Below are 57,671 nucleotides of genomic sequence, written 5' to 3' on the forward strand. Positions count from 1 at the left end.
CGGGCTGGCCGTCGGCGGCGGCCGCCCGAACGGGATCGGCATCGGCGACCCGCAGCCCGACGCCGCGCTCGGCCTGCGCCGGGCCCGGGCGGCCAGCCTGCTGATGCTCGCCCTGCCCGGCTCCGCCTACCTCTACCAGGGCGAGGAGCTGGGCCTGCCGGAGCACACCACGCTGCCGGACGAGGCCCGGCAGGACCCGACCTGGGAGCGCAGCCTGCACACCCAGCGCGGCCGGGACGGCTGCCGGGTGCCGATCCCGTGGGAGGCCGACGCCCCGTCGTACGGCTTCGGGCCGACCGACGCGAGCTGGCTCCCCCAGCCGTCGAGCTGGGCCGAGTACGCGCTCGACCGGCAGCGCGGGGTCGACGGCTCGACCTACGAGCTGTACCGGACGGCCCTGCGGCTGCGCCGCGAGCACGGTCTGGCCCGGGGGCCGCTGCGCTGGCTCTCCTCCGGCGACGAGGTGCTGACGTTCACCAACGGCGGGCTCACCGTGCTGACCAACTTCGGCGCGGAGCCGGCGCCGCTGCCGGCCGGCGCCGAGGTGCTGGCGTCCAGCGCCCCGCTGGACAACGGGACCGTCCCCACCGACGTCACGGTCTGGTTCCGCGCCTGACGGTGCAGGAAGGGCCCCTCTACAACGCGAGGCGTCGAGAGGGGCCCTTCCTCACAGGCGGTCGGCGCGGGCGTGCAGGAGGTCGTGGACCGACTCGATGTCCCCCGGCGAGGTGCGGGCCGCAAGCCAGTACATGAGGCCGGTCGGGATGAAGAAGAGCTGGAACGCGGCCAGCCCGACGGCGTAGTTCAGCGGCGGCGGGAAGGCCGCCCGCAGCGCACCGAACGCGACCCCGACCAGGCCGTTGCCGGCCGCCCGGCCGACCCCGTTGACCAGGTTGCCGAGGCTGTAGACCGTGCCCCGGTGCTCGGGCGGGTTGACGTCGGCGATCAGCGCGAACCAGTTGGGTGAGTTGGCCGAGGTGAGCGCGAGGGCGACCACCGCGGTGAGCAGGCTCAGCCCCACGGTGGGTTCGGTGAGCACGCTGGCCAGCACCGCCGCGATCACGGCGCCGGCGCTGCCGCCGTCCGGCACGTCGATCCGGATCGGCACGAGGAACAGGACCAGGTAGAACGGCACGGCCGCGAGGATGCCCACCGCCGCGACCAGCGCCCGGCCGCTCGGCGTACGCCGTTGCAGCGCGTCGCCGGCCAGGCCGCCCACGATGGAGAGCACCCCGCCGAGCTGGAACAGGGTGGCGAAGACGCTGCCCACCACCACGGCGGTGGCCGCCGAGTAGCCCTGCGCCTCGGCCCGCTGGCTGAACAGCACCGGGAGCCAGACCAGCGAGCCGAAGGCGGCCTGCGCGGTCAGGCCCTGGAGGACCAGCCAGCGGTTGGTCCGCCGGGCCAGGATCCGGGGCAGGTCCGCGCGGCTGATCCGGTAGTCGTAGTCGCCGCCGGCGTCGAGGGCCGCCGCCAGCTCCGGCTCGCTCTGGCCGCGCCGGATGTCGTAGGTGAACAGGTACGCCACGGTGGCGGCCAGGCCGACCACGGTGAGCACGAGGAACGGCCGCCGCCAGTCGGTGGCGCCGAGCAGGCCCCCGGTCAGGGTGCCGGCGAGCGTGCCGACGCCCTGCGACAGGCCCCAGAAGCTCATGACGAGACCCCGGCGGCGGGGCGAGATCAGATCGGTGACGACCGAGAAGCCGACCGAGCCGACCGCGCCCAGCCCGATCGCGGCGACGAGCTGGGCGGCCAGGAACGTCGGGTAGTGCTGGGCGAGCGCGCTGCCCCCGGTGCCCGCCGCCCAGATCAGCGTGCCGACCATGAGCAGGGGCTTGCGGTCGGTCCGGTCGCCGACGTACGCCCAGGCCACCGCGGCGACCGCGCTGACCAGGAAGCTGACGGCGGTGACCAGGCCGAGCAGGCGCTGCGAGACCCCGAGCGCCCCGGAGATCGACCCGTACAGCGGCGGCACGAGGCCGATGGCCACGTTGTCCAGCGAGGCGAGCACCACGAACACCACGACGCTGTAGAACCGGTGCGCCGCGTTCCCCCGCCGGGACACCCTCGTGCCGCTGCTCATGCCGGGCAGCAAACCAGGCGGAGATCACGACGGGAACACGACCCGCCGGTCAACCGCCCGGGCCCCGGTTCACTCGGGGAGCCGGTCGACGACACGCTCCCGGGCCTCCGCGTAGCGCGCGCGGATGGCGGGGACCGGCTCAGTCGCGTACTCCTCGGTGTCGCCGACCGACCAGGCGGGCGGCGCCGCGCCGCCCAGGGCGACCCAGGCGGCCTGGCGGGCGGCCCCGTCGGCGACGTACTCGCCGGGTGGGGGCACGACGACGGGGCGGCCGAAGACCTGCGGGGCGATGCGCCGCACGGCGGCGGAGCGGGCCCCGCCGCCGACCAGGATGATCCGGTCAGCGCGGGCGCCCTGCGCGGTCAGCGCGTCGAGGCCGTCGGCGAGCGCGCAGAGCATGCCCTCGACGGCGGCCCGGGCCAGGTGGGCCGGGGTCGAGGTGCCCAGGGTGAGGCCGTGCAGCGCGCCGGTGGCGGTGGGCCGGTCCGGCGTGCGTTCCCCCTCCAGGTAGGGCACCAGGACCAGCCCGCCGGCGCCGGGCGGGGCGGCCAGGGCCAGCTCGCTCAGGGTGGCCAGGTCGACGCCGAGCAGCGTCGCGGCGGCGTCGAGCACGCGGGCGGCGTTGAGCGTGCACACCAGCGGCAGGAACCGGCCGGTGGCGTCGGCGAAGCCCGCCACCGCCCCGCTCGGGTCGGCAGCCGGCGTGTCGGCGACCGCGAAGACGGTGCCCGAGGTGCCGATCGACACGACCACGTCGCCCGGGCCGGCCCCGGCGCCCAGCGCGGCGGCGGCGTTGTCCCCGGTGCCCGGCCCGAGCAGGACCGGGCCGGCGGCGCCCGTGCCGAGCGCCGCCGGGTCGAGGTGGCCGGCCGTCTCGGCCGGGCCGAGCACGACCGGCACCCGCAGCCGCCGGCCGAAGGCGCGTTCCAGCAGGTCGAGGCGGTATTCACCGGTGCGCGGCGACCAGTAGCCGGTGCCGCTGGCGTCGCCGCGGTCGGTGCGCAGCGCGGCCAGCCCCGGGGCGCCGGCCAGCCGCCAGGTGAGCCAGTCGTGCGGCAGGCAGACGGCGGCCACCCGGTCGGCGTTCGCCGGCTCGTGCCGGGCCAGCCACCGCAGCTTGGTGGCGGTGAAGCTGGCCACCGGCACGGCGCCGGTCGCGTCGGCCCAGAACCGGCGGCCGGCCTCCCCGCCGCCGGCCTCCTCGATCAGCTCCCGGGCGGCGTCGGCGGAGCGGGTGTCGTTCCAGAGCAGCGCCGGGCGGACCACCTGCCCCGCCTCGTCCAGGCACACCATGCCGTGCTGCTGGCCGCCGACCGCGACGGCCGCCACGTCGGCCAGCCCACCGGCTTCGGCGACGGCCGCCCGCAGGGCGTCCCACCAGGCCCGCGGGTCGACCTCGGTGCCCTCCGGGTGCGGCGCGCGGCTCTGCCGGACCAGCGCGCCGGTCTCCGCGTCCCGGACCACCACCTTGCAGGACTGGGTCGACGAGTCGATCCCGGCGACGAGCGGCATGGCGGCCCGCCTCAGCGCGCGCCGAGCAGGTGCTCGACGGCGAGCTGGTTGAGCCGGACGAAGCCGTAGCCCTGCGCCCCGGCCGCCTCCGGGTCGAACTCCTCGAACGCGCCACGGTCGGCGAGCAGGTCGGCGTAGCTCTCACCCGCGCCCAGCGTGGGGGCGGCCAGCTCGGTCACCTTGCTGGCGGCCAGCGCCTCGGCCACCTCCGGGTCGGCCCGGAACGCCGCGACCCGCTCCTTGAGCAGCAGGTAGGTGCGCATGTTCGCCTCGGCCGAGGCCCACACGCCGGTGATGTCCTCGGTGCGGGAGGGCTTGTAGTCGAAGTGCCGGGGCCCGTCGTACGCGGGGCCGCCGTTCGGGCCGCCGTGCTCCAGCAGGTCGACCAGGGCGAACGCGTTGAGCAGGTCGCCGTGGCCGAAGACCAGGTCCTGGTCGTACTTGATGCCGCGCTGGCCGTTGAGGTCGATGTGGAACAGCTTGCCCTGCCAGAGCGCCTGGGCGATGCCGTGCGCGAAGTTCAGCCCGGCCATCTGCTCGTGGCCGACCTCCGGGTTGAGCCCGACCATCTCGGGGCGGGCCAGGGTGGAGATGAACGCCAGCGCGTGGCCGACGGTGGGCAGCAGGATGTCGCCGCGCGGCTCGTTCGGCTTTGGCTCCAGCGCGAAGCGCAGGTCGTAGCCCTGGTCGACGACGTACTGGCAGAGCAGGTCGACCGCCTCGCGGTAGCGGTCCAGCGCCGCGCGGACGTCCTTGGCCACGTCGTACTCGGCGCCCTCCCGGCCGCCCCACATGACGAAGGTGCGGGCGCCCAGCTCGGCGGCCAGGTCGACGTTGCGCAGCACCTTGCGCAGCGCGTAGCGGCGGACCGAGCGGTCGTTGCTGGTGAAGCCGCCGTCCTTGAACACCGGGTGGGTGAAGAGGTTCGTGGTGACCATGGGCACCACGAGGCCGGTCTCGTCCAGGGCCTTGCGGAAGCGGGCCAGGTGAGCGTCGCGGGTGGCGGCGTCCGCGCCGAAGGGGACGAGGTCGTCGTCGTGGAAGGTGATCCCGTACGCGCCCAGCTCGGCCAGCCGGTGGACGGCCTCGACGGCGTCCAGCTCCGGGCGGGTGGCGTCACCGAACGGGTCGCGGGCCGGCCAGCCCACGGTCCAGAGACCGAAGGAGAACTTGTCCGCGGGGGTGGGACGGGGCGCCATGGGGACCTCCGGGTGGTGGTGGTGTCGACCGCAATTTGTTCAGTGGTTGAATTAAATGACCGCGCTGTGGCAGTGTCAAGGGGTGACCAGCACGAGCACCGCCGGTGCGGTCCGCCAGGGCAGCCTCCGCGAGCTCAACCTCGCGGTCGTGCTCCGGCGGATCGCCGCCGCCGATCGACCGCCGTCCCGGGCCGGGATCGCCGCCGGGACCGGGCTGACCCGGGCCACCGTCTCGGCCGTGGTGGACGACCTGATCGCCGGCCGCCTGGTCGCCGAGGCGGAACCCGCGCCCCGCACCGGGGCCGGGCGGCCCGCCCGTGGGCTCGTGCTGGCGTCCGACGGCCCCGCCGGGCTCGGGCTGGAGGTGAACGTCGACTACCTGGCCGCGTGCGTGGTCGACCTGACCGGGACGGTCCGGCACCACCTGGTGCGCCGCGCCGACCTGCGCCCGGTCTCCCCCGCCGACGCCCTGGAGCGGCTCGCCGCGCTGGCCGCCGAGGCCCGCGCCGCCGCCGTACGCGACGGGCTCACCCTGGCCGGCGCGGCGCTCGCCGTGCCCGGCCTGGTCGACAGCGGCGGCCTGGTCCGGCTCGCGCCCAACCTCGGCTGGCGTGACGTCGACGTGCCCGCGCTGCTGGCCGGGCACCCACTCGCCGAGCCGGTCGAGGGCATCCCCCCGCTGGTGGTCGACAACGAGGCCAACCTGGCCGCCCTCGGCGAACTGCACGCCGGCCCACCGGGCTCGACCAGCTTCCTGCACATCACCGGCGAGATCGGCATCGGCGCCGGGATCGTGCTCGACGGGGTGCTCTACCGGGGTGCCCGCGGCTGGAGCGGCGAGATCGGTCACATCCCGGTGCAGCCGCAGGGGCGGCCGTGCCGCTGCGGCGGCCAGGGCTGCCTGGAGCGGTACGCGGGCCAGGAGGCCGTCCTGGCTGCCGCCGGCCTGGCCGGTGCGGACCTGCCCGCCGACACCGCGGCCACCCGGCTCGCCGACCTGGCCAGGGCGGGCGACCCCGCCACCCTGACCGCCCTCGCGGACGCCGGGACCGCCCTCGGGGTGGCCGTGGCGGGCGTGGTGAACCTGCTGGACCTCGACACCGTGGTGCTCGGCGGCGGATACGCCCCGCTCGCCCCCTGGCTGCGCCCGCCGGTGGTCGCGGAGATCTCCCGGCGGGTGCTCACCGCCGCCTGGTCGCCGGTGACGGTACGCCCGGCCGCGCTCGGAGCACGGTCCGCGGCGGTCGGCGGGGCCGCCTCGGTGGTCCGCCGGGTGGTCGACCGGCCGGTCGGCTGGCTGGCCCGTTCCGGCTGACCGGCGCTCCGCGATGGGCTCGCGACGCCCGCGCTCGGTACGCTTGCCGGCAGGCAAACGCATCCGCGACCGAGGAGTGCACCGACAGCATGCGCACGGTTCGACCGACCGACGCGCCCGGCCACCGGCGGTGACGACCGCCCGACGCTCGGCCGGGGCCGCTCTCCCGGCCGACCCGCGGCTCGCCCGCGAGGTGCTGGACGGGCTCGCCGAGGCGGTCGTGACCACCGATCCGGCCGGCGTCGTGACCCTGGTCAACGCGATGGCCGCGGAACTCCTCCCCGAGCTCACCCCCGGCGCCGACCTGGCCGACTGCCCGGTGCCCGCGCTGGCCGACGCGGTGCGCGGCGGCGCCGGGACCTTCGACACCGAGCACCACGGCCGGTGGCTGCGGGGCGTGCGGCGCGGCCTGGCCGGCGGCACCTGCGCCTGGTACGTGCGGGACGTCACCGAGGAGCAGGCACGGGCCGACGCGCTGCGGGCCGAGCGGTCCCGCACCGCGTTCCTGGCCCGGGCGGGCAGCCGGCTCGGGCTCTCCCTGCACCGGGACCAGACGCTGCGCGCCGCCGTCACCCTGCCGGTGCCCTACCTGGCCGACGCCGCCGTGGTCGTGCACCGCCCGGCCCCGCCGGCCGAGGACCAGCCGCACTGGGTCCGGTACGCCGCCGACGATCCGGGCCCGGTCACCGGCGCCGCCGGCTGGCGGACGGTGGAGTCGGTCCCCGGGCTCGTCGAGGCGCTCGACGGGGACACCACCGAGCCCAACCCCTGGCTCGACGCCGAAGTGGCCGACCTCGCCGAGGTGCTGCCCGCGGGCTTCGGCCGGCCCGGCACCCTGCTGATCAGCCCGATGCGCAGCGCCGGCGGCCCGGCCGGAGCGCTCATCCTGGCCCGCGGCGCCGAGCGGAGCGGCTTCGACCCGCGGGAGGTCGAGCTGGCCCGGGAGTTCGCCGCCCGAGCGGGCGCCGCGCTGGCCGCCGCCGAACTGTACGGCGAACAGGCCCACCTGGCCCGCGTGCTCCAGAACAGCCTCCTCCCCCCGGACCTGCCGTCGCTGCCCGGGATGACGATGGCGGGCGGCTACCGGGCCGCCGGGGACAGCCTGCGCATCGGTGGCGACTTCTACGACCTCTTCCCCACTCCCGGCGGCGGCCTCTTCGCCCTCGGCGACGTGTGCGGCAAGGGCGTCGGCGCGGCGGTGCTGACCGGGCGGGTACGCCAGTCGCTGCAGACCCTGCGGCTGGTCGAGCAGCGCCCGCGGGAGCTCATGGACCTGCTCAACCACGCGCTGCTGGACGCGCCCGACGCGGCCCGCCGGGCCCAGTTCACCACCCTCCTGCTGGGTGCCCTGACCCGCGAGCCCGACGGCGGGCTGCTGGTCCGGGTCGCCGGCGGCGGGCACCCGGCCCCGATGGTGGTCCGCACCGACGGCCGGATCGAGCCGGTCCGGGTTGGCGGCATGCCGGTCGGCGCGCTGAGCGCGGCACGCTTCGTCGAGGCGGAGGTCCGCCTCGCGCCCGGCGACCTGCTGGTGGCGTACACCGACGGGGTGACCGAGGCTCCGGGCGGCCCCACGCGGCTGGAGATGTTCGGCGACGCCCGGCTGCGGCGGGCGCTCGCCTCCGGGGCCGGCCTGCCACCCTCCGCGCTGGTCGACCGGCTGCTCCAGCTCGTCGACGAGTGGCTCGGCGGCCAGGTGCACGACGACATCGCCATGCTGGTCGTGGCGGCTGGCGGGGCCGGCCCGGCCGGGTCAGGCGGTGCGGGCCACCGGCGGCTCGCCGGGTGACCCCGGCTCGGCCTCCGACTCGGCGATCCGCTCACCCGAGGACTGGAGCACCGGCCAGCCCTCCGCGGTGGCGGCCTCCCCACGCCGGGCGACCTCGTCGAACTCGCGCATCCCGCGCACCAGCGCCACCCGCCCCTCCGCGCTCATGCCGGCCAGGATGTCGTCCAGCCGGTGGCGCCGGTCGGCACGCAGCTCGGCCAGGAGCCGGGTGGCCGCCGGGGTGAGGTGCAGGGCGATCTCGCGGCGGTCGTACCGGCCCGGCTCCCGCTCCAGCATCCCGGCCGCCACCAGGCGGTCGCAGAGCCGGCTGGCGGAGGAGAGCAGCATGTCGGTCAGCGTGGCGAGCCGGCGGAGGTTGATCCCGTCGTGCTGCTCGACGACCATGACCGCGCGTAGCTGGGCGCCGGAGAGCCGGCTCGTGGTGCGCTCCCGGGCCGCCTCCCAGACAGCCAGCAGGGTGCCCGCCGCCTCGTCCAGTGCGGCGGCCATACTCGCATCAGGTCCCTGGGGACCGTGTTCTTCGGCCATGGTGCGCCCGAGACTACCCGGCTCACCAGGCCGACGACCTGTGCAAAGGAGCAAAGATGAGCGGACCGGAGGATCGGGCACGGCGGAGTCTCACCGAGGCGCCGACGGATCAGCTCGTCGACCGGCTCGCCGCCGAGCTGGAACGGTCGTACGGGATCTCCCGCACCGAGCTGTACCAGGTCGACTACCGGTTGGCCGCGCTGCTGCCGCTGGGCGGGGGTGAGGCGATCGTCACCCCCGGCCATCCGGCCTGGCGCTGCTTCGACCACCAGGAGCCGATCGTGTCGGAGGGCACCGGCTGGTTCCCGGTGGGGATGCGCGGCGAGCGGCGCGGCGTGCTCCAGCTCTCGCCGCTGCCCGGCGACCCGGCCGCCCTGGCCGAGCTGGACGCCGTCGCCACCGCGCTCGGGCACGAGCTGGCCGCCGTGGCGGCCACCACGGACATCTACCTGACGGCCCGGCGCAGCCGCCGGCTCACCCTGGCCGCCGAGATGCAGTGGGAGCTGCTGCCGGGCCGCAGCCGGATCCGCCCCTCGTTCAGCCTGGCCGGCCAGCTGGAACCCGCGTACGCGGTGCGCGGCGACGGCTTCGACTGGTCCGACGACGGCCAGCGGCTCTGGCTGTCGGTGATCAACGGCTCCGGCGAGGGGGTGGCCGCCTCGATGCTCACCTCGCTGGCCACCCACGCGCTGCGTAACGCCCGCCGGGCCAGGCTGGGGCTGGCCGACCAGGCCGCCCTCGCCGACCAGGCGATCTATGCGCTGCACCGCGGGGAGCAGCACCTCTCCGCGCTCCTGCTGGAACTGGACCTGGCCGGCGGGACGCTGACCGTTGTCGACGCCGGCTCGCCCCGCCTGGTGCTGCTGCGCGACGGCGAGGTGACCGAGCAGGTCCTCGACAAGCAGTTCCCGCTCGGCATGTTCGAGGACACCGACTACCGGGAGCAGCGGTTCGAGCTGCGCCGGGGGGACCGGCTCTTCGTGGTCAGCGACGGGGTGATCGACGCGACCGCCCAGCAGATCCGGTACGGCGAGACCGCGCTGGACCGCTTCCTGCGGCGTACCGGACCGATGGAGCCGCTGGACGCGGTCCGGTCGCTGCTCGGCGACCTGCGCGCCTTCGTGGCCGGTGACCTGGTCGACGACGCGGTGGTGGTCTGCCTGGACTGGCTCGGCCCGCAGCCCTGACCCGGCCCGGCCGCCCGCCGGGTCAGTAGGCCCCGCGGCTGTTGACCACCGCGCCGAAGGTCTTCCAGAGGATGGTCAGGTCGGCGGCGAGCGACCAGTTCTCCACGTAGTAGAGGTCGAGCCGGATGCCGTCCTCCCAGCTCAGGTCGGACCGGCCGCTGACCTGCCAGAGGCCGGTCATGCCGGGCTTGACCAGCAGGCGCCGGGCCACGTCGCCGTCGTACCGGGCCACCTCGGAGGGCAGCGGGGGGCGGGGGCCGACCAGGCTCATCTGGCCGAGCAGCACGTTGGCCAGCTGGGGCAGCTCGTCCAGGGACCACTTGCGCAGCAGCTTGCCGACCCGGGTCACCCGGGGGTCGTCGCGCATCTTGAACATGAGGCCGTCGGTCTCGTTGCGCGCCGCCAGCTCGGCGAGCAGGGCGTCGGCGTTGACCACCATGGTGCGGAACTTGAAGACGCCGAACTCCTCGCCGCCCTGGCCGACGCGGGTCTGGCGGAACAGCACCGGGCCGCGGCTGTCCAGCTTGATGGCCAGCGTGATCACCACCAGCAGGGGCGCCAGCAGGAGCAGGGCGACCAGCGAGATCGACCGGTCGACCAGCCCCTTGACCAGCTTGCGGGCGCCCCGGAACTCGGGCGCCTCGACGTGGATCAGCGGCAGGCCGGCCACCGGCCGGGTGTGGATGCGCGGGCCGGCGACGTCGGTCAGCGCCGGCGCCACCACGAGGTCGACCCCGGTGCCCTCCAGCTGCCAACCAAGCCGCCGCAGCCGGGTCGCGGTCAGCTCGCCGGAGGCGGTGACGGCCACGGTGTCCGCGCCGATCGCGGTGGCCGCCTCGGGGATGCCCCGGAACGAGCCCACCACCGGCACGTCGCCGAGCCGCTGCGGCACCGGGGCGAGCAGCGCGTCCGGGATGCAGGCGCCGACCACCTGATAGCCGGCGTACGGCTCGCGGCGCAGGGTGTGCACCAACTCCAGCACGTGCGCGGTGTCGCCCACCACCAGCACCTTGCGGGACCAGCCGGCGCCCCGGTCCCGGGCGCGGTGCAGCCGCTTGCGGGCGGCGAACCGGGCCACCTCGAGGCCGACCGTGCCGACCGCGAAGGAGACGGCCAGGAAGCCCCGGGAGACACCGACATCGGCGATGTAGCCGGCGATGGCGATGCCGCCGGCCAGCCGCAGGCTCGCCGCGCTGACCCGGCGGTACTCGTCGGCGCCGTAGCCGAGCACCTGGTCGTCGTAGCAGCGCATCGCCTTGAGCGAGACCAGCCAGACGAGCAGCAGGGCGGGCGCGACCACCACGTACGGGATCTCGGAGCCGCTCGGCTGCTCGTCGCCGAACCGGGCCACGTACCCGATCAGGATGGCCACGCTCAACACGGCGGTGTCGAGCACCGCCAGGACCCGGATGTAGGACCGCTCCGCGGCGCGCGTCGTCGGTCCGGGGCGGTCGCCACCGGGTCGCGACGACGTGCTGGCGGGGGTCAACAGCGTCGCCGAGGTCACCGGCCCTCCCCACTTCGCTCAGGACGACCCCGCGCCACGCGGTCCCGGTGGGGATCACGCGGTTCGGAGCACCCGGTCATCTTGCCTCGACAATTATGGTTACCGATTGCTTCGGACACATTGCCGTCAGTTCTCTTCCGGCCGCTCAATCCGGGAAGCGTTCCGCCGTACCGGATTCGGCCGGTACGGCGGAACGCGTTCACTGAGTGCCGGATCAGCGCGGCGCCGGCGGCCGCAGCGCGATCGCCTGCAGGAAGATCTCGCCGATCTTGCTCGGGTCGGTGGTGACGAAGGAGCCACCACCGGTCACGTCGGTGATCGACTTCAGCTCCGCGCGGCTGACCTCGGTGCCGATGCCGATGATGATCACCTGGACCGGCTGCTCCTCGTCACGCAGCGCCTTGAGCTGGTTCAGCAACGCCTTCTGGCTGATGCCGCTGGCGTCGTCGTTCTTGCCGTCGGTGAAGAGCACGATCGAGTTGACCTTGCCCGGCTCCCAGTCCTGCTGGACCTTCTTGTAGGCCGCCAGCATGGTGTCGTAGAGGCCGGTGTCGCCGTCCGACGGCCGGACCGAGGCCAGACTCTGCTGGAGGGGGCCGCGGTTGCTCGACAGCGGTTTGATCCCGAGCAGCTCGCGGTAGTCCTGGTTGCCGTTCAGGTTGGTGGAGAAGGTCCACAGGCCGATCGACCAGGAGTCGTCGAAGAGCCCGAGGCCCTGGCTCGCGGCGGCGACGGTGACCTGCTCCCGGCTGGCGCCGTTGGCGGTCGCCACCGGCTTCTTCATCGAGCCGGAGACGTCGATGACGCAGAGCATGCGGCCGGACTGGGTGGCCACCGACCATGTGGTGGTCGCCTTCTGGATGGCGACCGGGTCCAGGTCGGCCGCGCCGCCCTGGCCGGACGCCGGGACGGGCGTGGCGCCGCCGTTCGCCGGGCTCGGCGCGCCCTGGGGCGCCTTGAACCCGTCACCCCAGTTGCCGTCCGGCGCCCGCAGCGACTGCGCCGCCAGCCGGTTCTTGAAGCTCCCCGTCCGCAGGACGTCGAAGAGCACCCGGGCGGCGGAGGCCTTGGTCGGCTCGATGCCGGGCAGCACCGCGAACGGGTAGTCCAGCGCGATCGGGTCCGGCTTGAGGTAGAGCGCGGCCAGCGGGATCGGCGGCTTGGTGTTGTTGTAGGCGATGACGTCTTCCTCGGACAGCGCCGCCGCGCCGAGCCCGTTGGCGATGGCCGTCGGGTCGGACGAGCGCGGGAAGCGCGCGAGGAGGTCCTGCCGCAGCGAGGAGCGGTTGGTGGCCAGCGCCCGCAGCGCACCGACCATCGCCTCCTGCGCCTTCGGGGACCCGGCGGCCCCGGTGGCGCTGGCCGCGGCGGTCAGCGAGAGCAGCCCGGACAGGCCGGCGGCGTCCTGGGTCGGCTCGACGATCCCGGCGCGCAACGGCTTTCCGCTGGTGACCTCGCCCAGCAGGTCGGTCCAGCGCAGTTCCTTGTCCGGCCAGCCGATGCGCGAGGCCACCGGCTCGGGCAGCGCGACCACGACGGGGCTGCGGGCGATCGAGGCGCCGTTGGCCGGTGCGAACGCGGTGGCGCCGCCGCTCTTGAGCCGCAGCAGCCAGGTCGAGGAGTCCGGCACCCAGACGTCCGGCGTGACCGCCGTGCCACTGGCCTGCCCGACCCCGGCCAGGGTGGCGCCGTGCTTGCTCGCCACGGCGGCGGCCACGTCGACCGACTCGGCCGAGGACACGTTCACGGCGATGCAGGTCTCGCCGACCGCCGCGCCGTCGGACACCCACTGGTCGGCCGCCCCGCGCACGGCGGGGGCGATCTCCGGGGCCGCCGCGACGGACAGCTCGATCCGCCCCGAGCAGTTCGGGCCCGCCAGCTGCTGGTAGCCGAACCAGGAGCCGGCTACGACGACGACGAGCGCGGTGGCCGTAGCGGCTGCACCTGCCCCACGGAGGTTAGTACGCATGCGATGGCGGCCAGACACGGTGACCATCTTGCGTATCTCGTGGGGTTAGTGCCACAACCGTTCGGACGAAAGTTACGCAGCAGAAACAGTTGATCGCCAAATCATTACGTTGAGTGAGCGATCAGTGATCGCAGGTGATCAAAGTCCACTGCGGACAGTGTCTCCGTCACCGCCCGGTCACGGACGGAAACAGGTGGGGCTCGCCACCGGAACCGGCTCCCCCACGGGCTCGGGCACCCCGGTGACCGGATCCACCCGGAAGATCCTGATCATGTCGGCGCGCTCGTCGGCCACATAGAGGTGCTCCCCGGTCAGGGCGAAGTGCCGCGGCCACCCGCCCCCGGTGTCCACCTCGGCCACCAACTCGGGCGCCTCCCCCGCCAGGGCGAAGACCGCGACGGTGCCCACCCCCCGGTTGCCCACGTAGAGGAAGCGCCCGTCCGGCCCGATGGCGACCTCGGAGGGCTGCACGTGCCCGGCCCGGCCGCTGGCGTCGACCCGCACCCGCTGGTGCAACCCGTCCGGGGTCACGTCGTAGGCGGTGACCGTGGCGTCCAGCTCGCCGACCAGCCAGCAGCGCCGCCCGTCGGGGTGCCGGGCCAGGTGCCGGGGCCCCGCGCCGGCGGGCGTCCGCAGCCGGGGGGCGCGCGGCACCAGCCGCCCCGAGGCGACGTCGAGGTCGTACCGGTAGACCGAGTCGGTGCCCAGGTCGACGGCGAGCAGCGGCCCGCCGGCCGGGTCGGGCGAGACCATGTGGCAGTGCGCCTGCTCCTGACGCTCGGGGTCGGCGCCGTGCCCCTCATGCCGGACCAGGTCGCTGCGGTCCCCCGGCACCCCGTCGGGGTCGAGCGGGAACACCGCCACGCTGCCGCCGCCGTAGTTCGCCACGAACAGGTGCCGCCCGTCCTGCGCCACCGCCAGATGGCAGGGCTCCGCCCCGCCGGTCGGGCGTACACCGATCGGGTCGAGGTCACCGCCCGGGTCGACCCGGAAGGCGCTGACCTGCCCCTCGGCCAGCTCGTTGACCGCGTAGAGCACCGGCAGCGCCGGGTGCCGCACGAGGAACGACGGCGCCGGGGTGACCGCCACCGTGCCGAGCAGGGTCAACTCGCCGGTCGCCGGATCGCGCCGGGCGGCGACGATGCCCTCGGCCCGCCCGCCCGTGTCCGCCGTGTAGCCCCCGATGTGGACGATCGCGTCCTGCCCGGTCACCGTTCCCACCTTCCGCCGTCCCACCGTCGATCAAACCAGAGGCTTCCCGGTGAGCCGCCCGGTTAGGCGTCATTCCCGGCGCCGGTTTCCGGGCGGGGCCGGGCCGTGCCGGTCGGCGGACCGGCGTCAGCCCACCGGCACGGGCTCGCCGCGCTGCCGCGCGACGTGCTCGACCAGCGAGATCAGCACCAGCTTCCCGGACTGCCGGTCCCGGGCGTCGCACAGCACCAGCGGCACGTCCGGGTCCAGGTCCAGGGCGTCGCGGACCGCCTCCAGGCCGAACCGGCGCGACCCGTCGAAGCAGTTGACCCCCACCACGAAGGGAATGCCCCGCTGCTCGAAGTAGTCGATCGAGGGGAAGCAGTCGGCCAACCGGCGGGTGTCGGCGAGCACCACGGCGCCGAGCGCCCCGAACGCCAGCTCGTCCCAGAGGAACCAGAACCGGTCCTGGCCCGGGGTGCCGAACAGGTAGACCTGGAGGTCGTCGTTGATGGTGATCCGGCCGAAGTCCATGGCCACGGTGGTGGTCGACTTCTGCTCGACCCCGGAGACGTCGTCGGTGCCGATGCCGGCGCCGGTCAGCACCTCCTCGGTCTGCAGCGGCCGGACCTCGCTCAACGCGCTCACCAGCGTCGTCTTGCCCGCGCCGAAGCCACCGGCGATGAGGATCTTCAGAGCCAGCGGCACCCGCGGCGCGGCCGGCTCCCGGTCATAGCGCACGGAGTCCACTGACCACCGCCTTGAGGATGTTGTCGTCGGGCAGGTGGGCGGCGGCCGGCCGGCGCACCGTGACGAGCCCACGGGCGAGGAGGTCGCCGAGCAGCACCCGGACCACGCCGACGGCGAGATCCAGGTCCGCGGCGAGGTCGGCCACGGCCACCGGGCGGCGGGCCAGCTCGGCGAGGCGTCGGTGCTCCGGCTGGAGACCGGGCACGGCGGCCGGGTCGGCCCCCGGCGTGGTCAGCACGAACGCGACCAGGTCGAAGCCGTCGACCGGCGGGCGCACCCGGCCGCCGGTCACGGTGTACGGGCGCACCACGGGGCCGGCGGCGGCGTCCAGCCACTCGTGCTGAGGGCCCGGCGGCTCAGCCCGCATCGGTCGCCGCCGCGCGGGCGGGTGCGCTGAGGTTCTCGCCGACCCGGATGACCAGCATCGCCATCTCGTACGCCACCAGGCCGATGTCGGCGTCGGCGTCGCTCACCACCGCCAGGCAGGCGCCCTGCCCGGCGGCCGTGACGAACAGGTACGCCGTCTCCATCTCCACCACGGTCTGCCGGACCGCGCCGCCACCCACGTGCCGGGTGGCCCCCTTGGCGAGGCTGGAGAACCCGGAGGCCAGGGCGCAGAGGTGTTCCGCGTCGGTGCGGTCCAGGTCGGCGGACGCGCCGAGCAGGAGGCCGTCCGCCGAGAGCACCACCGCCTGGCGGGCGCCCGGCACCCGCTCCACCAGGTCGTCGAGCAACCAGTCGAGATCGGCGTTCTGCCGCGTCGTGTGCACCACTAGGCGTCCCTCTCAGTAGCGGTTCGATGATCCGGAGCCGCCGCCGGTTCGGGCGGGGAGGGCTCGGCGGCCCGGGTGCGGGCCGCGTCGGTGGACGGAGCGCCGGCCCGATCCGGGGCGGCGGTGCGGTCGTCGGCCGATCCACCGGTCGCCGTCGGGGCGGGGCCGCGGCGGTCGGCGGCGGGGTCGGCAGCCGCCGCGGGGGCGGAGTTGCGGCGGTCGGCGGCGTCGCGGGCGCCGTCGCGGCGGCCGCGCGCGGTGCCGGCCTGGAGCGCGGACATGGCCCGGCGGGCCTCCTCGGGCGGACGGTGCGCCGGGTTGTCCGCGACGACCGGCCGGGGGCGGGCCGCCGGCCCGCGCCGGCGGACCCGGCGGGGCAGGCCGTCGCCGTCCGCCGGCGTCTCCACGGCCGAGGCACGACCCGCGGGCAGCGGTACGACCGCCGACTCGGGCCGGTCCCGGCCCGGCCGGGCGGCCCGCGTGCGAGGGACCGTGCCCAGCCGCGTCACCTTGGCCATCCGCCGGTCGTCGCGGCCCGAGGACCCGGCGCCCGGGCCGGTCGCACCGATCGCGGGTTCGGCGGTGACCAGGTCCGACGGGACGAACACGGCGGCCGTGATCCCGCCGGGCGCGGCCGGCCGCAGCTCGACCCGCACGCCGTGCCGGGCGGCCAGCCGGGCGACCACGAAATGGCCCAACCGGGCGCTGTCGGTCGGGTCGAACTCCGGTGCGCGGGAGAGCTTGCGGTTGGCCTCCGCCAGGGCCGGCGCCGACATGCCGAGCCCCCGGTCGGTGATCTCGATGACGTAGCCCCCGGGCACGGTACGGCCGCCGACGTCCACCCGGGTTCCCGGCGAGGAGAAGACGGTGGCGTTCTCGAGCAGCTCGGCGAGCAGGTGGATGAGGTCGCCGACGGCGCGGCCGAGCACACCGGCCGGCTGGACCTCGCCCACGTCGATCCGGTCGTACGACTCGACCTCCGAGATCGCGCCGCGCACCACGTCGACCGCGGCGACCGGGTTCCGCCAGCCCCGGCCGGGGGCCGCGCCGGCCAGGATGACCAGGTCCTCGGCGTGCCGCCGGAGCCGGGTGGCCAGGTGGTCGACCTGGAACAGGCCGGCCAGCTCGTCCGGGTCCTCGGTCCGCCGCTCCAGCCGGTCCAGCAGGGCCAGCTGCCGGTGCACCAGGCCCTGGCTGCGCCGGGCGATGTTCAGGAAGACCTCGTTGAGGCCGCGGCGCAGGGTGACCTCGTCGACCGCGGCCTGCACGGCCGTGCGCCGCACCTCGTTGAAGGCCCGCCCCACCTGGCCGATCTCGTCGCCGCCGTGGTCGAGCTCGGGCGCCTCGCGGGCGACGTCGACCACCTCGCCGCGGCGCAGCCGGGCCACCACGTCGGGCAGCCGCTCCTCGGCCATCTCCAGGGCGGCCGTGCGTACGCCGGTGAGCCGGCGGTCCAGCGACCGGCCGACCCGCAGCGCCACCAGCACGCAGACCACGATGGCGACCAGGCCGAGCACCCCGGCGGCGGCGAGCCGGACGAGAATCTGGACCGCCATCGGCACGGACCGCTCGGCCAGGGTGTCCGCGCCGTGCAGCTCGAAGTCCCGCAGTCCCTGCCAGACCGCGGCGTGGCTGGTCTCCCAGGCCCGTATGTCGAAACCGGCCGGCAGGTCCCGGGAGCGGACCAGGGTGTCCTGGAGGGCGCGCAGCCGGACGAAGGCCTCCCCCTCGGTGAGCCGCTGGTAGTCGGTCCGTTCGGCGGGTGGCAGGTCGGCCACCGCGTTCTCGGCCAGGAAGCGCTGGTTCTCGATGGTGCGAACCAGCTGCTCGTGCTCGCCGTCGGCGTAGCGACCGGCGGTGACCGCACCGGCCAGCAGCGCGTCGGCCTGGCCGAGCAGCTCCCGGGACCGGCCCAGCCCGGTGAGCGCCAGCGCCTCCCGGTTGAGCTGGGTGTCGGGCAGCGTGGCCATGGCGGAGAAGGTCTGGAAGGCGGAGCCGATCATTCCGCTGTAGAGCCCCACGGCACCGGCCTGGTCGACCTTCCGGCCGTCGATGAATCCCCGCCCGGCGGGCAGCGCGTCGAGCGCGGAGACCAGCTGGTCGAGCCGGACGTCGAGCAGGTCGTCGGCCGCGTCGCGCAGCTTCTCCCCGTCGACCCGGCGACGCAGCTCGGCGATCGCCTGATCGGTGCGGGTGCGCTGCTCGGCCAGCGCGGGCAGGGCGGTGTCGCCGGCGAGCTGGACGACCGAGAGCCGGCGTTCCCGCTGCAGCTCGGCGACCACGCTCTCACCGGGCCGGCCGAGGTCGTAGAGCAGGGTACGCGCGGCGAGCAGGTCGAGGGCCGGCCCGAAGGTCAGCGTGGTGGCGAAGATCCAGAGTGCCAGCAGCCCGGTAACCGGACCGATGACCAGCGCGGTCAGCTTGGCGCGGATCGGCCAGTCTCGGGTGTTCATCAGACCTCGCCCGGGGGAAGGTGTCGCAGGGGTGACGCCGGCACCCTCCGGAAGGGCCGCGACGCCGGGCCCCGGCCCGGGCGCCTTGGGCAGGATACGTAATCCCAGCCGGATGCACTACCGGCCGTCTCGCCCCTCACTACGGTCCGGAATGTTCGCAGTGGACACCGATGGACGAGAACGCCCCGCCGGAAGGGACCGGCGGGGCGTTCGTCCAAAAGGGGCGTCGCGAGGAGACCTCCGGGGCCGCGGCCGGGCCGCCCGGCGACCGACCGCGACCGGTGCGGACGGCCGGATCGGTGCCGCTCGGCCACCCCGGCCGCGTTTCCTGGAGTGACTCCACTTTCCGCGTCCGGCGCACGGCGGCACGACCGTCGCAGGAAAGTGCCCCCGATCGGGATTGGCGATCACAAGGCGGAGGGAATACCAGCGGGCGAAGGAGGAGCCATGTCGCCCACGCAGGTAGTCGTCATAGTCATCGTCGTTGTGGTGCTCGCGGCGCTGGCCGCAGTGGCCGTGGTCGCCAGCCGCCGCCGGGCCCTCAGGCAGCGCTTCGGCCCCGAGTACGACCGGGCCGTCGCCGAGCAGGACAGCCGCGGCGCCGCCGAGCGGGAGCTGCGGGAGCGGGAGCGTCGCCACGCCGAGCTGGAGCTGACCCCGCTCAGCCCGGAGTCCCGCGCCCGGTACGCCGCCGCCTGGGAGGAACTCCAGGTGCGTTTCGTCGACTCCCCCGCCGAAACCGTCGGCGACGCCGACGAACTGGTCACCCGGCTGATCGCGGAACGTGGATACCCCACCGGGGACTTCTCGGAACAGATCGCCCACCTCTCCGTCGAGCACGCCCGCACCCTCACCCACTACCGCGACGCCCACGACATCCGGCTGCGCAACGAGCGGGGCGAGGCCGGCACCGAGGATCTCCGGCAGGCCCTCGTGCACTACCGGGCCCTCTTCGCCGACCTGCTCGGCGAGGACCCGGTCGGGCACCAGCCACCGGCGCAGCGCCACCCCGAGCCCGACCCCGACCACGAGCACGACGCCACGAGCCGCTGAGGAGGCCGCCGCCATGCGTCAGGAAGAGCAGCAGGTCACGCAGGACCAGGACCATCCCGAGGCCGTCCGGTCCACTCCCGTGCCGGTCCCGCCACCGGGCGACCGGACCGCCGGCGACGGGACCGAGGCCGACCGGTCCGCCCGGGCCGAGGTGCCCGAGGACGCGCTCGACGACCGGGGCACCTTCGACGACCCGGCGGTCGCCGGCGAGCGCGCCGACCGCGAGGACGCGGAACTCGACGAGACCCGGGCGTACGACGCCCGGGAGCTCCGCGACGCGGAGGCCGCCGACGCCGACGACCGGCCGGTGTACCACGACCCGGCGCCGCTGCCGACCACCTTCGGCGCGGCCACGGTGGGCGACGCGGTGGCCGCCTCCGCGATGGCCAGCGGGCGGCCCGAGGACGAGCGGGACCCGCGCGGCGAGGACACCGCCGCGCCGGGCGACGGCGCTCCCGGGCGGACCGACGCGTTCGACGACGAGCGGGCCGACCCGACGGCGGGCGACCGGCTGCACGACCCGGACCGCTGGGAGGCGGCCCACTCCGGCGCGGCGCGCGACGACGCCGAGGCCGCCGCCGGGGCCGGGTACGGCAGCGCCGAGCCGGCGATGGTCGACCCGGACACCAGCACCGCGGCGGCCGGCGCGGCCGCGGGCGGCGCCGCGGCGCTGGCCGGCGCGGCCCGGCCGACACCGGGCGCGGTGCCGGCGGACGCGGCGACGCTCTTCGCTCCGGAGACCGCCCAGGACTTCCGGGACCGCTGGCGGGACGTCCAGCTCCGCTTCGTGGACGACCCGCGGGCCGCGGTCGGCGAGGCGCAGTCCCTGGTGGAGGAGGCGATCGAGGCTCTCTCCGCCGCGCTGCGCGAGCAGAAGACCAAGCTGGGCGGCTGGCAGGAGTCCGGCTCGTCCGACACCGAGCAGCTCCGGGTGGCCGTGCGTGGCTACCGCGATTTCCTGGACCGGGTGCTCGGTCGCTGACCGAAATCCCGACGGAGCCCCGGCCGGTGGACGGCCGGGGCTCCGTCGTCCGTGACGGACGGCACTCCGGGCATGAAAATTCGCAAAGTGGGTACCTGCGGCGCAGCGTCGTGGCGGAGGGAGCACGGTATGGGTGGCGGTCTTCGGTTGAACATGAACGCCCTGGACTACCTGATCCTGGCGCTCTACTTCGTCACGGTGCTCGGCGTCGGCTTCGCCGCGCGGCGGGCCATCCGCACCAGTGTCGACTTCTTCCTCTCCGGGCGGTCGCTGCCCGCCTGGGTCACCGGCCTCGCGTTCGTCTCGGCGAACCTGGGTGCCCTGGAGATCATCGGCATGGCGGCCAACGGCGCCCAGTACGGCGCCATGACGGTCCACTACTACTGGATCGGCGCCGTGCCGGCGATGGTCTTCCTGGGCATCGTGATGATGCCCTTCTACTACGGCTCGAAGGTGCGCAGCGTCCCCGAGTACCTGCGGCTGCGCTTCAACCGCCCGACCCACCTGCTCAACGCGATCAGCTTCGCCGTGGCCCAGGTGCTGATCGCTGGGGTGAACCTCTACGCGCTCGCGCTGATCATGCAGGCGCTGCTCGGCTGGCCGCTCTGGGTGGCGATCGTCGTCGGCGCGGCGATCGTGCTGGCGTACATCACGGTCGGTGGTCTCTCCGGCGCGATCTACAACGAGGTGCTCCAGTTCTTCGTGATCATCGCGGGCCTGGTGCCGATCACCGTGATCGGCCTCGTGAAGGTCGGCGGCGTGAGCGGCCTCATGGACGCGGTGCGGGACTCCAAGCTCGGCGAGGCCGGGCTGCACGCCTGGCAGGGCACCGGCAGCACGGACAACCCGCTCGGCGCGCACTGGCTGGGCATCGTCTTCGGCCTCGGCTTCGTGCTCTCGTTCGGCTACTGGACCACCAACTTCGCCGAGGTGCAGCGCGCCCTGTCCGCCCGAAACATGAGCGCGGCCCGCCGGACGCCGATCATCGGCGCGTACCCGAAGCTGCTCATCCCGCTGGTCACCGTGATCCCCGGTCTCATCGCCCTGGTCACCGTCAAGGGACTCGGCGCCGAGGAGGGTGACCTGGTCTACAACAACGCGATCCCGCTGCTCATGCGCGACCTGCTGCCCAACGGGGTGCTCGGCATCGCGGTCACCGGCCTGGTGGCCTCGTTCATGGCCGGCATGGCCGCCAACGTCAGCGGTTTCAACACCGTGTTCACCTACGACATCTGGCAGGCGTACTTCCGGCGGGACCGCCCGGACGACTACTACGTGCGGGTGGGCCGGATCGCCACCGTGGTCGCCGTGGTGGTCGGCATCGGCACGGCCTTCATCGCGGCCGGGTTCAGCAACATCATGAACTACATCCAGGCCCTGTTCTCGGTGTTCAACGCCCCGCTCTTCGGCACCTTCATCATCGGCATGTTCTGGAAGCGGATGACCCCGCTGGCCGGTTTCTGGTCGCTGCTGTCGGGCACCGTCGTGGCGATCGTGATCTACCTGCTCCACCTGGCCGACGTCCTCCACTTCAACTCGGACCTGGAGGAGAGCTTCTGGGGCGCCGGCCTCGCCTTCGTGACGGTCGCCGTCGTGGCGGCCATCCTCACCCCGCTGACCCGGCCGAAGCGCAGCGACGAGCTGACCGGCCTGGTCTACGGCATGAGCGACGCCACGCTGAAGGACGACTCGCTGGCCGGCGACGCCGCCTGGTACCGCTCCCCGGTGCTGCTCGGCGTGATCGCGGTGGTCCTCGCCGCCCTCTTCTACATCCCGGTCTTCTGAGGAAGGGACGCACGCCATGGCAGACAACGCCGACCGGTACCAGCACGGCGAGGCCCACGACCCGCTGGTCGACGAGACCGAGGACTCGCGGGAGGCGCGTTCCGCGGCGGCCCGGCTCTTCGACATCCGCCGGGTGATCGGCGGGCTGTTCGTCGCGTACGGGCTGATCGTGGGCCTCATGGGCCTCTTCGACTCGTCCGCCGAGATCGACAAGGCGCAGGGCGTCCGGATCAACCTCTGGGCCGGCCTGGTGATGCTCGTGTTCGGGCTGCTCATGCTGCTCTGGCAGCGGCTGCGCCCCACCGAGCCACCCGAGCCGGGCGCCGCCGACGAGCGCTGACCGCAGCCCAGGGGACGCCCGTCCCGGGGCCGTCGGCATGGCGCGGCCCCCACGGGGTACGCCGTGGGGATCACGGAACGGGACAGGAGGGCAGCAGCATGACGGATCGTGACCGCGGTGGCGAGCGGCCGCTGGAGGAGACCCCCGAGGTGGCCGCCGCGGTGGACGACGACAGCACGGTGCCCCAGTTGCGCACCGGTGGCACCGACCCGAACAATCCCGTCTTCACCGAGCCCGACGGCGCGGTGCCCGACACCGGTTCGCCCGACATCCTCGGCGATCCGTACGCGGCCGGGACCGGGGCGACCGGCACCGGCACCGGGGCGGGCGGGGACAACATCCGGACCGGCGCCGAGCAGCCGTGGGACCCCGAGGACCTGGTGCTGGCCCGCGGCCAGGACCCCACCCCGGAGAACCTGGAACAGGCCCGCCGCGACCTGGCCGAACTGGGCCGCGCGGCCATCGAGAAGACGGTCCCCTGACGCCCGGGGGCCCCTGGTCGACGTGGGGTCGACCAGGGGCCCGGGGAACCCGCGCGGCGGTGCCTCACTCCCGCCGCCGCGGGTGGGCCGGCCGCCGGATCAGGAGAGCGGCGGGTAGGCGTTCTTCATGAGCTCCTGGAACTGAGCGGAGAACCAGGCACCGGAGATCGGCGCGTTCGGCAGGGCGCCGCTCATGCTGTTGCCGTTGCGGGCGTTGCCGGTGTAGGTCGGGTCGCACATCCGGTCGAAGCCCTTGCCCTCGTCGTTCGGGATGAGGGTGCTGGAGCCGTCCGACTCGCCCGGAGGCTTGACCCAGACGTACGCGTCGATGCCCGGCTCGGGGTTCGCCCGCGGGCGCTCACCCAGGCCGGCCCCGGCCTGGTTGCACCAGTTGCCGGCGTGGATCCGGCGGTCGATGCGGCCACCGTTGACATAGGTGTCCACGCTGGTCGTCGCGCCCGGGCCGGTGGGCCGGGCGGTGCCGCCCCAGCCGTTGCGGGAGGTGTCGATCAGCATGCCGATGTTGCTGTCGAAGCCGACCGAGACCAGCTTCTGCCGGAAGCCCTGGGCGAACGAGAGCTCGTCGACGTACTGGTTCCAGTCGATCCACTTGGACTGCCGCACGCTGGTGCCGTTCACCGTGTCGGTGATCTTGATGTACGGCTCCTTGAGCGCCGAGTAGTTCGCCGTGTTGACGATGAAGCCGTGCACGTTGCGGACGGTGCTGCCGGACGCGACGGCCGCGCTCTTCAGCATGTCGGCGGTCGGGCCGAAGTTGCTGTCCCAACCGATCCAGCCGTGGTGGGCGGCGTCGATGTAGTTGTAGACGTTGCCGAGCGCGCCCAGCTTGGCCAGCGCGTAGCCGACGCCGTTGACGTAGGCGCCGTTGGCCTTGACCGTGTCGCACATCGCGGTGCCGCCCGCGTTGCCCGAGGTGTTGGTCACCAGGTTGGGCAGCGAGTCGATCTCGATGATGTTGATGATCCGCAGGTCCTTGTACTTCGCGTCGCCCTGGATCGCCGCGATCGGGTCGATGTACTCGGCCTTGTAGCGGGGCAGCTCGTCCGGGCCCAACTCGCCGTTGGAGGCCAGCGCGGCGCAGTCCCGGCCGGGCAGGTTGTAGATGACGAACTGGATGTAGCCGGCGCCCTGGGCCAGTGCCGCGTCCAGGTGGTCACGGACGCCCATCGAGCCGTTCGAGCTGCTGCCGTCGGTGCCCTCGATGGCGGCGATCCGGTCCAGCCAGACCGCGGTCGGGTTGTTCGAGACCCGGCTGCCGCCCGCCTCGGCGTCCGCCTTGGCCTTCCACTCGGGGTTCACGTACCCCTTCACCCCGGCGTACGGGTTGTCGACCTTCTGCCCCGGCGGAGGCGTCGTGGGCGGCGGGGTGGTGGGCGGAGGCGTCGTCGGCGGTGGGGTGGTCGGCGGCGGCGTCGTGGTCGGCGGAGTACCGCCGTTGCAGACCGTGCCGTTCAACGTGAACTGGGTCGGCTTCGGGTTGCTGCCGCTCCACGCCCCGTTGAAGCCGATGCTGGTGCTGGCGCCGGTGGCCAGCGAGCCGTTGTAGGACTCGTTCTGCGCGGTGACGTTCTGGCCGCTCTGCGACCACCGGGCCGACCAGCCCTGCTGCACCCGCTGGCTGCTGTTCGGGAAGGTGAAGCCGAGGTTCCAGGAACTCAGCGGGTCGCCGAGGTTCCGGATGGTCACCGTGGCCGTGAAGCCACCGGGCCAGTCGCTGGTGGTGTAGTCCACGCTGCACTGGGTCGCGGCCTGCGCCGCGGTGACCGGGAGGGTCACCAGTCCACCGGCGACCAGGACGCCCGCGCCGGTGAGCGCGAGCGCCCGGCTGCGGCCGGACAGCCTTCTCCACAGATTCATGCCACTGATCTCCTTGGGCGAGACCGGATCCGCGTACGGCCCGGTGGAAGGGCGCTCGGACGCCCGCCAGGGGACGGTCGTCGGCGCCACGGGGTTTCTTCGGGGTGCCCGACCCGGACGGGCGTGCTGGTGGTGGTGGCCGGCCCTCGCGGGACCGGTCGAGGAGTCGGACGCCGTCCGGTGACCCGGCTGCCCTCGGCGTCTGAACTCGCGGTGTGGCTCCCCGAACCGCGTGCAGCGATTCTTGCATGGGAGCGCTTCCATGGCAATGCCTCGATGCGGCCGACCAGGGAACGGGTCGAAACGGTACGCGGCGGTCCGCCCGGCGCACCGCGAGCAGCACCACCCGAGGCGGCACGCCGGGGCCTGGGAGGCATGCGTCTACCAAAAGGCGCTTAGCACTCCAAAGCCGCCCTTCGCCTGCAAACTCCTAAACACGAATGTTTCCCCGGATAGCGCGCGAAACGGTCTAACGTCGGTCGTAGCTCGAGGGACGTCGGGCTCAGGACAAACAGGGATGGAGTGACGCAGGTCATGGCTAAGAAGATGCTCGGGAAGCTCGTTGCGGGTGCCGCTCTCGGCGGTGCGTCCCTGCTGCTGTTCTCGCCCGGGGCGGCGAACGCGGCCAGCGTGGACGCGGTCGCCAAGCCGCAGGTCAGTCTTCCCGGTACCTGCTCTGGGGACCACGAGGACTGGGACCACAAGAACTGGGACCGCAAGGACTGGGACCGCAGCTACGAGGACCGCAAGGACGAGGACCGCAAGGACCACGACGGCAAGCACGACGACGGCAAGCACGACGACGGCAAGGACGACGACGGCAAGCACGACGACGGCAAGGACCACGACGGCAAGCACGACGACGGCAAGCACGACGAGGGCAGCTACGACGACGGCAAGGACCAGAACGGCAAGCACGACGACGGCAAGGGCGAGGACCACAACGACTGGCAGGGCAACGAGTCCTGGCAGCCGGGCGCCGGTGGCCAGGGTGGCGGCATGGTCGCCGACCAGCCGGGCGACGAGCGGGACCGCAAGGACGAGAACGGCAAGGACGAGAACCGCAAGGACGAGAACCGCAAGGACGAGAACCGCAAGGACGAAGACCGCAAGGACGAAGACCGCAAGAACGACGAGCGCAACGACCGGGACAACAAGGAGCACGACGCCAAGGACCGGGACCAGCGCGACGAGGACAAGAAGGACCACGACCGCAAGGACGAGGACCGCAAGGACTGGGACAACCGGAGCTGGGACGACAAGGACGACAACAAGAAGGACCACGACCGCAAGGACGAGGACCGCAAGGACTGCATGCCGCGTGGCCACGTCGACGGCGGTGACGGTGGCATGACCACCACCAGCCTGGACCGCAACATGGCCGCCAGCGGGGTGGGCGTCATCGGCGCCGCCGCCCTCGGCGGCATGATCCTGCTGCGCCGGCGCCGGGGCGATGACCTCGTCTGACCGGACGGCGACACGGGCCGGCGGCCGTCGCGGGAAACCGTGGCGCGCCGCCGGCGCCGCTGTCGTCGTCCTGCTCGGCATGGTGGGCGCCGGGCTGGTCGGGGCGTCGGTGCGGACCGTGCCGCCGCCGCGTCCGCCCCAGCCGCTGGCCCAGGCCGGACCCGCCTCCTCGTCCCCGTCGCCGACCGCCATCCCGGGCCCCGCCGGCGGCATCGGCGCGGAGACCGCCGACCAGGCGTCCGTCGACGACGACTCCACGGTCACCCCACACCCGGACCGCACCCCCGCCGGACTGCCCCGGTCGACTCCGACGACCATCTCGATCCCCCGGATCGGCGTGCAGGCCGAGATCATGACCCTCGGCCTGAACCCGGACGGCACGGTCCAGGTGCCCCCGCTGGAGCAGGCCATGAAGGCGGGCTGGTACTCCCCCGGGCCCAGCCCTGGCGAGGCCGGCAACTCGGTGATCGTCGGCCACGTCGACTCGGCCAAGCTCGGGCCGGCCGTCTTCTTCAACCTCGGCGCGCTGCAGCGGGGCGACACCATCTCGATCGCCCGGGAGGACGGGTCGGCCGCCACGTTCACGGTGACCGAGGTGAAGTCGTACCCGAAGGCGGCCTTCCCCACGGAGCTGGTCTACGGCCCCTCCGACGAACCCGGCCTGCGGGTGGTCACCTGCGGTGGGGCGTTCGACGAGAGCAGCGGCAGCTACGTCGACAACGTCATCGCCTTCGCCAGCATGGCGTGAAACGGCGCGGCCCGGTGGTCGGTCACCCGACCCACTTAGTCGGGTGGGCGCCGCGAATGGGCGCGGCCCGGTGGTCGGTCACCCGACCACCGGGCCGCGCCGCTGTGCGTAGCGCGTCAGGCCGCCGCCGAGGTCCGCACCAGGGTACGGATCTGCCGCAGCAGGACCGACAGGGCGGACAGGTCGGCACGGGACTCGTCGAACTCCCCCATGGCCCGGTGCGCCCGGTGGATCGAGGTGGCGTTCGCCTGCTCCCACTCCTGCACCCGTTCCACCGGCGGGAGGCTGTCCGACGTGGAGCTGAGGACCTCGGCGGTGAGCGCGGCCAGCGCGGCGTACAGGTCGTAGCGCAGCGCCATCCGGGCCAGGGTCTGCCAGCGGTCCTCCCGCGGCAGCAGGGAGATCTTCGACAGCAGGGCGTCCACCCGGAACCGGTCGGAGAGGACGAAGTAGACCGAGGCCACCTCGCTCACGTCCCGGCCGGTCGACTGGGCGGTCTCCACCACGTCGAGCAGCCCGAAGCTGTACATCAGCCGGGTCGCCTGCTCGGCCAGGTCGCGGGGCAGCCCCTTGCCGGTCAGCGAGTCGATGTGGGCGGCGATCGCCTCCCGCTCGGTGCCGAAGAAGAGGTTCTCCAGCCCCGGCAGCAGCCGGGCCACCCCGTCCCGCAGCCGGGCGATCTCCCCCGGCACGTCGATCGGCGAGCGCCGGTTGGTGACCAGCCAGCGCACCGCGCGGTCGAGCAGCCGGCGGGTGTCCAGGTAGACACTGGTCTGCAGCTCGGGCGAGACCTTGTTGTCCAGCGCCTCCACCGCGTCCCACAGCTCGCGCAGCCCGAACACCTCGCGGACCACCACGTACGCCCGCAGCACGTCCGCCGCCGAGGCGGCCGTCTCCTCGACCACCCGGAAGACGAACGTGATGCCGCCGCGGTTGATCGCCTCGTTGACCAGGACCGTGGTGACGATGTCCCGGCGCAGCCGGTGCTGGCCCATCCGGTCGGCGAACCGCTCCCGCAGCGGGGTCGGGAAGTAGTTGACCAGGACGTCGGTCGTCCACTCCTCGTCCGCCAGCCCCTCGGCGACGATCTCCCGCTCCAGCACGATCTTCACGTACGCCAGCAGCACCGCGAACTCCGGCGCGGTCAGCCCGGTCTCGCCGCGTACCGCCAGTTCCTCGTCCGGTGGCAGCGCCTCCAGCGCACGGTCGAGCTGACCGGTCCGCTCCAGCTCGTTGATCATCCGGCGGTGCACCGGGAGCAGCGAGGCGGCCTGGGCCTGGGCGTTGTTGAGCGCCCGGGCCTGGTCGTAGTTGTCCCGCAGCACCAGCTCGGCGACCTCGTCGGTCATCTGGGCCAGCACCTCGTCGCGTTCCGGCATGTCGAGCTCGCCGTCGGCGACCGCCGTGTTGAGCAGGATCTTGATGTTCACCTCGTGGTCGGAGCAGTCCACCCCGGCCGCGTTGTCGATGAAGTCGGTGTAGATCCGGCCGCCGGCCGCCGCGTACTCGATCCGGCCGTGCTGGGTGAAGCCCAGGTTGCCGCCCTCGCCGACCACCCGGCAGCGCAGGCCCTTGCCGTCCACCCGGATGGCGTCGTTGGACTTGTCCCCGACCTCGGCGTTGGTCTGCGTCGACGCCTTCACGTAGGTGCCGATGCCGCCGTTCCAGAACAGGTCCACAGGCGCCGTGAGGATGGCCTTCATCAGCTCCTGCGGGCTGATCTGGGTGACGTCGTCGTCGAGGCCGAGCACCGCGCGGACCTGCGGCGAGACCGGCACCGACTTGGCGGTACGCGGGTAGATCCCGCCGCCCGCCGAGATCAGCTCGGCGTTGTAGTCCTCCCAGGACGACCGGGGCAGGTCGAACAGCCGCTTCCGCTCGTCCCACGAGGTGGCGGCGTCCGGGTCCGGGTCCAGGAAGATGTGCCGGTGGTCGAAGGCGGCCACCAGCCGGATGTGCTTCGACAGCAGCATCCCGTTGCCGAACACGTCGCCGGACATGTCGCCGACGCCGACCACCGTGAAGTCCTGGGTCTGGGTGTCGTGGCCCAGCTCCCGGAAGTGCCGCTTCACCGACTCCCAGGCGCCCCGGGCCGTGATGCCCATCTTCTTGTGGTCGTAGCCGGCCGAACCGCCGGAGGCGAACGCGTCGCCCAGCCAGAAGTTGTGCGCGGCGGAGATCTCGTTGGCGATGTCGGAGAACGTCGCGGTGCCCTTGTCCGCCGCCACCACCAGGTACGGGTCGTCGGCGTCGTGCCGGACCACGTCCTGCGGCGGCACGATCTCACCGCTGGCGATGTTGTCGGTGACGTCGAGCAGCGCGCCCACGAACTCCTTGTAGCAGGCCACCGCCTCGTCCCGGTCGCCCGGCTTCTGCTTGAGCACGAAGCCACCCTTGGCCCCGACCGGCACGATCACGGCGTTCTTCACCATCTGCGCCTTGACCAGGCCGAGCACCTCGGTGCGGAAATCCTCGCGCCGGTCGGACCAGCGCAGCCCGCCCCGGGCCACCGGCCCGAACCGCAGGTGCACGCCCTCGAACCGCGGCGAGTAGACGAAGATCTCGAACTTGGGCCGCGGCGCCGGCAGCTCCGGGATCGCCTGCGGGTCCAGCTTGAACGCCACACCCGACTTGGGCCGCCCCCCGACCGGCTTCTGATAGAAGCTGGTGCGCAGGGTGGCCTGGATCAACGTCAGGTAGGACCGCAGGATCCGGTCCTGGTCGAGGCTGGCCACGTCGTCCAGCGCCTCGCCGATCGCCGCGACCAGCTCACCACTGCGCTCGCGGCGCTCGTCCAGGGTGGACGCGCCCGGCCGGAACCGGGTCTCGAAGAGCTCCACCAGCAGCGAGGCGATCTTCGGGTACGCGATGAAGGTCTGCTCCATGTACTCCTGCGAGAACACGGTGCCGGCCTGCCGCAGGTACTTCGCGTACGCCCGGAGCACCACGACCTGCCGCCAGGTCAGCCCGGCCCGGAGCACCAGCTCGTTGAAGCCGTCCACCTCGGCCTCGCCCCGCCAGGCGGCGGCGAAGGCGTTCTCCACGTGCGGGCGGACCTCGGCCAGCTCCTGGTGCGCCTCGGGCAGTTGCAGCCCGAAGTCGTAGAGCCAGATCCGGCCGTCGACGCGCTCCACCTCGTACGGGTGCTCGTCGACCACCTTCACGCCGAGCGAGTGCAGCACCGGCAGCACGGCGGAGAGCATCATGGGCTCGCCGTACCGGTAGACCTTGAACCGCACGTCCATGGTCTCGTCGACCTGGACGGTCCGGCCGGCGCCGTTCGTGCGCGGCGCGAGCTGCTTGCGGAACAGGTGCATCTCCAGCTGGCCGGGCTCCTCCAGCAGCTCCAGCTTGGCCAGGTCCTTCATGGCCTCGTACGGCGTGTGCCCGTCCTTGTAGCCCTCGGGGAAGGCGTCGGCGTACCGGGCGAACAGGTGCTTGGCCTGCTCGTCGCCGAGCTTGCGCTCCAGCACCAGCCGGTAGTCGTCGTCCCAGAGCCGGGTGGCGTCGGCCAGCTCCTCGGCGAGCAGGTCGGCGTCGATCTCCCCGGGCGGGCCGTTCGGGTCGGTCCGGACGATGAAGTGCACCCGGGCCAGCATCGACTCGGTCACCCGGGTGGTGTAGTCGACCCCGACGCCGTTCAGCTCGCGCAGCAGGATGTCCTGCATGCGCAGCCGGTTCTGCGTGGTGAACCGGTCCCGCGGCAGGTAGATCAGGCAGGAGATGAACCGCCCGTACGCGTCGCGCCGCAGGAACACCCGCAGCTGCCGGCGGCCGGCCATGCGGAGCACACCGATCACCGCGTGGTAGAGGTCGTCGGTCTTGATCTGGAACAGCTCGTCGCGGGGGTAGGTCTCCAGGATCTGGAGCAGGTCCTTGCCGGAGTGGCTGCGCAGGCTCAGGCCCGAGCGGTCCAGCACCTCGGCGACCTTGCGCCGGACCACCGGCAGCTCCTGCACGCTGGTCCGGTAGGCCGCCGTGGAGAACAGGCCCAGGAAGCGCCGCTCCCCGACCACCTCACCGGCGTCGTTGAAGATCTTGAAGCCGATGTAGTCGAGGTAGGCCGAGCGGTGCACGGTGGCCCGCGAGTTGGCCTTGGTGATGATGAGCAGGCGCTTCTCCAGCACCTTCTCGTGCGCCTCGGGCGTCATCGAGTTGAGCGACCGGGCCTCCGGCGAGTCGGACCGCAGGATGCCCAGCCCGGTGCCGAGGACGGCCTCCAGGGCCTGGCCGCCGTCCGCGCCGTCGGTGTCGATGAGCCGGTACTCCCGGTAGCCCAGGAAGGTGAAGTGGTCGTGCGCCAGCCAGCGCAGCAGCTCCACCGAGTCGGTGATGTCCTTCTCCGGCACCGGCGGGCGGTTGTCCGAGGTGCGGGCGGAGGCCAGCTCGTCGGCCAGCGCCAGGGCGCGCTGCCGCATCTTGGGCCAGTCCTCGACGGCCTCCCGGACGTCGGTGAGCACCCGCTGGAGTTCCCGGCGCAGCTTCTCCCGCTCGGCCGCGTCGCGGACCGGGTCGATCTCGATCCGCATCCAGCTCTCGACCAGGTCGCCGGCGATCGCGTCGTCCGGCTCCACGTCCGCCGAGACCTCGGTCAGCCGGCCCAGCGGCTCGCGCCGGACCACGACCAGCGGGTGCACCAGCAGGTGCACGTCCAGGTGGTGCGAGTTCAGCAGCGCCGTCACCGAGTCGACCAGGAACGGCATGTCGTCGGTGACGATCTCGATCACGGTGTGGTGCTGCTCGGCGTCCGGCTCGTGGATGCGCAGCTTCAGCTCGCCCGGCACCCGCTGCTGGGCGAGGTCCCGGTGCGCCCGCGCCGCGTCGAGCATCTCCTCGGCGGTGAAGCCGATCAGCTCCTCGTCCGGCGCGAACCGCCAGAACCGGCCCACCAGGGTGGCCGCGTCGTGGTCGTCACCGGCCAGCGCGACCGCCTGGGCGACCAGGCGCTCCGCGTTGGGTACCGGCTCGTCCAGCTCGTCCTCGGTCTCGTCGCCCAGCGCCTGCGCGGGCAGGCCCAGGTCGTAGAGGGTGTCGATGCTGGAACCGGTCATCCCGGTCACTCCTGTGTCGAGACGGCTGAAACCGTCCCCGTCGGTCGCCGAATCGAAGCTGTCATCGTCCCGGCTGGTGTCAGCCTGCCGGAGGTCGGGTCCCGGTTTGATCGCCGGACGCCGGTCCATCGGTGCCACTCCCCTCGACCCACCGCGTTGTGGGTCACTCTGCCGCCCAGCCTAGGCCTGCCGCTGTGCCCCTTCGTCGGCGGACCACTGGCCGGACGTCCGGATCGGGACTCTGTCCTTTCACCCGTTGCGGGTACGTGGTCGGCCGGTCGCGGAGTACCCGGACTGGCGATGTTCATCACACTGCCACACGGCACTCTTTGCCTGCGCAAGGGCCGTGCCGGGGCGGTGGGGAGCCGCGCGCCGTACTAGCGTGCAGGGCAGTTTCACACCGGAGGGACCGCTTCATGCTCCTGTCGTACCCCGTCCGCCGCCGCCTCTCCCCTCACCGCCGGGCTCTCGCCGCACTGGCCGCCACCGTGCTGGCGGCGGGCGCCCTGGTCGGGTGCTTGGGTGAGGACGGGCCGGAGCAGAGCGTCGACGCCTTCCTGAAGGGCTGGCACTCGGGCGACCTCCAGGCGGTCGGCTTCATCGACCCGACCGGCGCCAAGGTGCCGGCGGCCGAGGTGACCAAGGAGCTCCGGTCGCTCGCCGGCGAGCTGGCCGGCAACCCGCCGAAGCTGGAGCGCACCGGCGAGGCGAAGATCGCCGCCGACATCGCCACCGCGCGGATCCGGCTGACCTGGCCCCTCCCGGGCGGCGCCACCTGGACCTACGAGAACCCGGTGCGGCTCCGGCAGGGCGCGGACGACCAGTGGCAGGTCATCTGGGAGCCGACCGTCGTGCACGAGAAGCTGGAGGCCGGCGACCGGTTCGCGCTGCGCCGGGAGGCCGCGCCCCGGGCCGGCGTGCTGGACTCCGCCGGCACCCCGCTCGTCGCTCCCCGCCCGGTGGTCCGGGTGCAGGTGAACCCCGGCGAGGTCACCGACGTCAAGGCCCTGGTCCGGCAGCTCGACGCCGCGTTCAAGGCGGTCCGGCCCGCGCTCACCCCACCGGTCGACCTCGCCGACCTGCCCCAGCGCCTCAAGGAGGCGGACCGGGGCGCGCTCGTCGAGGTGGTGACCCTGCGCGACGAGGCGTACCGGCAGATCAAGCCCCGGATCTACGACCTGCCCGGCACCCGGTTCCAGTCCGACAAGCTCTTCCTGGCCCCGACGCGGGAGTTCGCCCGGGCCCTGCTCGGCTCGGTCGACCCCGCCCAGGCGGACGACCTCAAGGCCCACCCCGACAAGTACGTCCGGGGCGACCTGGTCGGCCACGGCGGCCTCCAGGGCGGCTACGACGACCGTCTGCGCGGCACCGCCGGAGTCACCGTGATCAGCGAGCGCCCCGCGCCGGACGGCACCACCGCGCCCACCGGGGTCGAGCTGTTCCGCAGTGAGCCCAAGGCCGGCCAGCCGCTCAAGACCACGCTCGACGTGGCCACCCAGAACGCCGCCGACGCCGCGCTGCGCGGGCAGGCCCGGCGCTCCGCCCTGGTGGCCGTGCGGATCAGCGACGGCGCGGTGCTGGCCGCCGCCAACGGCCCCGGCGCGGCCGGCGAGAACCTCGCCTTCACCGCCCAGGTGCCGCCCGGCTCCACGTTCAAGATGGTCAGCGCCCTGGCCCTGCTCGACCGGGGTGCGGTGACCCCGGAGGCGACCGTGCGCTGCCCGAAGACGTTCGAGGTCGACGGCCGGTCCTTCAAGAACTCCGACAACTTCGAGTTGGGCGACGTCCCGTTCACCACGGACTTCGCGAAGTCCTGCAACACCGCCTTCACCTCCCTGGCCCCGAAGCTCGGCCCGGACGGGCTGGCGCAGACCGGCCGCACGCTCGGCCTGGAGGCGCCGTGGGATCTCGGCACCGACGTCTTCCCGGGGAAGGTCTCCGCCAACGGCTCGGCCACCGAGCAGGCCGCCGCCGCCATCGGCCAGGGCACCACCGTGGTCAGCCCGCTCGCCATGGCCGGCGCCACGGCAGCGGTGGCCCGCGGCCACTGGGAGCAGCCGAAGTTGCTGCTCGACCCGGCACCGGCGAAGCCCGCCCCGGCCGGCGCGGGCCTCAAGCCGGAGTCGGTGGCGGCGGTCAAGACGATGATGCGTGCCGTGGTCACGAGCGGCACGGCCAGCGCGCTGAAGGACGTCCCCGGCGAGCCGGTCCACGGCAAGACCGGCACCGCCGAGTACGACAACAACCCGGCGCACACCCACGCCTGGTTCGTCGGCTGGCAGGGTGATGTCGCGTTCGCGGTCTTCGTCGAGCAGGGCGGGTCGAGCACGACCAGCGCCGTCCCGATCGCCGAACGCTTCCTGCGCGGCCTCGCGGCCCGCTGACCCGGGGCCGGGCGGTGATCAGGCGATGTCGGCGCCCGGCCGGGTCGGATCCGGCGCCGTCTCCTCCGCGTCCTCCGGCTCGGCCACCCGGCGCAGCAACCCGGGCCCGGCCGACGCCAGCGGGCCGACCGGCTCGGGGCCGTCCGAGCCGTCCGCGTCCGACGCCCGCCGCAGCAGCCCCGGTCCGGACGGGCCGGGAGACGGTTCGGCGCCGTCGGTGTCGGCGGGTTCGTCGCCGGCCCGCGTGGGGGTCGGGCCGATCGGCTCCACGGCCACCGCGGGTGCCGGGACGGCCGCCGGGCCGGCCAGCACGTCGCGGGCCGGCGGCCGGCCGTTGCCGGGCCGGGGCGCCGGCGCGACCGGGCCGGCCGGCAGCAGCCGGGGCGGTGTCGCGCCGGGCGCGGCCACCGGTGCGAGCCCGGCCACCACGGTGTTGACGATCTCGGCGGCGTACGACCCGTCGGGATCGTAGTCGGGGTCGAAGACGGTCAGCTCGACGCCGAGGCAGTGCGGGGTGTCCACCAGGCCGGCGAGGAGGATCTCCAGCTCGGCGAAGGCGATCCCGCCCGGGTCCGGCGCGTCGACCGCCGGCATCACCGCCGGGTCGAGCACGTCCACGTCGATGTGCACCCAGTAGCCGGCGCAGTCGGCCAACTGCTCGTGCGCCCACTGGGCGGTGCGGGCCGCCCCCTCGGCGCGCAGCGCCGGCACGGGGCGGGTGGTGATGCCGGCGGCCTGGAGGTCGAGCCGGTACTCGTCCTGGGCCCGGATGCCGAGCACCACCACGTCGATGTCGCGGAAGTAGGGGCGCCGCCCCTCGATGGCGGCCAGGTCGGCCTGCCCCCGGCCGGTGACCAGGGCCAGATCCTCCCCCGCCGCCGCGCCCACGTAGGAGGCGTTGCCGGGGTGCCGGAAGTCGGAGTGACCGTCGACGAAGACGAGCCCGATCCGCCCGCCGACCGCCTCGCCGAGCCGGTGCATGGCCAACGCCGAGCCGAGCAGGACCGAGCAGTCCCCGCCCAGCACGAGCGGGAACTCGCCGCGGTCGATGATCGCGCCGATGCGGTCGGCCAGCGCCACGGAGTAGCCGGAGATCTCCGGGGCGTGGCAGACCCCGTCGCCGGGGCGCCAGTCACCGGGGTCGTACCGGGGCGGGGTGAGGCAGCCGGCGTCCCGGGCCCGCAGCCGGGCGAGCAGGCCGTGGTCGCGCAACGCTCCGGGCGCCTTGGCGCAGCCCGGGACGGAGGTGGACGTGGGTGGGCGCAGGCCGAGGTTCGTCGGCGCGTCGAGGACGGCGATCCGGCGCATCATGGGCTCCCGTCCTCGGTGGTCGGGCGGGCCGGCCGGTACGCCGGCCCGCGCTGGCGTGCGGTGAACTCAGAACAGGGCGCTGGCCAGGGCGCGTCGGGCGGCCGCCACGGCGGGGTCGTCCGGGCCCGCGATGGTGAACAGCGACACGAGGTGCTGGCGGACCTTCTCCCGGTCGTCGCCGGCGGTCCGCCGGACCAGGCCGACGAGCCGGGCGTAGGCCTGCTCGGCCAGCCCGCTGAGCACCTCGATGTCGGCGGCCAGGAGCTGGGCCTCGATGTCGTCGGGGGCCTGCTCGGCGGCGGCGAGCGCGGCGCGCGGGTCGGCGCCGGCAACCCGCCGGGCCACCCCGACCTGGGCCAGGCCGGCCTCGGCCGCGGCATCCGCGGGGGTCTCGGCGAGGATCTTCCGGTACGCCGCCTCGGCCGCCTCCAGGTCGCCGGACATGAGGGCGTCGTCGGCCTCGGTCAGCCGCGGGTCCTCCGGCTCGGCGACGGTGACGCCGCCGGCCTTGAGGATGGCCTGGATCCACTGGCGGAGCTGGGCCTCCGGCACCACGCCGGAGAAGGCGTCGATCGGCTGCCCGCCGACCACCGCGTAGACCATCGGGATGCCCTGGACCCGGAACATCTGGGCGAGCCGGGGGTTGGCGTCGACGTCGACCCTGGCGAGCACCCAGGCGCCCTCGCCCTCGGCGGCCAGCCGCTCCAGCACCGGCGAGAGCTGCTTGCAGGGCTCGCACCACTCGGCCCAGAAGTCCACGATCACCGGGGTGCTCAGCGACCGTTCCAACACCTCGGACTGGAAGGTCGCCTCGGTCACGTCGATGACGGCCACGCCGCCACCCGCCGGGGGGCCGCCGGGTACGCCGGCGGGCGGGCCCGCCTGGCTCGGGGCGGTGGGACGGGAGGGTTCCGGGGTGCCGCGCAACGCGCTGAGGTCGACCGCGCCGCGGGTGAAGATCGACGAGGTGATCCGTGGGTCGCTCATGGTTATCTAGTCTCGCACGTGTCCCGCGGAACTCAGATCAACCGCCACGGCGGCAGTTGCAACTCTCACGCCTGGTCGGCGCGGGTGCCGGGACGACCGGCACCCGCGCGACGGATCAGAAGCGGGCGGGCTCGCGGTAGACGCCCCACTCGGCACGCAGCGCGTCGCAGATCTCGCCCAGCGTGGCCTCGGCCCGGACCGCGTCCAGCATCGCCGGGATCATGTTCTCGCCGGTCCGGCTGACCTCGACCATCCGCTGCACGGCGGCCTTGACCGCGGCGTCGTCGCGGCCCGCCTTGCGCTCGGCGAGCACCCGGCGCTGCTCCAGCTCGACCTCGTGCGAGATCCGCAGGATCTCCAGGTCCTTGGCGACGGTGCCGGTGTGGCAGTTGACCCCGACGATCCGCTTGTCGCCCTTCTCCAGCGCCTGCTGGTAGACGAAGGCCGACTCGGCGATGTGGCCGGTGAACCAGCCGTCCTCGATGCCGCGCAGGATGCCCGAGGTCATCGGGCCGATCTTGTGCGGCCCCTCGCCGCCGAGCTGCCGGATCCGGGCGAAGATCTCCTCCGCCTCGGCCTCGATCTTGTCGGTGAGCGCCTCGACGTACCAGGAGCCGCCGAGCGGGTCGGCGACGTTGACGACCCCGGTCTCCTCCATGAGCACCTGCTGGGTCCGCAGCGCGATCTCGGCCGACTCGTCGGTGGGCAGGGCGAGGGTCTCGTCGAGGGCGTTGGTGTGCAGCGAGTTGGTGCCGCCGAGGACGGCCGCCAGGGCCTCCACGGCGGTCCGCACCACGTTGTTGACCGGCTGCTGGGCGGTGAGCGACACCCCGGCGGTCTGGGTGTGGAACCGCAGCCACTGGGCCTTCTCGCTGGTGGCGCCGTAGACGTCGCGCAGCCAGCGGGCCCAGATGCGGCGGGCGGCCCGGAACTTGGCGATCTCCTCGAAGAAGTCCACGTGGGAGTCAAAGAAGAAGCTCAGGCCCGGAGCGAAGACGTTGACGTCCAGCCCGCGCGAGAGCCCCAGCTCGACGTAGCCGAACCCGTCGGCCAGGGTGTACGCCAGCTCCTGCGCGGCGGTCGAGCCGGCCTCGCGGATGTGGTAGCCGGAGACCGACAGCGGCTTGTACCGCGGGATCTCCCGGGCGCAGTACTCCATGAGGTCGCCGATGAGGCGCAGGTGCGGCTCCGGGTCGAAGAGCCACTCCTTCTGCGCGATGTACTCCTTGAAGATGTCCGTCTGGAGCGTGCCGTCCAGGGTGGACAGGTCGGCGCCCTGCCGCTCGGCGGCGACCAGGTACATGCAGAAGACCGGCACGGCCGGGCCGGAGATGGTCATCGAGGTGGTCACGCCGGCCAGGTCGATGCCGCCGAAGAGCACCTCCATGTCGGCGGCCGAGTCGACCGCCACGCCGCAGTGGCCGACCTCGCCCAGCGACTGCGGGTCGTCGGAGTCGCGCCCCATGAGGGTCGGCATGTCGAAGGCGACGGAGAGCCCTCCGCCGCCGGCGCCGAGGATCATCTTGTAACGCTCGTTGGTCTGCTGGGCGTTGCCGAACCCGGCGAACTGCCGGATGGTCCAGGTGCGCCCGCGGTAGCCGGTCGGGTAGAGCCCCCGGGTGTACGGGAACTCCCCCGGCCAGCCGATCCGCTCGAAGCCCGGGTACGGCACGCCCTCCGGCGGCCCGTAGACCGGGTCCACGGTCATCCCGGACAGCGTGGTGAAGTCCGCGTCCCGCTTGCGGGCGGCGTCGTAGCGGGCCTGCCAGCGGGCCCGACCGGCGGCGATCTCGTCGGCGTCCATGCGCGGAGCTCCTCCTCGAGTCCAGGGTGCAGACCGAGTGTAGAACGCCGGCCTGAACGATCGCTAAGGATGCGCCTACCGGCCGGTAACCGGCGTCAGGCCGAGGGGACCACCGGCCCGCCCAGAGCCACGTCGTCGACCCGGATGTTGATCTCGTCGACCCGCAGCCCGTACGCCTCGACCGCCGAGGTCACCGCGACGCGGACCGCCTCGGTCACCTCGGGCACCGGCCGGCCGCCGCCGATCACGATGACCAGGTTGACCACGGCCGCTCCGTCGGTGACGTGCGCCGAGCAGCCGCGCCGCGCGTCGCCGACCTGGTCGAGCCCGACCCGGTCCAGCACGGCGTTGAAGAAGCGGGCCACGTCGCCGCCCAGCTCGGCCACCCCGGGCACCGACTTCGCGGCGGCCACCGCGATCTTCTCCACCACCTCGTCGGAGACGTGCGTCGCGCCGCCCGCCACCGCGCTCGGGGTCACCGACAGCTCCTGGGTCGCCTCGTCAGCCATGCTCTCCCACCACAGACGCGCACCGCCCCACGGGATCGTGCGGCGGTGCGAGCGTACTAGGCGGGGGTGTTCCCCAGTGGACCCGTCAGGCGCCCAGCTGCGCCAGCAGCTCGGCGGCCGCCGCGTACGGGTCGACGGCGCCCTCGGCGACCTTGGCCGCGAGGGTCGGCAGCTGCGTACCGTCGCGCAGCGAGCCGATCCGGTCCCGCAGGGTGCCCAGCGCGATCGCCTCGATCTCGGCGGCGGCCCGCGCCTCCCGGCGGCGGCGCAGCTCGCCGTGGCGCTCCAGCCAGTCGCGGTGCTTGTCGATCGCGGCGGCGATGTCGTCGATGCCCTCGCCACGGGCGGCGATGGAACGGACCACCTGCGGCCGCCACTCGCCCGGCCCGCGCTCGCCCAGCGCGATCATGCCCTGGATGTCGCGCACGGTGGCGTCGGCGCCGTCCCGGTCGGCCTTGTTGACCACGAAGACGTCGGCGATCTCCAGGATGCCGGCCTTCACGGCCTGGATGGCGTCGCCCATGCCGGGGGCCAGCAGCACCAGCGTGGTGTCGGCCAGCGAGGCCACCTCGACCTCGGCCTGGCCGACGCCGACGGTCTCCACCAGCACCACGTCGCAGCCGGCGCCCTCCAGCACCCGCACCGCCTGGGGCGTGGCCGCGGAGAGCCCGCCGAGGTGACCCCGGCTGGACATCGAGCGGATGTAGACGCCGGGGTCGGTGGCGTGGTCCTGCATCCGGACCCGGTCACCGAGGATCGCCCCGCCGGTGAACGGGCTCGACGGGTCGATGGCCAGCACGCCCACCCGGTGGCCGCGCGCCCGCAGCGCCCGGACCAGCTCGTTGGTCGTGGTGGACTTGCCCACCCCCGGCGAGCCGGTCAGCCCGACCACCTGGGCGTGCCCGGCGTAGGGCGCGAGGGCCGCCGCGACCTGCGGCAGCACCTCGTCGCCGGACTCGACCAGGGTGATCAGCCGGGCCACCGCGCGGGGGTCACCCGCGCGGGCCCGCTCGACCAGCAGGGGTACGTCCCGGCTGCGGCGCACCGAGCCGGCGGCCGCCGCCGGGACGTTCTGGACACTGTCGTTCACGGTCAGCTCTCGGCACCGTTCGGGACGTGGATGATCAGCGCGTCGCCCTGGCCACCGCCGCCGCAGAGCGCGGCCGCACCGGTGCCGCCGCCCCGCCGCTTCAGCTCCAGCGCCAGGGTGAGCACGAGCCGGGCGCCGGACATGCCGATTGGGTGGCCGAGCGCGATGGCGCCGCCGTTGACGTTCACCTTGTCGGTGCTGACCCCGAGGTCCCGCGCGGACTGGATGCCGACCTGGGCGAACGCCTCGTTGATCTCGATGAGGTCGAGGTCGGAGACGCTGAGCCCGCCCTTCTTCAGCGCGTGCTGGATGGCGTTCGACGGCTGCGAGTGCAGGGAGTTGTCCGGGCCGGCCACATTGCCGTGGGCGCCGATCTCGGCCAGCCAGGTGAGCCCCAGCTCCTTGGCCTTGGCCTTGCTCATGACGACCACCGCGGCGGCGCCGTCGGAGATGGGCGAGGAGCTGCCGGCCGTGATGGTGCCGTCCTTGGTGAAGGCGGGACGGAGCTTGCCCAGCGACTCGGCGGTGGTGTCCGGGCGGATGCCCTCGTCCTCGCTGATCACCAGCGGGTCGCCCTTGCGCTGCGGGATGATCACCGGGGTGATCTCGTCGGCGAAGTGGCCGTTCTTCTGGGCGGCGGCGGCCCGCTGGTGGCTGGCCGCGGCGAACGCGTCCTGCTCCTCGCGGGTGATGCCGTGCTTCGCCCCGAGCCGCTCGGTGGACTCGCCCATCGAGCAGCAGTCCCAGGCGTCGGTGAGACCGTCCAGGGCCATGTGGTCCTTGATCGTCACGTCGCCGTACTTGTAGCCGGAGCGCTGACCCAGCAGCAGGTGCGGGGCGTTGGTCATCGACTCCATGCCGCCGGCCACCACGATGTCGAACTCGCCGGCCCGGATGAGCTGGTCGGCCAGGGCGATGGCGTCCAGGCCGGAGAGGCAGACCTTGTTGATGGTCAGCGCCGGGGTGGACATGGGGATGCCCGCCTCGACGGCGGCCTGGCGAGCCGGGATCTGGCCCGCGCCGGCCTGGAGCACCTGCCCCATGATCACGTACTGGACCTGGTCCGGGGCCACGCCGGCGCGCTCCAGCGCCGCCTTGATCGCGATGCCACCGAGCTTCGTCGCCGGGAGGTCCTTGAGGTTGCCCAGCAGGCGCCCCATCGGGGTCCGCGCGCCGCTGACGATCACCGAAGCCATGCCTGCCTCCGAGGGGGTGCCGACCTGTACGCCTTAACGATTGTTAGGACGCACCATATCTGCCGGGAAGAGCGACAGTACGGTGACCCCGAGCACGTCCGCAACGCGATCGAGTCATGGCGGTCGATGGCTTCCACGCGTTCAACCCTGGCGCGGGCGACGCCGGCGCGGCGGCACCGGCCCCCTGGGCAACGAGCCCGCCGGCGGGTGCGCCCCCCGGGCGGCCACCTCGATCCGCGGCGTCCGGTCCGGCGGGAGGTGCTCCCGCTCCGCGACCACCACCACGTCGACCTTCCCGTCGATCATCAGCTGCCTGACCTCGTCCCACGGTGCCGTGGTGATGATCCCGAGGAGGCCGTAGCGGCAGCGCTTCGCGTGGTCCAGGCAGGCCATGAGGTGGGGTTCGATCGGATCGACGTGGGAGGGGATCCAGATGGCGGCGACGGGGCGTGACAGTGAACTCACCATCCGTACTCTCCACCGTGTGCAAGTTGCAGATCAACCGCGCGCCGTCCGGGTTCGCATATGCCGAACGATCGATGAGCTGGGCCGCTCGCGGGTCAGCGGTCGAGCCTTCCACCCCGCCGCGCCCGGAGGTGGTCGTCGAGGCGGCTCTCCACGTCCTTGAGGCGGCGCTCCGCGTCGTTGACCGCGTCCCGCAGCGTCCCGCGCCCGTCCGGGTGCAGCTCCGTCTCGATCCGCCGCAACCGCTCCGGCACCCCCGGGACGGCGTCGTGGCCCGGCCGGGGCGGCACCCCGTACCAGTCCTGCCGGAACTCCTCGTTCTGCCGGGCCAGGCGGCGCAGCGGCCGGCTCACCGTCACGGCCAGGGTCAGCGCGCTGAGGATCGCGCCCAGCACGACGCCTGCGGCCGCCCACTGCTCCAGCGTCATGCCGACCACGGCTCGACCCTCCCGAATCCGGCCGAGCCCCCGCGCCTGGGCCGCGAGCGCCGGCCGGGGGACGACCGTTGCTGATGTGCGTGCCGGTTCGAATCCTGCTCGCGACCTGGTCATCGGGGCATCGCCCGTCCAGCAGGACGATCGGAGCGCCGCCCGCCGCCGCTCGGGCGTACGGAGGATGCGGGCCGGGCGATCCCGTTCGGGGTCGGGCCGTTCGGCCGACGCGCACGCCGAGGACGCTTCGGCGTGGTCCGTTCAGCGGAGTGAGATGCCCGACTGGGGAGACCGCCCGAACGATCGTTCGGTCAGACTGGCGCCATGGCTGAGAACTCCCCCGTCAAGCCCGCCGCCGACCTCACCGACATCGGCCTGCGCCGCATCGACCACGTCGGGATCGCCGTTGCCGACCTGGACGCCGCGATCGACTTCTACGGGCGCACCTTCGGGATGCGCTGCGTGCACACCGAGACCAACGAGGAACAGGGCGTACGCGAGGCGATGCTGGCCGTCGGGCCGACCACCGAGGGCGGCTGCGTGCAGCTCCTCGCCCCGCTGTCGCCGTCCTCGACGATCGCCAAGTTCCTGGACCGCAACGGACCTGGCGTGCAGCAGGTCGCGTACACGGTGACCGACATCGACGCGGCCTGCGCGGCGCTGCGCGAGCGCGGCGTCCGGCTGCTCTACGAGGAGCCGCGGCGGGGCACCGCCGACTCGCGGATCAACTTCGTGCACCCGAAGGACGCCGGCGGCGTTCTGGTCGAGCTCGTCGAGCCGGCCGCCACCGGCCACTGACGCGCGCCAGAGGGCTCCGGTCGAGGCGGCCGGGGCCCTTCCTACTACCTGGGACGCGGCGCGGCACTGCGCGGTTTCGCGTTCCCACGGACACCTCCACGCATCGGCGGATGCAGTTTTTCACACAGGACTTCCGGCCCTAGCTACCGTTCAGTAACGTCCCGGCCCACAGGAGTGCGACCGGTGCCGGATGTGTCGATTGCCGACATGGCGGTCCCGTCGCACCGGCGCCGACGATGGCAGCACCCCTGCCCGCCCGGTGCGGGTGCGCAACGAACGGGAGGTCACCGTGCAGGACATCCTCGAAGCGATCATGGCGGCGGAGGGCTCCGCCCAGCCGGAGCGGGAGCTCGCCGGCATCGCCGGCCTGCCGGTACCGGAGAGCTACCGGGGCGTGGTGGTCCGCGCCGAGGACACCCGGATGTTCGACGGCATGGCCACGCGGGACAAGGACCCGCGCAAGGCGCTGCACGTCCAGGAGGTGCCCACCCCCGAGCTGGGCCCGGGCGAGGCGCTGGTCGCCGTGATGGCCAGCGCCATCAACTACAACACCGTGTGGACCAGCATCTTCGAGCCGCTGCCCACCTTCAAGTTCCTCCAGCGCTACGGCCGGCTCTCCGAGCTGACCCGCCGGCACGACCTGCCGTACCACGTGGTCGGGTCGGACGCGGCCGGCGTGGTGCTGCGGACCGGGCCGGGTGTGACCCGGTGGAAGGCCGGCGACGAGGTGGTCGCGCACTGCCTCTCCGTCGAGCTGGAGGACGCCGCCGGCCACGACGACACCATGCTCGACCCGCAGCAGCGGATCTGGGGCTTCGAGACCAACTTCGGCGGCCTGGCCGAGCTGGCCGTGGTGAAGGCCAACCAGCTCATGCCGAAGCCGCGGCACCTGAGCTGGGAGGAGGCGGCCAGCCCGGGGCTGGTCAACTCCACGGCGTACCGGCAGCTCGTGTCCCACCACGGGGCGAACATGAAGCAGGGCGACGTCGTGCTGATCTGGGGCGCTTCCGGCGGCCTCGGCGGCTACGCCACCCAGATGGCGCTGGGCGGCGGGGCCATCCCGGTCTGCGTGGTCTCCTCGCCGGAGAAGGCCGAGCTGTGCCGGAAGATGGGCGCCGAGCTGGTGATCGACCGCACCGCCGAGGGCTTCCGGTTCTGGAAGGACGAGGAGACCCAGGACCAGGACGAGTGGCGCCGCTTCGGGGAGCGGATCCGTGAGCTGACCGGCGGCGAGGACCCGGACATCGTCTTCGAGCACCCCGGCCGGGAGACCTTCGGCGCCAGCGTCTACGTCGCCAAGAAGGGCGGCACGATCGTCACCTGCGCCTCCACGAGCGGCTACCTGCACCAGTACGACAACCGCTACCTGTGGATGCACCTGAAGCGGATCGTCGGCAGCCACTTCGCCAACTACCACGAGGCGTGGCAGGCCAACCGGCTCGTGGCCCTCGGCAAGGTGCACCCGACCGTGTCGCGGACCTACCCGCTGGAGCAGACCGGCCAGGCCGCGTACGAGGTGCACCGCAACGCGCACCAGGGCAAGGTCGGGGTGCGCTGCCTGGCGCCCACCGACGGCCTCGGCGTGCGGGACACCGAGCTGCGGGCGCGGCACGAAACCGCGATCAACCGGTTCCGCGGGCACTGACCGCCGGCATTGCCTTTCCGGTAGGCCGCAACACCATTCGATTGCCGTACGACAAAGGGCCGCGGGTGCCGACCCGCGGCCCTTTTTCGCGCTCTCGCCGAGGGTCGCCCGACCCGCCCGGGACCTGCCAAGATCGCCGGTTGGTCCGGTCCCGTCGCGCGGTCGAAGTTGACCATGTAAACAGGACACGAAAGGTCCGGACCGCTCTTGCGAAGCACCCTGGGGCGTCTGCGAGTATGTCCCAATGCCCCAGCAGCAGTCCCCTCTTGCGTTCTTCGATAACGCGAACTCACAGCCCGATTTCACCGTTGGCCTGCGCGGTTACAACACCAACCAGGTCGACGACTTCATCGGCCGGCTGACCGCCGCCCTGAGCCAGTCCGAGCAGGCCCGCGCCGAGGCCGAGCAGCGGATGAACGACGCGCAGCGCCGGCTGCGCCAGGCCGAGCAGCGCCAGGGCGCGCTCGAGCAGAAGCTCACCGAGACCAACAAGCAGCTCGAGGAGAACAGCCGGCCGACCCTCTCCGGCCTGGGCACCCGCGTCGAGCAGATCCTCCGGTTGGCCGAGGAGCAGGCCAACGACCACCGCAACGAGGCCAAGCGCGAGTCGGAGGGCATCCTCTCCGCCGCCCGCCTCGAGGCGCGGGAGATCACCGACAAGGCGCGCGCCGAGGCGGCCGCCATGAAGGCCACCGCCGAGCGCGAGGCCGGCAGCGTCCGCACCGCCGCCGAGCGGGAGGCCGCCGAGGTCCGGGTGCAGGCCCGCCGGGAGGCCGACACCCTGCGCGCCGACGCCGACCGGGAGACCAAGCAGCTGCGCACGGTCACCGCCCACGAGGTGGCCGAGCTGAAGTCGACGGTCGAGCGCGAGGTCGCCACCCTGCGCGCCACCGCCGAGCGGGAGATCACCCAGCAGCGGGCGAAGGCCGCCCGCGAGGCCGAGGAGAAGCGGGCCGAGGCCACCAAGCTGCTCACCGACGCGCGGGACAAGCGCGACAAGGACCTCCAGGCCCTGGAGCTCCAGCTCGCCGAGCGGCGCGAGAAGGCCGAGCGCGAGGAGTCCGAGCGGCACGCCGCCCAGGTCGCGCAGACCCAGAAGCTGGTCAGCGAGGCCGAGCAGCGCGCCCGGGCCGCCCAGGAGCGGGCCAAGGAGATCGAGCAGCGGGCCGAGGCCCGCCGGGTCGAGTCCGAGCGCACCGCCACCGACACGGTGGAGAAGGCCAAGGCCCTCGCCGACAAGACGGTGTCCGAGGCGCGGGCCGAGGCGCAGCGCCTCCTCAGCGAGGCCCGCACCGAGGCCGAGCTGACCACGCAGGCGGCCCGCCGCGAGGTCGAGGACCTCACCCGGCAGAAGGACGCGGTCACCTCGCAGCTCGGGCAGATGCTCTCCGGTCTCGCCGGCATCGTGCCGGGCGTCCCGGCGGCCGGCGCCAACAAGGCCGAGGCGCCGAAGGCCGACAGCGCCGACAAGAAGGTCACGGCCGAGTCGGCCAGCTGACCAACCAACCCGCTGACGGGGCATGAGCCGCGGCGCGGGGTGACACCGGGTGACCGGTGTCGCCTCGCGCCGTCATGCTTTCCCGCCCGTTTCGCCAGTTCAGTGAACTGTGCCTCCGAACAGGGGCGTCCGTATCGCCCCAGCAGGGCCGGATGCGTGTGAGGATGGGGGCATGTCGCACGGCGAGGAACTGTTCGCCCTGAGCGGGGACGTGACCACGGAGCCCAGCTTCGAGTCCGCTCTGCGGGGGTACGACAAACGACAGGTCGACCGCTACGTCGCTCGTGCGGAGCACGAGATCTCCGCGCTGACGAACGAGCGGGAACAGGCGTACACCCAGATCCACAAGCTCGCCGGGCAGGTCGAGGTGCTGCAACGCGACCTCGCCCAGGTGCGCAAGCAGGTGGGTGTGGTGGACCGGGCCTCGTTCCGGCACCTCGGTCCCCGGGTCGAACAGATCCTCAGCATGGCCGAGGAACAGGCCGACGACATCCTGGCCGCAGCCAACGAGGAGATCGAGGCCCGGCGGGCGGCCGCCGAGCACATCATCGAGGAGGCCCGGGAGCAGGCGGCCCAGGCCCTCAAGGACTTCGAGATCGCCCTCGCCGCCCGCCGGGCCGAGGAGGAGCGGCACACCGCCGCCCGCAAGGCCGAGGCCGAGTCCACACTCTCGGCCGCCAAGGCCGAGTCCGAGGCCACGCTTTCCGCCGCCAAGGCCGAGTCGGAGAAGCTGCGGAAGACCGCCAAGGACGCGCTGGCCAAGGCCCAGCAGGAGGCAACCCAGCTCCGGGACACCGCCAAGGAGATCCACGCCCGCGCCCAGCAGGAGTCCGCCCGGCTGCGCGAGACGGCCAAGGAGGCGCTCGCCAAGGCCCAGCAGGAGGCCACCCAGCTCCGCGAGGCGGCCAAGGAGGTGCACGCCAAGGCCCAGCAGGAGGCCAAGCGGCTGACCGACTCCGCCGCCGAGGCCGGCCGGGCCACCCACGCCAAGGCGCTCGCCGAGGCCAAGAAGATCGTCGACGACGCCGAGGAGGCGGCGAAGGTCACCCGCGGCCGGGCCCGCACCGAGGCCAACCGGCTCACCACCGAGGCGGCCGAGGCCGGCAAGCGCAACCGCGCCGAGATCGAGGCGTACGTGCAGCGGATGCGCACCGAGACCGAGGCGTACGTCCAGCAGGCCCGCGCACAGACCCAGCAGGAGCTGGGCGCCTGGCGCGCCGGCATCGAGAAGGAGGTCAAGGCCCGGCGGGAGACGGCGGAGAAGGAGCTGGCCCAGCGCCGCGCCACGGCCGAGCAGGAGTTCGCCAAGCGCCGCGACGAGCTGGACAGGCAGCACACCAAGCGGCAGGACGAGCTGGAGAAGGCGTACACCGCCCGGCGCACCGAGATCGAGCAGGGCGCGGCGGAACTCCGGCGGGCGGCCGAGCAGGACGCGCTCACCATGCGCCAGCGGGCCGAGGAGGAGGCCGCCGAGCTGCTCCGCCGGGCCGAGGAGGACGCCGCCGGCAGGCGCCGCAAGGCCGACGAGCACGTGGCCGCCTCGCGCCGGCAGTTCGAGGAGTATGCGGCCACCACCCAGCAGCACCTGGCCACCACCCAGCAGCACCTCGCCGCCACCCAGCAGGAGGTGGCCGCCGGCCGGCAGCAGCTGGCCCAGGTGATGCTGGAGATCGCCAACGCCCAGCAGGAGCTCGCCGACCTGCGCACCGAGACCTGGAAGTCCCGGCAGGAGTCCGACGACCTCCAGCGCCGGCTCATCGAGCTGCGCGCGGAGGCCGGTCCGGCCGGCCTCGCGGCCACCCCCGTCGACCCGGCCCAGCTGGCCGCGGCGCCGGGTGGCGGCGACGCGGACGGCGGGCCGGCGGGCGACCGGACCCCGGTGCCCGCCACCGCCAAGGGCACCACGACGGTCTCCCCCAACGGGGGTGCCCCCGCGGAGGCCGGTGAGCCGGCGGCCGACGGCGCGAAGGCCCGCCCGGTCGGCGAGCCGGTGACCACGGTGGACGGCTCCGGCGCCAGCGCCGGCGTGGACGGCGAGCCGACCGTGGCCGCCGTGCCCGGCGAGGGCGGCCGGGGCGCCACCCCCACGAAGATCACCAGCACCGGCGAGAACGGCAAGCGCCCCACCAAGCCGACCACCGACGAGCGCAGCGCCAAGCCGAGCACGGTCACCGTCGACAAGGAGTGACCCGGCGCCTGCAAGCCACGCACCACCTCGCCGACCTGGCGGGATCCGTGTCTCGGGAATGACCCACCTCGGCGAGCTGGCGACGCGGAAGACGCGCGCACCGGGTGAAGGGATGGCCCGGGCGGGCGTCGACCGCTAACCTGCGGGCAGAAGAGGGCCGGATCCATCCGGTCCTCACGGTCCGTCGCAGGGGCGCTCCGCCGGGCCGGAGCGGGAGCCGGGGAGGCACGGGTGTCGCAGGAGGGATCCGCCGCCCCGGACGACGACCCGCTCGAGCCGTTGCGCCCCGAGCCCGACCCCACCGACCCGAGCGGCAGACCTCGCCACGCCGCCGCCGAGGAACCGACCGGCAGCGCGGCACCCGCCGGCAGCACGGGACCCGCCGGCAGCACGGCACCCGCCGGCAGCACGGGACCCGCAGCCAGCACGGGACCAGCCGGGAACACGGGAGCAGCAGCCAGCACGGGAGCAGCAGCTAGCACGGGACCGGCCGGCAGGCCGGGGCTGGCCGAACTCGGTGTGGAGACCGAGCCGACCGAGTTCGAGCCCAGCGGGCGCTTCGGCGTACCGGGCCGGCCGCTGCGGCGCAGCAGCTTCCTCATCGGCTTCACCGGGGCGCTGGGCGTGCTGCTGGCGTACGCGGTGTTCCTGGGCGTGCGCAACTCGGCCGGCATCCTGGTGCTGGTGGTGATCGCGCTGTTCCTCGCGGTCGGCCTGCACCCCGCCGTGGTCCGGTTGCGCCGCTGGGGGCTGCCGCACGGGCTGGCGGTGGCGGTGGTGACGCTGACCGTCGTGCTGCTGATCGTCGGCGGGCTGCTGGCTCTGGTGCCGCCGGTGGTGACCCAGTCCGGGCAGTTCATCGAGCACCTTCCCGGCTACGTCGACGACCTGCGCCGCAACCCGACGGTCAACGACCTCGTCGAGCGCTACGACGTGATGCAGCGCGTCCAGTCGGCCGCGAACGCGGACACCATCGGCCGGGCCCTCGGCGGCGTGCTGGGCGGCGCGCAGCTCATCTTCGGCACCATCTTCCGGGCGCTGACCGTGCTGGTGCTGACGATCTACTTCCTGGCCTACTTCAACAAGCTGCGCGACCTCGGGTACGCGCTGGTGCCCCGGTCCCGCCGGGAGCGGGTCCGCCTCATCGGCGACGAGATCCTGACCCGGGTCGGCGCGTACATGGTCGGCGCGCTGTCCATCGCGGTACTGGCCGGGGCGAGCACGTTCGTGTTCGCCCTGGTGGTCGGTCTGCCGTACCCCTTCGCCCTGGCCGTGGTGGTCGCGGTGACCGACCTGATCCCGCAGATCGGCGCGACCCTGGGCGCCGTGGTGGTGACCCTTGTCGGGCTCGCCACCGACCTGCCCGTCGGCATCGCCTGCCTGGTCTTCTTCCTGATCTACCAGCAGGTCGAGAACTACCTGATCTACCCGAAGATCATGCGCCGGGCGGTCTCGGTCAACGAGGTGGCGGCACTGCTCGCGGCCCTGCTCGGGGTGTCGCTGCTGGGCGTCGTCGGCGCGCTGATCGCCATCCCCACGGTGGCCGCGCTCCAGCTCATCCTGCGCGAGGTCGTGCTGCCGCGGCAGGAGTCCCGCTGAGCCTCAGCCGGCGCGGCGCTGCTCCGGGCCGGGCACGGGGGTGTCGGCGAAGGCGGCCACCGTCCGGTCCGCGTAGGCACTGACGTCACCGGTCTCCATCGGGCCGTCCCAGGTGGTCGGCAGCGGGAGCGGCGCCGCCGGGTTGACCCGCTTGACGATCTCGTTGAGCACGGTCTCCGCGTCGCCGACCCAGAGGTGCTTGGCGCCGGGCACCCCGACCACCTCGGCCTGGGGCACCGCGGCGAAGCGCTGCCGGGCCTCCTCGGGGCGCAGGTAGTCGTCGAACTCGGGGACCAGTGCGATGAGCGGCCGGCCGGACCCGGCCCAGACGGCCAGATCCTCCGGCTGGGAGAAGCGCAGCGGCGGGGAGAGCAGGATGGCGCCGGCCACCGCCGGGTCGCAGCCGTACTTCAGCGCCAGGTCGGTGCCGAACGACCAGCCGACCAGCCAGATGTTCGGCAGCTCGTGGAACTCGGCGTACTCGATGGCGGCGGCCACGTCGAAGCGCTCGCCGACCGCGCCGTCGAACGCCCCCTCGCTGGTGCCGCGGACGCTGCTGGTGCCCCGGGTGTTGAAGCGGAGCACGGCCAGGCCGGCCAGCGCGGGCAGCCGCCAGGCCGCCTTGCGGAACACGTGGCTGTCCATCATCCCGCCGTGGGTGGGCAGCGGGTGCAGGCAGACCAGGGTGCCGACCGGCTCCCGCTCCAGCGGCCGGGCCAGCTCGCCGACCAGCTTCAGCCCGTCGGCGGTGTGCAGCTCGATGTCCTCCCGGCGGCCGGGCAGGATCGACGACGCACGGATCGGTGTGCTCACCGGTCCAGTCTCCCGCGCCGCCGCCCGCCCCGCCCGCCGGGGCGGAAACAGGGTGATCCAGATCGCTCAGCCGTAGCGGGGGGCGCTCCGGCCGCGCTGGAGGTTCGGCCCCCGCCGGTCCCGGGCCCGCCAGCAGCCGCTGTGCCAGTGCCGGCGGTCGGTCAGGTCACCCCGGTCGTCGGCCGGCCAGGCCACCACGTGCGCCACCCCGGGGCGGATCTCCTGGTCACAGCCGGGGCACCGGTACGTCTTGGCCGACGCCCCGCCGGCGATACCGCGTACCTGCCAGTCCCCGTCGCGCCACTGCTGGACGGTCGGCACACCGTGGCGGGCCCGCTCGGCGTCCAGCTGGGTGGTGTCGTCCCGGCGGGGACGGTTGCGACGGGGGCTCACGGTCACCAAGCGTACGGTCCGCCGGCCGGACCGGCCCGGGTCGGGCGGCCGGGCCGGCGGATCTCACTTCCAGGTCTTCGGGTCGGTCAGCTCCTTCGCCACCTGCGCCCCGGCCAGCACGGTCGCCATGTCGGCCTCCGTGAACGTCGGCTTGTCCTTGAGGTAGCCGTCGGTCCACGCCGGGCCGAGATCGGCGGTCACGTGGGCCTTGGGGATGCCGAGGAGCTCGAGCTTCGTCCCGGCCGGGTAGAGGTAGGCGGGACGGCCCCCGACCGTGCGGTTGCTCTCGGCACGACCCCCCGAGATCTGCGCCCCGTACAGCAGTTGCACCCACATGGTCGCCGGCTCTCGGGAGACGGTGAGCTGGACCGTGAGGCTGCTCGGGAACGCGGTGACGTCGACGGAGCAGGAGCCGATCGACGCACCCGCCGGCAACGAGGTCAGCCTCAGCGGCGCCGCACACCGGCGCGGCTCGTCCCACCGCACCGCGGCGAGCGCGCCGGTGAGCGCGGCCACGCTCCCTCCGCGCATGCTCGCTCGGGCGTAGAGCCCGGCTGCCGGCCGCCACCAGGTGACGTACCCGTAGCTGCCGCTGCCCAGCGCCACGCGTTGGACGCTGCCGTCGAAGGTGGCCGGGGGCGGTGCAGTCACCTGCCACCCCTCGATGCCGTTCCGGGCGAACGCCGCGGAACCGGACACCTCGACGGTGACGGCTCGACCACCGCCGGCGTCGAACCGGACCAACTCGACCTGCCGGCCCTGTACTCCCCAGCCGAGGTAGCGACCCTTGGCCGGGTCGACGGAGAAGTGCAGCACCTGCGGGTCGGTCCCGACCAGTGCGGGGCGCTGGGCGGCACCCGGCACCCCGTCGGCGCGGGGCGGCACCGGCGCGGCACCGGCCGGCGAGGCGGCCGTCCACGGCCCCCGCCCGGCGAGCCCGGCCAGGTCCGTACCGGTCACCCCGACGAAGCCGAGGACGCCGACCAGGGCCAGCGCGGTTCCCGTCGTGGCACGGCGGCGCAGTTGCCGGCGGCGGCCCCGGGCTCGGGACTCCCGCAGCAGGCGGTGGACATCGGTCTCCCCCTCGGCGTGCTCCCGCAGCACGTCGGAGATCCGCTGGTCGAGGTCGGTCACGGCCGGCTCCCCTTGGTCGTCGTCGGGGCGCCGCAGCGCTCCCGGAGCTGGGCGAGCGCCCGCATCGCGTGGGTGCGGACGGTGACCGGCGAGCAGTCGAGGATCTGGGCGATGGTCGCGTCGTCCAGGTCCTCGTAGTAGCGCAGCACCAGCACGGCGCGCTGGCGGTCCGGGAGGGCGCGGATCAGCCGCCACATCTCGTCCCGGTCGGCCGCCTCGCCGCCGAGGTCACCGCGCTCGGGCCGCTCGGCGAAGCTGTCCACGGCCAGCTCCCGGCTGGACCGGCGGCGCCACCACGACGTGTTCGCGTTGACCAGCATCCGCCGCACGTACACGTCGGGCCGGTCGGCCCCGGCGATCTTCCGCCAGTGCACGTACGCGCGGGCCAGGACGTCCTGGGTCAGGTCCTCGGCGCGGTGCTCGTCGCCGGTCAGCAGCCGGGCCAGGCGCAACAGGGCCGGGCCGCGGCTGCCGACGTACTCCTCGAAGGTCACGCCCTGAAGACGCCGTCAGCGGCGCCCGTTGTTGACCCGGATCAGCGCTTGGTGTGGTCGCGGAAGCCGCGGCCGCTCTTGCGGCCGAGGTAGCCGGCGGTGACCAGGTGCTCCAGCAGGGGCGCGGGGGCGAAGCCCGGCTCACGCAGCTCCAGGTAGAGCTCCCGCTGGATGGCCAGCGAGACGTCCAGGCCGACCACGTCGAGCAGCTCGAACGGGCCCATGGGGTAGCCGCAGCCGAGCTTCATGGCGTAGTCGATGTCGTCGGCGGTCGAGTAGCTGGCCTCCAGCATCTTCACCGCGTCGTTCAGGTACGGGAAGAGCAGCGCGTTGACGATGAACCCGGACCGGTCGCCGCAGACCACGCCGGTCTTGCCGAGCCCCGCGCAGACCGCCCGGGCGGTGGCGGCGGTCTCCGCTGAGGTGCGGATGGTCTGCACGATCTCCACGAGCGGCATGATCGGCGCCGGGTTGAAGAAGTGCAGGCCGATCACGTCGGCCGGCCGCTGGGTGGCCATGGCCACGTCGATCACCGGCAGCGACGAGGTGGTGGTGGCCAGCACGACGCCCGGCTTGCAGATCTCGTCGAGGCTGGCGAAGAGGGCCTTCTTGACGCTCAGCTCCTCGACGACCGCCTCGACCACCAGGTCGACGTCGGCCAGGTGGTCCAGGGTGGCCGACCAGGTGACCCGGCCCAGCGCGGCGTCCCGGCCCTCCTCGCTCAGCTTGCCCCGCACCACGCCCTTGTTCAGCGAGGTCTTGACCGCCTCGCAGACCTTGGCGGACTTCTCCGCGCCCCGGGTCACCGAGATGACCTCGTAGCCGGCCTTGGCGAAGACCTCGATGATGCCGGTGGCCATGGTCCCGGAGCCGACCACGCCGACCTTGGCGATCGCCCGGGCGCCGTCGGCGAGCGCCGCGCCCGTGCTCACCGGGGTGTGCTCGTCGGGTACGACCACCGGGGAGCCCGGCCGCTCGTAGGTGTAGAAGCCCCGGCCGGACTTCCGGCCCAGCAGGCCGGCCGTGACCATCTGCTTGATCAGCGGCACCGGGGCGTGCCGACGGTCGCGGCCGCCGCGCCGGTACATGGTGTCCAGGATCTCGTACGCCGTGTCGAGGCCGATCAGGTCCATGAGCGCGAGCGGGCCCATGGGCAGGCCGCAGCCGAGCTTCATGGCGGCGTCGATGTCCTCGCGCGTCGCGTACCGGGACTCGAACATGCCGACCGCGTGGTTCAGGTAGCCGAACAGCAGCGCGTTGGCGATGAACCCGGCCCGGTCGCTGATCGTGACGTCGACCTTGCCGAGCCGCTCGCAGAGCGCCTCGACGTCGGCCACCACGTCGGCGGAGGTGACCACGGTGCGGACGACCTCGACCAGCTTCATGACCGGCGCCGGGTTGAAGAAGTGGATGCCGATGACCTGGTTGGGCCGGGTGGTGGCGACGGAGATCTCGGTGACGCTCAGGGAGGAGGTGTTGGTGGCCAGGATGGCCTCGGGCTTGCAGACCCGGTCCAGCTCGGCGAAGATCCGCTGCTTCAGGTCCAGGTGCTCGGGCACCGCCTCGATAACCAGGTCCACCGAGTGCAGGGCGTCCAGCCCGACCTGCCAGTCGACCCGGGCCAGCAGCGCGTCCCGGTCGGCCTCGGCGAGCTTGCCCTTGGCGACGGCCCGGTCGGTCGAGCCCGTGAGGGTGGCCCGGCCGCGCTCCAGGGCGCCCGCGGAGATCTCGACGGCCACCACGTCGATGCCGTTGCGGGCGAACACCTCGACGATGCCGGCACCCATGGTGCCCAGACCCACCACACCCACACTGGTGAACTCGCGCGCCACGACCGGCCTCCCCTTGGTCCGACTCCGCCGGCATGAACGGCGGCTAAGGTTATGCGCCGGAGTCTGCCACGTGACGCTGCGTTGTCGAGACGCCGTGGGATATTTCACGCACCGCGTCGGTCAGACCCCGGACGGCACCCCGGTGAGCGCCAGCAGCTCGGCGACGAACTCGGCCGGCCGCTCCAGGTGCGGGCTGTGCCCGCAGCCGGGTAGCACCACCTCCCGGTACGTCCCGCCGGCAGCCGCGTACCGGTCGAGCACCGCCCGCGTCTGGCCGACCATCGGCTGCGGCGGGCAGTCCGCCTCCCCCGGCCAGCCCGGCACCACGCCGAGCGACCCCAGGTACGCCAGGTCGAACAGCGAGGTGTCCGAGACGATCACGTCGGCGTCGCCGCGTACCCAGGTCACGGGCGGCTTGGCCTGGACGGCGACCAGCTCGTCGGCGAGCCGGAAGTGGGCCGGCGCCAGGGCGTTGAGCACGCCGCGCTCCCCCGCCGCGGTGCCCGGCCAGTGCGCCGACGTGACCGCCGTGCCGGGGTAGTTGTCCTCCCCCGTGGCGGTGGTCAGCATGCTCTCCAGCAGCAGGTCCTCGTCGGCGCCGAGCGATGCCGGGTCGGCCACGTACGCCGAGCGCAGCACGTTGCGCGGGCTGGTCGGGCCGTCGGCACCCCGGTCACGCGCGGCCAGCCGCGTCACGAAGTCGGGGTTCGCGGTGCCCGCGCCGGTGCCGGCGAAGTCGGGCGTGGTGGGGGTGCCGTCGAGGTCGCGGGTGCCACCGAAGCCGTACGGGGAGACCGGCGCCTCCAGCAGCAGCCCGGCCACCCGGTCCGGGTGGTCCACCAGCAGCCGCATCGCCACCCCGCCGCCGAGCGAGTGCCCGACCACCACGGGGCGGGCGCCGGGGGCGAACAGACCGGGGGCGTCGAGCAGGGCGGCCACGTCGTCGGCGAAGTCGCCGAGGCCCCGGGTGGCGTCGACCGGGGCGGTGTCGGTGTCGCCGTATCCGCGCAGGTCGGGGGCGACCACCCGGAGCGTCTCCGGCAGCCGGGGCAGCAGTGGCTCCCAGAAGGCGGCGGACGACACGTTGCCGTGCACCAGCAGCACCGGCACGCCGTCCGGCGGGCCGGCCACCCGGACCGCCTGGACGATGCCGTTGGCCCGGACGGTGTGTCGCTCACTCCCCATCCGCGCATGCTGGCACGCGCGCCGCGGACCCGTCCATGTGGGCCGAGCCCATGCGCGACCGGCGGCCGGTGTGGCGGAACCCCGGGTCAGCGGTGCGCGTCGACCGTCAGCGGCAGCGTGCCGCGCGACTCGACCGACGGCCGGGGCCCCGGCGGCACCGGCAACGGCAGGGTCGGCCGCTGGTCGCGGCGGGGAGCCCCGAAGCTCATGCCGACCGGGTCGGTGCGGGCCACGCCCGGGTCGAAGAAGCGCAGGTCGGTGCGGCCGAGCCGGATCACGTCCCCGTCGGCGAGCGAGACGCTGCCGACGATCCGCTGGTCGTTGAGCCAGGTGCCGTTGGTCGAGCCCAGGTCGGTGAGCACCACCCCGTCGGGGGTGGCCTGCACCGTGGCGTGCCGCCGGCTCAGGTGCGGGTCCGCGAGCACGATGTCGGCGCTCGGTGCCCGACCGACCAGCTGCGGATCCCGGCCGACCCGGAAGCTGAGCCCCCGCATCGCCCCACCCGACACCGTCAACAGCGGCATCAGTTCCGGATGCTCCTCCATGGACAGTCGACCTCCACCCCACCGTCGCTCCGCGGCGTCAGCCTGCCACCTCACCGTAATCGTTCCCACCACCGCGTGGTCACCCCCGGGACCCCGGCCGGCCATCTCCTGTTCGCCGTTTCGGCGTGCGCCACCGGCTCAACCGGCGGCACCGCCGTCGATCCCGCCGAGCCCGCGACACCGCCGACCTGGGCAGAGTACGGGCGGCGCGGGACCTACCGGTGAGTAACGCTCAGGTCTAGACTTCGGCCATGACGGCTGTGCATGTCCCCGGGACCCCGCTCATCGAGGACGGCCGACTGGTCTCGACCAGTCCGGCGACCGGCGAGGAGGCCGGACGGCTCCCCGTGGCGACCGAGGCGGACGTGCGGGCCGCGGTGGAGCGCGCCCGCGCCGCCGCCGACTGGTGGGCCGGCCTCGGCTTCGCCGGCCGGCGCGACCGGCTGCTGCGCTGGCGCGGCGTCCTCGCGCGCCGGATCGAGGAGCTGGCCGACCTCGTGCACACCGAGGGCGGCAAGCCGGTCGGCGACGCCGTGGTGGAGATCCTCACCGCGCTGGAGCACATCGACTGGGCCGCCCGCAACGCCCGGCGGGTGCTCGGGCCGCGCCGGGTCCGCTCCCGGCTCATCCTCGCCGAGTTCACCGCCCACCTCGAATACCAGCCCTACGGGGTGGTCGGCGTGATCGGCCCGTGGAACTACCCCGTCTTCACCCCGATCGGCTCCGCCGCCTACGCCCTCGCCGCCGGCAACGCCGTGGTGTTCAAGCCGAGCGAGTACACCCCGGCCGTCGGGCAGTGGCTCGTGGACCGGTTCGCCGAGGTGGTGCCCGAGCAGCCCGTCTTCCAGGCCGTGCACGGGCTCGGCGACGTCGGCGCGGCGCTGTGCCGCTCCGGGGTGGCGAAGCTGGCCTTCACCGGCTCCACGGCCACCGCGAAGAAGGTGATGGCCGCCTGCGCCGAGACGCTCACCCCGGTGCTGCTGGAGGCCGGCGGCAAGGACGCCATGATCGTGGACGCCGACGCCGACCTGGACGCCGCCGCCGAGGCATGCGTCTGGGGCGCGCTGACCAACGCCGGCCAGACCTGCATCGGCATCGAACGGGTCTACGCCGTCGACCAGGTCTTCGACGCCTTCGTCGACAAGGTGGTGACGAAGGCCGGCCGGCTCACCGTCGGCCCCGACGGCGCCGACATCGGCCCGATCACCATGCCGTCCCAGGTCGACGTCATCCGGCGGCACATCGACGACGCGGTGGCCCGCGGCGGCCGGCCGGTGCTCGGCGGCCCCGAGGCGGTCCAGCCGCCCTACGTGCACCCCACCGTGCTC

Annotated in this window: 46 protein-coding genes (2 of these 46 only partly in view); 18 read left to right on the forward strand and 28 right to left on the reverse strand. The window is 73.6% G+C overall.

The genetic code is table 11. The annotated features are described in order from the left end of the window. A protein-coding gene (locus tag GA0070214_RS29155) for a glycoside hydrolase family 13 protein (protein WP_091269781.1) crosses the window boundary here: on the forward strand, positions 1-616 show its end. 1,028 nt of this gene lie to the left of the window's left edge; only the last 616 of its 1,644 coding nucleotides appear in the window; its start codon lies beyond the left edge, outside the window; its stop codon occupies positions 614-616. A 51-nt stretch (positions 617-667) separates the two neighbouring features. Here the strand turns inward: GA0070214_RS29155 and GA0070214_RS29160 are convergent, their stop codons facing one another. The 3 genes from GA0070214_RS29160 to xylA all read right to left on the reverse strand — a co-directional run bounded on the left by GA0070214_RS29160 (position 668) and on the right by xylA (position 4,794). Beyond that, positions 668-2,083: an MFS transporter gene (locus tag GA0070214_RS29160; protein WP_091269733.1), complete on the reverse strand. Its 1,416-nt coding sequence runs from the start codon at positions 2,081-2,083 to the stop codon at positions 668-670. Positions 2,084-2,152: 69 nt separating this feature from the next. After that, entirely contained in the window at positions 2,153-3,595 is a 1,443-nt protein-coding gene (gene xylB / locus GA0070214_RS29165; protein WP_091269734.1) for a xylulokinase, read from the reverse strand. Between the two features lie 11 nt (positions 3,596-3,606). Then, positions 3,607-4,794: a xylose isomerase gene (xylA, locus tag GA0070214_RS29170; RefSeq protein WP_091269735.1), complete on the reverse strand. Its 1,188-nt coding sequence runs from the start codon at positions 4,792-4,794 to the stop codon at positions 3,607-3,609. A gap of 55 nt (positions 4,795-4,849) precedes the next feature. On the opposite strand from xylA, the gene GA0070214_RS29175 reads away from it, so the two are divergent. Together GA0070214_RS29175 and GA0070214_RS29180 are read left to right on the forward strand one after the other, a co-directional pair. Continuing rightward, positions 4,850-6,109: an ROK family protein gene (locus GA0070214_RS29175; RefSeq protein WP_091269736.1), complete on the forward strand. Its 1,260-nt coding sequence runs from the start codon at positions 4,850-4,852 to the stop codon at positions 6,107-6,109. Between the two features lie 130 nt (positions 6,110-6,239). After that, positions 6,240-7,898 carry a PP2C family protein-serine/threonine phosphatase gene (locus GA0070214_RS29180; RefSeq protein ID WP_244167898.1) on the forward strand — a complete coding sequence of 553 codons (1,659 nt, stop codon included), beginning with the start codon at positions 6,240-6,242 and terminating at the stop codon, positions 7,896-7,898. Here the strand turns inward: GA0070214_RS29180 and GA0070214_RS29185 are convergent. Beyond that, positions 7,863-8,387 (reverse strand): MarR family winged helix-turn-helix transcriptional regulator, encoded by a 525-nt coding sequence (locus GA0070214_RS29185; RefSeq protein ID WP_091269737.1) that lies wholly within the window; start codon positions 8,385-8,387, stop codon positions 7,863-7,865. The two genes, GA0070214_RS29180 and GA0070214_RS29185, sit on opposite strands and share 36 nt — an antisense overlap. A gap of 95 nt (positions 8,388-8,482) precedes the next feature. On the opposite strand from GA0070214_RS29185, the gene GA0070214_RS29190 reads away from it, so the two are divergent. Continuing rightward, the gene (locus GA0070214_RS29190; RefSeq protein WP_091269738.1) at positions 8,483-9,613 is read left to right on the forward strand and encodes a PP2C family protein-serine/threonine phosphatase; all 1,131 of its coding nucleotides are present in this window, start codon (positions 8,483-8,485) and stop codon (positions 9,611-9,613) included. 22 nt (positions 9,614-9,635) lie between these two features. On the opposite strand, the gene GA0070214_RS29195 is transcribed toward GA0070214_RS29190, so the two are convergent. From GA0070214_RS29195 to GA0070214_RS29225, 7 genes are all read right to left on the reverse strand, one after another. Beyond that, on the reverse strand, positions 9,636-11,120 hold the full coding sequence (locus tag GA0070214_RS29195; RefSeq protein WP_091269739.1) for a sugar transferase: 1,485 nt from the start codon (positions 11,118-11,120) through the stop codon (positions 9,636-9,638). 214 nt (positions 11,121-11,334) lie between these two features. Further along, positions 11,335-13,089: a VWA domain-containing protein gene (locus GA0070214_RS29200; protein ID WP_091269740.1), complete on the reverse strand. Its 1,755-nt coding sequence runs from the start codon at positions 13,087-13,089 to the stop codon at positions 11,335-11,337. A gap of 177 nt (positions 13,090-13,266) precedes the next feature. Then, entirely contained in the window at positions 13,267-14,301 is a 1,035-nt protein-coding gene (locus tag GA0070214_RS29205) for a lactonase family protein (protein ID WP_208602944.1), read from the reverse strand. A gap of 126 nt (positions 14,302-14,427) precedes the next feature. Continuing rightward, positions 14,428-15,030, reverse strand: a complete 603-nt coding sequence (locus GA0070214_RS29210; protein ID WP_091269742.1) for a GTP-binding protein — start codon at positions 15,028-15,030, stop codon at positions 14,428-14,430. Next, entirely contained in the window at positions 15,011-15,397 is a 387-nt protein-coding gene (locus GA0070214_RS29215) for a DUF742 domain-containing protein (protein ID WP_091269743.1), read from the reverse strand. Before GA0070214_RS29215 ends, GA0070214_RS29210 begins: the two co-directional genes overlap by 20 nt. Next, positions 15,387-15,803, reverse strand: coding sequence for a roadblock/LC7 domain-containing protein (locus tag GA0070214_RS29220; RefSeq protein ID WP_091269744.1), 417 nt, complete (start codon positions 15,801-15,803; stop codon positions 15,387-15,389). The genes GA0070214_RS29215 and GA0070214_RS29220 overlap by 11 nt, the downstream gene beginning before the upstream one ends. Beyond that, positions 15,803-18,256: a sensor histidine kinase gene (locus GA0070214_RS29225; protein WP_091269745.1), complete on the reverse strand. Its 2,454-nt coding sequence runs from the start codon at positions 18,254-18,256 to the stop codon at positions 15,803-15,805. The genes GA0070214_RS29220 and GA0070214_RS29225 overlap by 1 nt, the downstream gene beginning before the upstream one ends. A gap of 447 nt (positions 18,257-18,703) precedes the next feature. Here GA0070214_RS29225 and GA0070214_RS29230 point away from each other — a divergent pair, with 447 nt between their 5' ends. The 5 genes from GA0070214_RS29230 (at position 18,704) to GA0070214_RS29250 (ending at position 22,898) form a co-directional block, all read left to right on the forward strand. Next, complete coding sequence (locus GA0070214_RS29230) at positions 18,704-19,309, forward strand: hypothetical protein (protein WP_091269746.1); 606 nt, start codon at positions 18,704-18,706, stop codon at positions 19,307-19,309. A 13-nt stretch (positions 19,310-19,322) separates the two neighbouring features. Next, complete coding sequence (locus GA0070214_RS29235; protein WP_091269747.1) at positions 19,323-20,291, forward strand: hypothetical protein; 969 nt, start codon at positions 19,323-19,325, stop codon at positions 20,289-20,291. Between the two features lie 129 nt (positions 20,292-20,420). Further along, positions 20,421-22,076 (forward strand): sodium:solute symporter family protein, encoded by a 1,656-nt coding sequence (locus GA0070214_RS29240; RefSeq protein ID WP_091269748.1) that lies wholly within the window; start codon positions 20,421-20,423, stop codon positions 22,074-22,076. 16 nt (positions 22,077-22,092) lie between these two features. Beyond that, the gene (locus GA0070214_RS29245) at positions 22,093-22,416 is read left to right on the forward strand and encodes a hypothetical protein (RefSeq protein WP_091269749.1); all 324 of its coding nucleotides are present in this window, start codon (positions 22,093-22,095) and stop codon (positions 22,414-22,416) included. A 98-nt stretch (positions 22,417-22,514) separates the two neighbouring features. After that, positions 22,515-22,898: a hypothetical protein gene (locus GA0070214_RS29250; RefSeq protein ID WP_091269750.1), complete on the forward strand. Its 384-nt coding sequence runs from the start codon at positions 22,515-22,517 to the stop codon at positions 22,896-22,898. Positions 22,899-22,997: 99 nt separating this feature from the next. On the opposite strand, the gene GA0070214_RS29255 is transcribed toward GA0070214_RS29250, so the two are convergent. Next, positions 22,998-24,776, reverse strand: coding sequence for a glycoside hydrolase family 6 protein (locus GA0070214_RS29255; protein ID WP_091269751.1), 1,779 nt, complete (start codon positions 24,774-24,776; stop codon positions 22,998-23,000). 534 nt (positions 24,777-25,310) lie between these two features. Between GA0070214_RS29255 and GA0070214_RS29260 the strand changes: the two genes are divergently transcribed. Beyond that, a complete protein-coding gene (locus GA0070214_RS29260; protein WP_139141931.1) occupies positions 25,311-26,243 on the forward strand; it encodes a hypothetical protein in 933 nt (310 codons plus the stop codon). Next, the gene (locus GA0070214_RS29265; protein WP_091269753.1) at positions 26,230-26,991 is read left to right on the forward strand and encodes a class F sortase; all 762 of its coding nucleotides are present in this window, start codon (positions 26,230-26,232) and stop codon (positions 26,989-26,991) included. The genes GA0070214_RS29260 and GA0070214_RS29265 overlap by 14 nt, the downstream gene beginning before the upstream one ends. A 116-nt stretch (positions 26,992-27,107) precedes the next feature. Here GA0070214_RS29265 and GA0070214_RS29270 read toward each other — a convergent pair whose 3' ends face one another. Further along, positions 27,108-32,171 (reverse strand): NAD-glutamate dehydrogenase, encoded by a 5,064-nt coding sequence (locus GA0070214_RS29270; protein WP_091269754.1) that lies wholly within the window; start codon positions 32,169-32,171, stop codon positions 27,108-27,110. 287 nt (positions 32,172-32,458) lie between these two features. On the opposite strand from GA0070214_RS29270, the gene GA0070214_RS29275 reads away from it, so the two are divergent. Then, the gene (locus GA0070214_RS29275; protein ID WP_091269755.1) at positions 32,459-34,426 is read left to right on the forward strand and encodes a penicillin-binding transpeptidase domain-containing protein; all 1,968 of its coding nucleotides are present in this window, start codon (positions 32,459-32,461) and stop codon (positions 34,424-34,426) included. An 18-nt stretch (positions 34,427-34,444) separates the two neighbouring features. Here GA0070214_RS29275 and GA0070214_RS29280 read toward each other — a convergent pair whose 3' ends face one another. The 8 genes from GA0070214_RS29280 to GA0070214_RS32015 form a co-directional block, all read right to left on the reverse strand. Then, entirely contained in the window at positions 34,445-35,737 is a 1,293-nt protein-coding gene (locus tag GA0070214_RS29280) for an arginase family protein (RefSeq protein ID WP_341845097.1), read from the reverse strand. A gap of 66 nt (positions 35,738-35,803) precedes the next feature. Then, positions 35,804-36,724, reverse strand: coding sequence for a tetratricopeptide repeat protein (locus GA0070214_RS29285; protein ID WP_091269756.1), 921 nt, complete (start codon positions 36,722-36,724; stop codon positions 35,804-35,806). A 115-nt stretch (positions 36,725-36,839) separates the two neighbouring features. Continuing rightward, on the reverse strand, positions 36,840-38,528 hold the full coding sequence (gene icmA / locus GA0070214_RS29290; RefSeq protein ID WP_091269757.1) for a coenzyme B12-dependent isobutyryl-CoA mutase large subunit: 1,689 nt from the start codon (positions 38,526-38,528) through the stop codon (positions 36,840-36,842). 95 nt (positions 38,529-38,623) lie between these two features. Next, complete coding sequence (locus GA0070214_RS29295; RefSeq protein ID WP_091269758.1) at positions 38,624-39,037, reverse strand: Asp23/Gls24 family envelope stress response protein; 414 nt, start codon at positions 39,035-39,037, stop codon at positions 38,624-38,626. A gap of 85 nt (positions 39,038-39,122) precedes the next feature. After that, positions 39,123-40,127, reverse strand: a complete 1,005-nt coding sequence (meaB, locus tag GA0070214_RS29300) for a methylmalonyl Co-A mutase-associated GTPase MeaB (RefSeq protein WP_091269759.1) — start codon at positions 40,125-40,127, stop codon at positions 39,123-39,125. A 2-nt stretch (positions 40,128-40,129) separates the two neighbouring features. Then, positions 40,130-41,323: an acetyl-CoA C-acetyltransferase gene (locus tag GA0070214_RS29305; RefSeq protein WP_091269760.1), complete on the reverse strand. Its 1,194-nt coding sequence runs from the start codon at positions 41,321-41,323 to the stop codon at positions 40,130-40,132. Positions 41,324-41,464: 141 nt separating this feature from the next. Continuing rightward, a complete protein-coding gene (locus tag GA0070214_RS29310; protein WP_139141932.1) occupies positions 41,465-41,788 on the reverse strand; it encodes a hypothetical protein in 324 nt (107 codons plus the stop codon). 95 nt (positions 41,789-41,883) lie between these two features. Continuing rightward, positions 41,884-42,225: a hypothetical protein gene (locus GA0070214_RS32015; RefSeq protein ID WP_167364353.1), complete on the reverse strand. Its 342-nt coding sequence runs from the start codon at positions 42,223-42,225 to the stop codon at positions 41,884-41,886. A gap of 318 nt (positions 42,226-42,543) precedes the next feature. Here GA0070214_RS32015 and mce point away from each other — a divergent pair, with 318 nt between their 5' ends. The 5 genes from mce (at position 42,544) to GA0070214_RS29340 (ending at position 49,947) form a co-directional block, all read left to right on the forward strand. Continuing rightward, positions 42,544-43,017: a methylmalonyl-CoA epimerase gene (mce, locus tag GA0070214_RS29320; RefSeq protein WP_091269762.1), complete on the forward strand. Its 474-nt coding sequence runs from the start codon at positions 42,544-42,546 to the stop codon at positions 43,015-43,017. Between the two features lie 289 nt (positions 43,018-43,306). Next, entirely contained in the window at positions 43,307-44,662 is a 1,356-nt protein-coding gene (gene ccrA, locus GA0070214_RS29325) for a crotonyl-CoA carboxylase/reductase (RefSeq protein ID WP_091269783.1), read from the forward strand. A 244-nt stretch (positions 44,663-44,906) separates the two neighbouring features. Next, positions 44,907-46,160 carry a DivIVA domain-containing protein gene (locus GA0070214_RS29330; RefSeq protein ID WP_091269763.1) on the forward strand — a complete coding sequence of 418 codons (1,254 nt, stop codon included), beginning with the start codon at positions 44,907-44,909 and terminating at the stop codon, positions 46,158-46,160. Between the two features lie 172 nt (positions 46,161-46,332). Further along, on the forward strand, positions 46,333-48,348 hold the full coding sequence (locus GA0070214_RS29335) for a coiled-coil domain-containing protein (protein ID WP_091269764.1): 2,016 nt from the start codon (positions 46,333-46,335) through the stop codon (positions 48,346-48,348). Positions 48,349-48,852: 504 nt separating this feature from the next. Continuing rightward, on the forward strand, positions 48,853-49,947 hold the full coding sequence (locus tag GA0070214_RS29340) for an AI-2E family transporter (protein ID WP_208602950.1): 1,095 nt from the start codon (positions 48,853-48,855) through the stop codon (positions 49,945-49,947). A gap of 3 nt (positions 49,948-49,950) precedes the next feature. Here GA0070214_RS29340 and GA0070214_RS29345 read toward each other — a convergent pair whose 3' ends face one another. From GA0070214_RS29345 to GA0070214_RS29375, 7 genes are all read right to left on the reverse strand, one after another. Further along, positions 49,951-50,760 carry an alpha/beta hydrolase gene (locus tag GA0070214_RS29345; RefSeq protein ID WP_091269765.1) on the reverse strand — a complete coding sequence of 270 codons (810 nt, stop codon included), beginning with the start codon at positions 50,758-50,760 and terminating at the stop codon, positions 49,951-49,953. A 66-nt stretch (positions 50,761-50,826) separates the two neighbouring features. Next, complete coding sequence (locus tag GA0070214_RS29350) at positions 50,827-51,153, reverse strand: hypothetical protein (protein WP_208602945.1); 327 nt, start codon at positions 51,151-51,153, stop codon at positions 50,827-50,829. Positions 51,154-51,216: 63 nt separating this feature from the next. Then, positions 51,217-52,287 carry a hypothetical protein gene (locus GA0070214_RS29355; RefSeq protein WP_091269767.1) on the reverse strand — a complete coding sequence of 357 codons (1,071 nt, stop codon included), beginning with the start codon at positions 52,285-52,287 and terminating at the stop codon, positions 51,217-51,219. Next, positions 52,284-52,781 (reverse strand): SigE family RNA polymerase sigma factor, encoded by a 498-nt coding sequence (locus GA0070214_RS29360; RefSeq protein WP_091269768.1) that lies wholly within the window; start codon positions 52,779-52,781, stop codon positions 52,284-52,286. Before GA0070214_RS29360 ends, GA0070214_RS29355 begins: the two co-directional genes overlap by 4 nt. Positions 52,782-52,822: 41 nt before the next feature. After that, positions 52,823-54,613, reverse strand: coding sequence for a 3-hydroxyacyl-CoA dehydrogenase family protein (locus tag GA0070214_RS29365; RefSeq protein ID WP_091269769.1), 1,791 nt, complete (start codon positions 54,611-54,613; stop codon positions 52,823-52,825). A 120-nt stretch (positions 54,614-54,733) separates the two neighbouring features. Further along, positions 54,734-55,798, reverse strand: coding sequence for an alpha/beta hydrolase (locus GA0070214_RS29370; protein WP_091269770.1), 1,065 nt, complete (start codon positions 55,796-55,798; stop codon positions 54,734-54,736). Between the two features lie 86 nt (positions 55,799-55,884). Further along, complete coding sequence (locus GA0070214_RS29375) at positions 55,885-56,343, reverse strand: FHA domain-containing protein (protein WP_091269771.1); 459 nt, start codon at positions 56,341-56,343, stop codon at positions 55,885-55,887. Positions 56,344-56,594: 251 nt separating this feature from the next. On the opposite strand from GA0070214_RS29375, the gene GA0070214_RS29380 reads away from it, so the two are divergent. Next, positions 56,595-57,671, forward strand: the 5' portion of a protein-coding gene (locus GA0070214_RS29380; RefSeq protein WP_091269772.1) for an aldehyde dehydrogenase family protein. 426 nt of this gene lie beyond the right edge of the window; 1,077 of the gene's 1,503 nt are visible here — the first part of the coding sequence; its start codon is at positions 56,595-56,597; its stop codon lies beyond the right edge, outside the window.

Source organism: Micromonospora chaiyaphumensis (assembly GCF_900091435.1).
Classification (GTDB): Bacteria; Actinomycetota; Actinomycetes; order Mycobacteriales; family Micromonosporaceae; genus Micromonospora; species Micromonospora chaiyaphumensis.

Excerpts from the sequence above, each read along its gene's own strand:
- GA0070214_RS29160 (WP_091269733.1), bottom strand. The coding sequence starts at position 2,083 with ATGAGCAGCGGCACGAGGGTGTCCCGGCGGGGGAACGCGGCGCACCGG.
- xylB (WP_091269734.1), bottom strand. The coding sequence starts at position 3,595 with ATGCCGCTCGTCGCCGGGATCGACTCGTCGACCCAGTCCTGCAAGGTG.
- xylA (WP_091269735.1), bottom strand. The coding sequence starts at position 4,794 with ATGGCGCCCCGTCCCACCCCCGCGGACAAGTTCTCCTTCGGTCTCTGG.
- GA0070214_RS29175 (WP_091269736.1), top strand. The coding sequence starts at position 4,850 with ATGACCGCGCTGTGGCAGTGTCAAGGGGTGACCAGCACGAGCACCGCC.
- GA0070214_RS29185 (WP_091269737.1), bottom strand. The coding sequence starts at position 8,387 with ATGGCCGCCGCACTGGACGAGGCGGCGGGCACCCTGCTGGCTGTCTGG.
- GA0070214_RS29190 (WP_091269738.1), top strand. The coding sequence starts at position 8,483 with ATGAGCGGACCGGAGGATCGGGCACGGCGGAGTCTCACCGAGGCGCCG.
- GA0070214_RS29200 (WP_091269740.1), bottom strand. The coding sequence starts at position 13,089 with ATGCGTACTAACCTCCGTGGGGCAGGTGCAGCCGCTACGGCCACCGCG.
- GA0070214_RS29215 (WP_091269743.1), bottom strand. The coding sequence starts at position 15,397 with ATGCGGGCTGAGCCGCCGGGCCCTCAGCACGAGTGGCTGGACGCCGCC.
- GA0070214_RS29225 (WP_091269745.1), bottom strand. The coding sequence starts at position 18,256 with ATGAACACCCGAGACTGGCCGATCCGCGCCAAGCTGACCGCGCTGGTC.
- GA0070214_RS29230 (WP_091269746.1), top strand. The coding sequence starts at position 18,704 with ATGTCGCCCACGCAGGTAGTCGTCATAGTCATCGTCGTTGTGGTGCTC.
- GA0070214_RS29235 (WP_091269747.1), top strand. The coding sequence starts at position 19,323 with ATGCGTCAGGAAGAGCAGCAGGTCACGCAGGACCAGGACCATCCCGAG.
- GA0070214_RS29240 (WP_091269748.1), top strand. The coding sequence starts at position 20,421 with ATGGGTGGCGGTCTTCGGTTGAACATGAACGCCCTGGACTACCTGATC.
- GA0070214_RS29245 (WP_091269749.1), top strand. The coding sequence starts at position 22,093 with ATGGCAGACAACGCCGACCGGTACCAGCACGGCGAGGCCCACGACCCG.
- GA0070214_RS29250 (WP_091269750.1), top strand. The coding sequence starts at position 22,515 with ATGACGGATCGTGACCGCGGTGGCGAGCGGCCGCTGGAGGAGACCCCC.
- GA0070214_RS29255 (WP_091269751.1), bottom strand. The coding sequence starts at position 24,776 with ATGAATCTGTGGAGAAGGCTGTCCGGCCGCAGCCGGGCGCTCGCGCTC.
- GA0070214_RS29260 (WP_139141931.1), top strand. The coding sequence starts at position 25,311 with ATGGCTAAGAAGATGCTCGGGAAGCTCGTTGCGGGTGCCGCTCTCGGC.
- GA0070214_RS29265 (WP_091269753.1), top strand. The coding sequence starts at position 26,230 with ATGACCTCGTCTGACCGGACGGCGACACGGGCCGGCGGCCGTCGCGGG.
- GA0070214_RS29270 (WP_091269754.1), bottom strand. The coding sequence starts at position 32,171 with ATGGACCGGCGTCCGGCGATCAAACCGGGACCCGACCTCCGGCAGGCT.
- GA0070214_RS29275 (WP_091269755.1), top strand. The coding sequence starts at position 32,459 with ATGCTCCTGTCGTACCCCGTCCGCCGCCGCCTCTCCCCTCACCGCCGG.
- GA0070214_RS29280 (WP_341845097.1), bottom strand. The coding sequence starts at position 35,737 with ATGATGCGCCGGATCGCCGTCCTCGACGCGCCGACGAACCTCGGCCTG.
- GA0070214_RS29285 (WP_091269756.1), bottom strand. The coding sequence starts at position 36,724 with ATGAGCGACCCACGGATCACCTCGTCGATCTTCACCCGCGGCGCGGTC.
- icmA (WP_091269757.1), bottom strand. The coding sequence starts at position 38,528 with ATGGACGCCGACGAGATCGCCGCCGGTCGGGCCCGCTGGCAGGCCCGC.
- GA0070214_RS29295 (WP_091269758.1), bottom strand. The coding sequence starts at position 39,037 with ATGGCTGACGAGGCGACCCAGGAGCTGTCGGTGACCCCGAGCGCGGTG.
- GA0070214_RS29305 (WP_091269760.1), bottom strand. The coding sequence starts at position 41,323 with ATGGCTTCGGTGATCGTCAGCGGCGCGCGGACCCCGATGGGGCGCCTG.
- mce (WP_091269762.1), top strand. The coding sequence starts at position 42,544 with ATGGCTGAGAACTCCCCCGTCAAGCCCGCCGCCGACCTCACCGACATC.
- GA0070214_RS29330 (WP_091269763.1), top strand. The coding sequence starts at position 44,907 with ATGCCCCAGCAGCAGTCCCCTCTTGCGTTCTTCGATAACGCGAACTCA.
- GA0070214_RS29335 (WP_091269764.1), top strand. The coding sequence starts at position 46,333 with ATGTCGCACGGCGAGGAACTGTTCGCCCTGAGCGGGGACGTGACCACG.
- GA0070214_RS29370 (WP_091269770.1), bottom strand. The coding sequence starts at position 55,798 with ATGGGGAGTGAGCGACACACCGTCCGGGCCAACGGCATCGTCCAGGCG.
- GA0070214_RS29375 (WP_091269771.1), bottom strand. The coding sequence starts at position 56,343 with ATGGAGGAGCATCCGGAACTGATGCCGCTGTTGACGGTGTCGGGTGGG.